51 protein-coding genes (1 of these 51 running past the window's edge) are annotated in these 57,671 nt (G+C 42.5%); 26 read left to right on the forward strand and 25 right to left on the reverse strand.

Features of this window, described 5'->3' with window-relative positions; all coding sequences use genetic code 11:
* Positions 1-153 precede the first annotated feature (153 nt).
* On the reverse strand, positions 154-720 hold the full coding sequence (locus tag ACTQ9S_RS09920; protein ID WP_350657126.1) for a DNA glycosylase: 567 nt from the start codon (positions 718-720) through the stop codon (positions 154-156).
* 394 nt (positions 721-1,114) lie between these two features.
* On the opposite strand from ACTQ9S_RS09920, the gene upp reads away from it, so the two are divergent.
* Complete coding sequence (gene upp / locus ACTQ9S_RS09925) at positions 1,115-1,762, forward strand: uracil phosphoribosyltransferase (protein ID WP_068038182.1); 648 nt, start codon at positions 1,115-1,117, stop codon at positions 1,760-1,762.
* A gap of 126 nt (positions 1,763-1,888) precedes the next feature.
* Complete coding sequence (locus tag ACTQ9S_RS09930; RefSeq protein WP_068329599.1) at positions 1,889-2,641, forward strand: SDR family NAD(P)-dependent oxidoreductase; 753 nt, start codon at positions 1,889-1,891, stop codon at positions 2,639-2,641.
* 92 nt (positions 2,642-2,733) lie between these two features.
* Here ACTQ9S_RS09930 and ACTQ9S_RS09935 read toward each other — a convergent pair whose 3' ends face one another.
* Positions 2,734-3,414 carry a hypothetical protein gene (locus ACTQ9S_RS09935; protein WP_440454859.1) on the reverse strand — a complete coding sequence of 227 codons (681 nt, stop codon included), beginning with the start codon at positions 3,412-3,414 and terminating at the stop codon, positions 2,734-2,736.
* Between the two features lie 190 nt (positions 3,415-3,604).
* Here ACTQ9S_RS09935 and ACTQ9S_RS09940 point away from each other — a divergent pair, with 190 nt between their 5' ends.
* Together ACTQ9S_RS09940 and ACTQ9S_RS09945 are read left to right on the forward strand one after the other, a co-directional pair.
* Positions 3,605-4,561, forward strand: a complete 957-nt coding sequence (locus tag ACTQ9S_RS09940) for an alpha/beta fold hydrolase (protein ID WP_440454860.1) — start codon at positions 3,605-3,607, stop codon at positions 4,559-4,561.
* Positions 4,562-4,744: 183 nt separating this feature from the next.
* Positions 4,745-5,581 (forward strand): alpha/beta fold hydrolase, encoded by an 837-nt coding sequence (locus ACTQ9S_RS09945; protein WP_440454861.1) that lies wholly within the window; start codon positions 4,745-4,747, stop codon positions 5,579-5,581.
* A 95-nt stretch (positions 5,582-5,676) separates the two neighbouring features.
* On the opposite strand, the gene ACTQ9S_RS09950 is transcribed toward ACTQ9S_RS09945, so the two are convergent.
* Genes ACTQ9S_RS09950 through tyrS form a run of 3 tightly spaced genes read right to left on the reverse strand, consistent with a single transcriptional unit; the run spans position 5,677 to position 7,808 of the window.
* A complete protein-coding gene (locus ACTQ9S_RS09950; protein ID WP_440454862.1) occupies positions 5,677-5,928 on the reverse strand; it encodes a DUF1653 domain-containing protein in 252 nt (83 codons plus the stop codon).
* 29 nt (positions 5,929-5,957) lie between these two features.
* Positions 5,958-6,536, reverse strand: a complete 579-nt coding sequence (locus ACTQ9S_RS09955; protein ID WP_440454863.1) for a GNAT family N-acetyltransferase — start codon at positions 6,534-6,536, stop codon at positions 5,958-5,960.
* Between the two features lie 60 nt (positions 6,537-6,596).
* Positions 6,597-7,808: a tyrosine--tRNA ligase gene (tyrS, locus tag ACTQ9S_RS09960; protein WP_068038205.1), complete on the reverse strand. Its 1,212-nt coding sequence runs from the start codon at positions 7,806-7,808 to the stop codon at positions 6,597-6,599.
* 222 nt (positions 7,809-8,030) lie between these two features.
* Between tyrS and ACTQ9S_RS09965 the strand changes: the two genes are divergently transcribed.
* The 3 genes from ACTQ9S_RS09965 (at position 8,031) to ACTQ9S_RS09975 (ending at position 12,030) form a co-directional block, all read left to right on the forward strand.
* On the forward strand, positions 8,031-9,446 hold the full coding sequence (locus ACTQ9S_RS09965) for an anhydro-N-acetylmuramic acid kinase (protein ID WP_440454864.1): 1,416 nt from the start codon (positions 8,031-8,033) through the stop codon (positions 9,444-9,446).
* 241 nt (positions 9,447-9,687) lie between these two features.
* Positions 9,688-11,043 carry a beta-ketoacyl-ACP synthase II gene (gene fabF, locus ACTQ9S_RS09970; protein ID WP_082785727.1) on the forward strand — a complete coding sequence of 452 codons (1,356 nt, stop codon included), beginning with the start codon at positions 9,688-9,690 and terminating at the stop codon, positions 11,041-11,043.
* A gap of 165 nt (positions 11,044-11,208) precedes the next feature.
* Positions 11,209-12,030, forward strand: coding sequence for a hypothetical protein (locus ACTQ9S_RS09975; RefSeq protein ID WP_227514077.1), 822 nt, complete (start codon positions 11,209-11,211; stop codon positions 12,028-12,030).
* Positions 12,031-12,189: 159 nt separating this feature from the next.
* Here the strand turns inward: ACTQ9S_RS09975 and ACTQ9S_RS09980 are convergent, their stop codons facing one another.
* The 5 genes from ACTQ9S_RS09980 to ACTQ9S_RS10000 form a co-directional block, all read right to left on the reverse strand.
* Positions 12,190-14,007 carry an aminopeptidase P family protein gene (locus tag ACTQ9S_RS09980; protein WP_440454865.1) on the reverse strand — a complete coding sequence of 606 codons (1,818 nt, stop codon included), beginning with the start codon at positions 14,005-14,007 and terminating at the stop codon, positions 12,190-12,192.
* Between the two features lie 379 nt (positions 14,008-14,386).
* Entirely contained in the window at positions 14,387-15,949 is a 1,563-nt protein-coding gene (locus ACTQ9S_RS09985; RefSeq protein WP_440454866.1) for a peptide MFS transporter, read from the reverse strand.
* 262 nt (positions 15,950-16,211) lie between these two features.
* Positions 16,212-16,661: a hypothetical protein gene (locus ACTQ9S_RS09990; RefSeq protein WP_068038221.1), complete on the reverse strand. Its 450-nt coding sequence runs from the start codon at positions 16,659-16,661 to the stop codon at positions 16,212-16,214.
* A 135-nt stretch (positions 16,662-16,796) separates the two neighbouring features.
* Complete coding sequence (gene lnt / locus ACTQ9S_RS09995) at positions 16,797-18,371, reverse strand: apolipoprotein N-acyltransferase (protein ID WP_068038224.1); 1,575 nt, start codon at positions 18,369-18,371, stop codon at positions 16,797-16,799.
* A 318-nt stretch (positions 18,372-18,689) separates the two neighbouring features.
* Positions 18,690-19,589, reverse strand: coding sequence for a CBS domain-containing protein (locus tag ACTQ9S_RS10000; RefSeq protein ID WP_068038225.1), 900 nt, complete (start codon positions 19,587-19,589; stop codon positions 18,690-18,692).
* Positions 19,590-19,829: 240 nt separating this feature from the next.
* Between ACTQ9S_RS10000 and ACTQ9S_RS10005 the strand changes: the two genes are divergently transcribed.
* Positions 19,830-21,110 carry an Lnb N-terminal periplasmic domain-containing protein gene (locus tag ACTQ9S_RS10005; protein ID WP_440454867.1) on the forward strand — a complete coding sequence of 427 codons (1,281 nt, stop codon included), beginning with the start codon at positions 19,830-19,832 and terminating at the stop codon, positions 21,108-21,110.
* Positions 21,111-21,155: 45 nt separating this feature from the next.
* On the opposite strand, the gene ACTQ9S_RS10010 is transcribed toward ACTQ9S_RS10005, so the two are convergent.
* Positions 21,156-21,659 carry a YcgN family cysteine cluster protein gene (locus tag ACTQ9S_RS10010; protein ID WP_440454925.1) on the reverse strand — a complete coding sequence of 168 codons (504 nt, stop codon included), beginning with the start codon at positions 21,657-21,659 and terminating at the stop codon, positions 21,156-21,158.
* A 359-nt stretch (positions 21,660-22,018) separates the two neighbouring features.
* Between ACTQ9S_RS10010 and ACTQ9S_RS10015 the strand changes: the two genes are divergently transcribed.
* The 3 genes from ACTQ9S_RS10015 to mutY all read left to right on the forward strand — a co-directional run bounded on the left by ACTQ9S_RS10015 (position 22,019) and on the right by mutY (position 25,491).
* The gene (locus ACTQ9S_RS10015; protein ID WP_068038234.1) at positions 22,019-22,756 is read left to right on the forward strand and encodes a dienelactone hydrolase family protein; all 738 of its coding nucleotides are present in this window, start codon (positions 22,019-22,021) and stop codon (positions 22,754-22,756) included.
* 311 nt (positions 22,757-23,067) lie between these two features.
* Positions 23,068-24,021, forward strand: coding sequence for a ribosome biogenesis GTPase YlqF (ylqF, locus tag ACTQ9S_RS10020; RefSeq protein ID WP_440454868.1), 954 nt, complete (start codon positions 23,068-23,070; stop codon positions 24,019-24,021).
* 222 nt (positions 24,022-24,243) lie between these two features.
* A complete protein-coding gene (mutY, locus tag ACTQ9S_RS10025; protein ID WP_068038241.1) occupies positions 24,244-25,491 on the forward strand; it encodes an A/G-specific adenine glycosylase in 1,248 nt (415 codons plus the stop codon).
* Between the two features lie 30 nt (positions 25,492-25,521).
* Here mutY and ACTQ9S_RS10030 read toward each other — a convergent pair whose 3' ends face one another.
* Positions 25,522-26,424, reverse strand: a complete 903-nt coding sequence (locus ACTQ9S_RS10030; RefSeq protein WP_068038243.1) for an acyl-CoA thioesterase — start codon at positions 26,422-26,424, stop codon at positions 25,522-25,524.
* A 420-nt stretch (positions 26,425-26,844) separates the two neighbouring features.
* Complete coding sequence (gene rapA / locus ACTQ9S_RS10035; protein WP_440454869.1) at positions 26,845-29,736, reverse strand: RNA polymerase-associated protein RapA; 2,892 nt, start codon at positions 29,734-29,736, stop codon at positions 26,845-26,847.
* A gap of 556 nt (positions 29,737-30,292) precedes the next feature.
* Here rapA and ACTQ9S_RS10040 point away from each other — a divergent pair.
* A complete protein-coding gene (locus ACTQ9S_RS10040; RefSeq protein ID WP_440454870.1) occupies positions 30,293-31,234 on the forward strand; it encodes a D-2-hydroxyacid dehydrogenase in 942 nt (313 codons plus the stop codon).
* Between the two features lie 7 nt (positions 31,235-31,241).
* Here the strand turns inward: ACTQ9S_RS10040 and ACTQ9S_RS10045 are convergent, their stop codons facing one another.
* A complete protein-coding gene (locus ACTQ9S_RS10045) occupies positions 31,242-32,837 on the reverse strand; it encodes a flavin-containing monooxygenase (RefSeq protein ID WP_440454926.1) in 1,596 nt (531 codons plus the stop codon).
* Positions 32,838-33,028: 191 nt separating this feature from the next.
* Positions 33,029-33,742, reverse strand: coding sequence for an RluA family pseudouridine synthase (locus ACTQ9S_RS10050; protein WP_440454871.1), 714 nt, complete (start codon positions 33,740-33,742; stop codon positions 33,029-33,031).
* A 367-nt stretch (positions 33,743-34,109) separates the two neighbouring features.
* Between ACTQ9S_RS10050 and trxA the strand changes: the two genes are divergently transcribed.
* From trxA to ACTQ9S_RS10065, 3 genes are all read left to right on the forward strand, one after another.
* Positions 34,110-34,436, forward strand: coding sequence for a thioredoxin (gene trxA / locus ACTQ9S_RS10055; RefSeq protein WP_068038261.1), 327 nt, complete (start codon positions 34,110-34,112; stop codon positions 34,434-34,436).
* Between the two features lie 515 nt (positions 34,437-34,951).
* Entirely contained in the window at positions 34,952-36,220 is a 1,269-nt protein-coding gene (gene rho, locus ACTQ9S_RS10060) for a transcription termination factor Rho (RefSeq protein ID WP_068038263.1), read from the forward strand.
* A gap of 342 nt (positions 36,221-36,562) precedes the next feature.
* Positions 36,563-36,802, forward strand: coding sequence for a hypothetical protein (locus tag ACTQ9S_RS10065; RefSeq protein WP_068038266.1), 240 nt, complete (start codon positions 36,563-36,565; stop codon positions 36,800-36,802).
* Positions 36,803-36,937: 135 nt separating this feature from the next.
* On the opposite strand, the gene ypfJ is transcribed toward ACTQ9S_RS10065, so the two are convergent.
* Positions 36,938-37,825 carry a KPN_02809 family neutral zinc metallopeptidase gene (gene ypfJ, locus ACTQ9S_RS10070; RefSeq protein ID WP_068038269.1) on the reverse strand — a complete coding sequence of 296 codons (888 nt, stop codon included), beginning with the start codon at positions 37,823-37,825 and terminating at the stop codon, positions 36,938-36,940.
* 582 nt (positions 37,826-38,407) lie between these two features.
* Between ypfJ and ACTQ9S_RS10075 the strand changes: the two genes are divergently transcribed.
* Complete coding sequence (locus ACTQ9S_RS10075) at positions 38,408-38,767, forward strand: hypothetical protein (protein ID WP_068038272.1); 360 nt, start codon at positions 38,408-38,410, stop codon at positions 38,765-38,767.
* 226 nt (positions 38,768-38,993) lie between these two features.
* On the opposite strand, the gene ACTQ9S_RS10080 is transcribed toward ACTQ9S_RS10075, so the two are convergent.
* The 5 genes from ACTQ9S_RS10080 to rpmI form a co-directional block, all read right to left on the reverse strand.
* Positions 38,994-39,293, reverse strand: a complete 300-nt coding sequence (locus tag ACTQ9S_RS10080) for an integration host factor subunit alpha (RefSeq protein ID WP_068038276.1) — start codon at positions 39,291-39,293, stop codon at positions 38,994-38,996.
* A gap of 203 nt (positions 39,294-39,496) precedes the next feature.
* The gene (gene pheT / locus ACTQ9S_RS10085; protein ID WP_440454872.1) at positions 39,497-41,902 is read right to left on the reverse strand and encodes a phenylalanine--tRNA ligase subunit beta; all 2,406 of its coding nucleotides are present in this window, start codon (positions 41,900-41,902) and stop codon (positions 39,497-39,499) included.
* Between the two features lie 104 nt (positions 41,903-42,006).
* Positions 42,007-43,062: a phenylalanine--tRNA ligase subunit alpha gene (pheS, locus tag ACTQ9S_RS10090; protein WP_440454873.1), complete on the reverse strand. Its 1,056-nt coding sequence runs from the start codon at positions 43,060-43,062 to the stop codon at positions 42,007-42,009.
* Positions 43,063-43,416: 354 nt separating this feature from the next.
* Complete coding sequence (rplT, locus tag ACTQ9S_RS10095) at positions 43,417-43,773, reverse strand: 50S ribosomal protein L20 (protein ID WP_011281252.1); 357 nt, start codon at positions 43,771-43,773, stop codon at positions 43,417-43,419.
* Positions 43,774-43,893: 120 nt separating this feature from the next.
* Entirely contained in the window at positions 43,894-44,091 is a 198-nt protein-coding gene (rpmI, locus tag ACTQ9S_RS10100; RefSeq protein ID WP_011281253.1) for a 50S ribosomal protein L35, read from the reverse strand.
* A 428-nt stretch (positions 44,092-44,519) separates the two neighbouring features.
* On the opposite strand from rpmI, the gene ACTQ9S_RS10105 reads away from it, so the two are divergent.
* From ACTQ9S_RS10105 to ACTQ9S_RS10135, 7 genes are all read left to right on the forward strand, one after another.
* Entirely contained in the window at positions 44,520-44,957 is a 438-nt protein-coding gene (locus tag ACTQ9S_RS10105) for an acyl-CoA thioesterase (RefSeq protein WP_068039514.1), read from the forward strand.
* An 82-nt stretch (positions 44,958-45,039) separates the two neighbouring features.
* Positions 45,040-45,915 carry a bifunctional phosphoribosyl-AMP cyclohydrolase/phosphoribosyl-ATP diphosphatase HisIE gene (gene hisIE / locus ACTQ9S_RS10110; protein WP_440454874.1) on the forward strand — a complete coding sequence of 292 codons (876 nt, stop codon included), beginning with the start codon at positions 45,040-45,042 and terminating at the stop codon, positions 45,913-45,915.
* 171 nt (positions 45,916-46,086) lie between these two features.
* A complete protein-coding gene (gene tatA / locus ACTQ9S_RS10115) occupies positions 46,087-46,386 on the forward strand; it encodes a Sec-independent protein translocase subunit TatA (protein ID WP_068038291.1) in 300 nt (99 codons plus the stop codon).
* 70 nt (positions 46,387-46,456) lie between these two features.
* Positions 46,457-47,332 (forward strand): Sec-independent protein translocase protein TatB, encoded by an 876-nt coding sequence (gene tatB / locus ACTQ9S_RS10120; protein WP_440454875.1) that lies wholly within the window; start codon positions 46,457-46,459, stop codon positions 47,330-47,332.
* Entirely contained in the window at positions 47,329-48,189 is an 861-nt protein-coding gene (tatC, locus tag ACTQ9S_RS10125; RefSeq protein ID WP_068038295.1) for a twin-arginine translocase subunit TatC, read from the forward strand. Before tatB ends, tatC begins: the two co-directional genes overlap by 4 nt.
* Before the next feature lie 257 nt (positions 48,190-48,446).
* Positions 48,447-49,943: a UvrD-helicase domain-containing protein gene (locus tag ACTQ9S_RS10130; RefSeq protein WP_068038298.1), complete on the forward strand. Its 1,497-nt coding sequence runs from the start codon at positions 48,447-48,449 to the stop codon at positions 49,941-49,943.
* A 60-nt stretch (positions 49,944-50,003) separates the two neighbouring features.
* Positions 50,004-51,035 (forward strand): tRNA dihydrouridine synthase, encoded by a 1,032-nt coding sequence (locus tag ACTQ9S_RS10135; RefSeq protein ID WP_440454876.1) that lies wholly within the window; start codon positions 50,004-50,006, stop codon positions 51,033-51,035.
* An 83-nt stretch (positions 51,036-51,118) separates the two neighbouring features.
* On the opposite strand, the gene ACTQ9S_RS10140 is transcribed toward ACTQ9S_RS10135, so the two are convergent.
* Entirely contained in the window at positions 51,119-51,544 is a 426-nt protein-coding gene (locus ACTQ9S_RS10140; RefSeq protein ID WP_068038304.1) for an MAPEG family protein, read from the reverse strand.
* A gap of 14 nt (positions 51,545-51,558) precedes the next feature.
* On the reverse strand, positions 51,559-51,972 hold the full coding sequence (locus ACTQ9S_RS10145) for an OsmC family protein (RefSeq protein WP_068038307.1): 414 nt from the start codon (positions 51,970-51,972) through the stop codon (positions 51,559-51,561).
* Between the two features lie 433 nt (positions 51,973-52,405).
* Here ACTQ9S_RS10145 and ACTQ9S_RS10150 point away from each other — a divergent pair, with 433 nt between their 5' ends.
* Positions 52,406-52,927 carry an RNA pyrophosphohydrolase gene (locus tag ACTQ9S_RS10150; RefSeq protein WP_068038310.1) on the forward strand — a complete coding sequence of 174 codons (522 nt, stop codon included), beginning with the start codon at positions 52,406-52,408 and terminating at the stop codon, positions 52,925-52,927.
* A gap of 78 nt (positions 52,928-53,005) precedes the next feature.
* Here the strand turns inward: ACTQ9S_RS10150 and ACTQ9S_RS10155 are convergent, their stop codons facing one another.
* Together ACTQ9S_RS10155 and ACTQ9S_RS10160 are read right to left on the reverse strand one after the other, a co-directional pair.
* The gene (locus ACTQ9S_RS10155) at positions 53,006-53,827 is read right to left on the reverse strand and encodes an NRDE family protein (protein ID WP_068038314.1); all 822 of its coding nucleotides are present in this window, start codon (positions 53,825-53,827) and stop codon (positions 53,006-53,008) included.
* Between the two features lie 81 nt (positions 53,828-53,908).
* Complete coding sequence (locus ACTQ9S_RS10160; protein WP_440454877.1) at positions 53,909-55,567, reverse strand: DUF4139 domain-containing protein; 1,659 nt, start codon at positions 55,565-55,567, stop codon at positions 53,909-53,911.
* Between the two features lie 327 nt (positions 55,568-55,894).
* Here ACTQ9S_RS10160 and lgt point away from each other — a divergent pair, with 327 nt between their 5' ends.
* Positions 55,895-56,779 carry a prolipoprotein diacylglyceryl transferase gene (gene lgt / locus ACTQ9S_RS10165; RefSeq protein WP_440454878.1) on the forward strand — a complete coding sequence of 295 codons (885 nt, stop codon included), beginning with the start codon at positions 55,895-55,897 and terminating at the stop codon, positions 56,777-56,779.
* Positions 56,780-56,853: 74 nt separating this feature from the next.
* On the forward strand, positions 56,854-57,671 hold the 5' portion of the coding sequence (locus ACTQ9S_RS10170) for a thymidylate synthase (RefSeq protein WP_440454879.1). Its footprint extends 70 nt past the window's final position; the window shows 818 of its 888 coding nt (coding positions 1-818); the start codon lies at positions 56,854-56,856; its stop codon lies off the right edge, out of view.

Here is a 57,671-nt window from a genome sequence, read left to right on the forward strand (position 1 = left end):
CTGGTATTTTAGAGATTATCTAGCCTTATTATTAATACTACTTGTTTATCAGTCAGTTAGCGTCAAAAATAGTTTTACCTTTATCATAACTGGCCTTTGTTTCTTAAAATCGCTCACTTCTTCTATATAAAAGCCTTCTATATATGACACTTTTTATAGCTTGCCAATCTTTTTAAAAAATTCTTTATAGGCAGCGACTTTTTTATCTAACGCTAAAGGATAGGCGCGCGAAGTTGAAGGCAACCTATATAAGGTAAGACTATTAATATCAGTTTTTTTATTATGGTCGTTTTGCCATTGGTAAGGATAATCCATACTTTGATTGGTCTTAGGATACTTCGACTTGGCAGGTGGCTTAGCTAATAAGTTAAGTAATACCTCTGTTGCCTTGCCTCCTGTCGTAAATAAGGTCTGCACCTTTGGTACTTGTAGCAAGATATTGTCTAAATCAACAGGCGTTACAACGGTTAAGTTTTTATCCGAGGCATTGCCCGTTTCACGAATAGCTTGTTTTACTGTCGGACAAGAAGCGATACCGCGCTCGAACATAAAGTCGCGAATACGCTCAGGATCAAAGCGTTTTTCATCGCCGACTCTAAAATAATTGGCGTCATCAAAAAACACGCGCCCGTAAATACGCCACATATCATTATAAAAGTTAGGATAATGAAAACTCATCGCCCATTTGTCTGCTGTCGGTGGAAAAGTTCCCATCATCATCACCGTGGCATTGGGTGGTAAAACAGGACCAAACGGATGGGTTTCTATTTTTGCTGCTGGTATCTCTAGCGTTACTGAGCTAGGAGCTGCTTCATTCTGGGTGCTTGATAGTTGTTTGGTCATAATATTCTTCATCAGAAAAGCGGTTTTTTTGGTATCATAGCAGGTCTAAACACTGCTTCACTTGTTATGGCGCTATGATAGTCAAATGTGGTCGACTTAAATAAAACTAATCTCGTTGTAAATGCATTTGGCCCACTTTATTATTAGAGTATTAAGCTTACTATTTATGGGCTAAATATAGGGTTAATGTGCAGTAAGTGTTTGTATCTTTTATACTAATAGCAATCGCAGTTACTGCGCAAGCATCAGACCAAAAACCAAGAGAATACTTATGAGCGACTTAAAAATTACTGTAATTGAGCATCCGTTAGTCCGTCATAAACTCAGCCTCATGCGCGAAAAAGACTGTAGTACTTATAAGTTCCGTACGCTAACTAAAGAACTTGCACGTTTGATGGCTTATGAGGCAAGCCGCGATTTTGAAATTGAAACGTTCCCGATGGAAGGCTGGTGTGGTGAGATCACTGGTGAGCAAATTATCGGTAAGACGGCAACGATTGTACCTATTCTACGTGCTGGTATTGGCATGTTGGACGGGGTGCTCGATTTGATTCCTACTGCAAAAATCTCTGTCGTGGGTTTGCAGCGCGACGAAGAGACCTTGCAACCAGTACCATTTTTTGAAAAATTCGTCAGCCACATGGACAAACGTCCTGCCCTTATCATTGATCCAATGTTAGCAACGGGTGGTTCGATGGTAGCAACTATTGAGATGCTAAAGAAAAATGGCTGTACCAATATTAAAGCCTTAGTGTTAGTTGCTGCACCTGAGGGCGTACGTTTGGTGAATGAAGCGCATCCTGACGTGACCATTTATACCGCCGCACTAGACAGTCATTTAGATGAGCACGGTTACATCATTCCAGGTCTTGGCGATGCAGGTGATAAAATCTTTGGTAAGCAATTATCAAATAGGTAACTATCGATTGAACCGCAGTTAAGATAGCAACTATTAAGCCAAGACAGTTGGGCTAACAACATAAGCCAAAACAAATACTCGTCATAAAAATTATGCCACAAGCACACAGCATCAAAAGGATATGAAATGAATGTATTGATTACAGGAGCAAGCGCTGGTTTCGGTAAAGCACTGGCTGAACGTTTGGTTGCCAAAGGTCACCGTGTGATTGGCTGTGCCAGACGTATCGATAAACTTAATGCTTTGGCAGAAACTTTGGGCGATTTATTCTTACCCGTAGTGATGGACGTCAGTGATACTGCCTCTATTCCGCAAATTATCGCCGATTTGCCAGATGGCTTTAGTCAAATCGATGTCTTGGTTAACAATGCTGGGCTAGCACTGGGTACAGAGCCTGCCCAAAATGCCAGCCTTGATGACTGGATGCGTATGACAGATACCAATATCAAAGGTCTGATGGCGCTGACTCATGCCGTCTTGCCAGCGATGGTCGCTCGCGATAGTGGTTATATCATTAATGTTGGCTCGATTGCAGGCAGCTGGCCTTACTTTGGCGGTAACGTTTATGGTGCTACCAAAGCTTTTGTAAAACAATTTAGTTTAAATCTACGAGCTGATTTACTAGGTACGCAAGTGCGAGTGACCAATCTTGAACCGGGTAATGTCGCTGGAACTGAGTTTTCAAATGTCCGCTATCATGGTGATGAAGATAAAGCAGCTAAGGTTTATGATGGCTTTAAAACCATGACTGGAGAAGATATTGGTGATATTTTACTTTGGCTCATAGAATCTCCTGCTCATATTAACGTTAACCGTTTAGAAGTTATGCCAGTCGCGCAAACCTATAATGGATTAACGATTGCTAAGCAAGATAGCTAAAAATTGAATCAGAAAGCCAGCCTATAATTTTTTGCAAACTCAAACTATCGACGTTTAAAGTATCAATGTTTAGATTGTCGACGTTTAAAATATCAACGCAATTCATAATAACGAAGCAATACGGCGGTGTCATTTGGCATCGCCGTATTAGTCAGCGTTTCATTCCTTAAAACCTCCTCATTTACTAGACGTAAATCATGAAACTCTAAAACTAACACTTCATTACGGGTGCGTTCGCTGGTGCGCTTATTATGGCGTATTGGAAATCCAACGACTTGCTTGCCAACGACTTTTATCTGATTCACAATCAAAGTTTGACTGTTTTCTCGTCCTGACTTTAGCGCATCCTGCTTAATTTTTTGAGCCCCTAAGACCGCAGTAGCAGGATTGACGGTGCTGGTAAATAATTTATCGAAGCGTGCGCTCTTGGGTATATTTCCAGCGACAAATAATACTTGCCCCAATGGTAGGTATTGAGCGTGGCGCATTAGCTCGGCACGAAACAGCGCTGGCATATCCATATTAAAATTGTCTTCAGTTTGGCTATAGAAAGCTGCAAAACTACGCTGGATATAACGTCCGAATACGGAAGCATTAATCCAATCTTGATAAGTATCGTTTGCTAATAATTGCTTGGTAAAGTCTTTTGGGTCTAAAACAAGGCCACCTGTTAGTAGCGCCATTAACAAGCTATGCGGATCGGCAAAAGTCTGCTTCTCCCATATTTGCGGATAAAGGCTATTATCCAGTCCTGATAATGTCGCTCTATTCATAAACCAACATTCCCTTTTTATTATTAAGCCATCACTTTGACGACTCTTCACCAATAAACATTTTTTATGCTATGGTCAGCCTGACTGTTTTTACTATAACAGCCTATTATCAATAATATAAAGACGTTTTGTGCTAAGCGTTTTGACACTAGAGTATTTTGATAAAGCTAAAATGAGATGACGCCCTTTCATGATAAAAAATCTGCTCACACTGCCGATGCAATACCAATTACAGACTATGAACGTCACTACTGCTAACAATATAACGCTCCCAGTCTCAGTCATCGGTAAAGGCAAACCTGTGCTCATGCTACATGCTTACGGCATGGATGCGCGTGAGTTTTTACCGTTTATCTTACCGCTCGCGGGCGAATATCAGTTCTATTTACCGCACTTTAGAGGTTTTGGAGAAGCGAAATCTATCAATTTGACGCAATTTGATTTTGTGCGCCAATATGCTGACGATATTAACGCAGTGATTGAGCAAGTTTGTCATGAGCTAAGCATAGAGTCTCTACCTGTTGCCGCTATTTCAATGGGCGCACAAGTGATGTGGGCATATTTTGAATGTTTTGGTATATCGCGGGTAAGTCACTATTTAAATATCGACCAAAGCCCTGCTATCCATAATCAGTCTGATTGGCAAGGTGGATTGTTCGGAGAGAGACAGCAAGAGGTGTTTGATATTTTTCATAACGTGGTCGATATGACGCTACCCTATGCCAAGATTGATAGCTTCACGCATCTGCCATTTGCTATCAAACGCCGAGTCACTGATGTCGAACGGCTATTCTCTTTACTATCAGTAAATCGCTCGCGCTCAAAAGCCATCGTACAATTCTTGACTCATCAAAATGATCATAAGCTGGTGTTTTATAACCACAGTACATGGCAACACAAGATGCGCTGCTTGCAAGCTTACTTAGAGCTGCCTTACGATTTTCGGGCAGTCATAGAAAAAGTCACCATTCCAGTAGTGAACTTAATCGGTGGTCGCTCTAGATTATATAATCCCGAATGGCAGCAGAAAGTCACCCATATGCTACCTAACGCTATTGAAGTTGTTTTACCGAAGGCGGGTCACGCGGTACCAATGGACGAGCCAATTGGCTTTTACAAAATTTTGAAAGGCTTTTTGGAAGATTAGATGCATCATTACGCTGTCACATAAAAACTCTATAATCAACACTATAACTTTACAACATGTCATAGTAATTGCTCCGATCTACTTTTATACTAAAAAACTGACGTTTGCCTTCATTAACCAAAAACCAAATCAAAAAGGTGCGTCATTATAAAAACTTTATAATAATATCAAAAGGATCTGAGCATGCCATATGTGAAAGTTGCAACTCAAAACGAGCAACCTGTCGAACTATATTACGAAATCCAAGGTACTGGCAAACCTGTCGTGTTGATTCATGGTTGGCCATTAAGCGGACGGGCGTGGGAGTCACAACTCCCTGCACTGGTTGAGGCGGGTTATCAAGTGATTACGTATGACAGACGTGGTTTTGGGAAATCCTCTCAGCCATGGAACGGGTATGATTACGATACTTTGGCACAAGATTTAAAAGCCTTGATGGATGAGCTAGATTTAACAGATGCTATTATCGTCGGCTTCTCTATGGGCGGCGGCGAAGTGGCGCGTTATCTTGGGAAATATGGTTCAGAGCGTGTCAGTAAAGCGGTACTAGCCTCTGCTGTGCCACCCTATTTATTTAAAGCTGATGACAACTCTGATGGTGGCTTAGAAGAGCAAGATATTCAGGAGTTTTTAGATGGTGTCAGCGGTGACCGTATTGCCTTCTTAAATGACTTTACTAAGAACTTTTTTACTCCAAAAGACGGCAAATTATTAGTTAGTAAACCATTACGTTTATATAACCGTGACATTGCTGCATTTGCCTCTGCCAAAGCTAGCTACGATTGTGTCAAAGCTTTTAGCTATACCGATTTCCGTGATGATTTAAAAGCATTTGACGTACCAACTTTGATCATTCATGGCGATGCAGATCAAATCGTACCGTTTGAAGTAAGTGGTCAGCGTTCTCACGATATGATTGCAAATAGTCAACTTCATATCGTTGAAGGTGGTCCGCACGGTATCAATGTGACTCATGCAAAAGAGTTTAATGAAGCTTTGATTGCCTTTTTAGACAGCTAAATAACTTTGTATATATGAACAAGAAAGCGACCTTAAATGGTCGCTTTCTTGTTTGGTTAATTAAATATAAGAATAGTTTAGAAGAAAGTTTAGAACTAATCAGCTAAAGTTTTAATCAACTCAAAGCGCGGTATTTCTTTACCATCTATCAAAACCGTTTCAACAAACATCGCTAACGGTCGCACCCAAACACCATATTCGCCATACAGACAGCGATAAACGACTAACGCTTCTTCCGTTTCAGAATGCTGCGCGGTATGCAACACTTGGTATAGACTGCCTTTATAATGGCGGTAAATGCCTTGGGGAATAGTGTGAGAAATATTATTTTGGTTTTTTGGCGACATAAGATTCTTATTTAGATTGATTACAAGTTTTAGTAGTTTTCATTAAGCTTTTTCGTCAATTCAGCTTTTACTTGTGGCCACTCAGAATTTACCAAACTATACATCGCTGTATCAGAGATAACGCCGTCACGGCAGACTCTATTGCCTCGAATGACCCCATCTTTTTTGGCGCCTAAGCGTTCAATCGCTTCTTGTGAGCGGCGATTGCCAATATCCGCGCGCCAGCCTACAGTTTGATATTCTAAGGTTTCAAATATATAGGTGAGCAGCATGAGCTTACAAGTCGTATTGACATGCGTGCGCCAATACGATTGAGCATACCAGGTATAGCCAATCTCTAAGCGTTTTGTAAAGGGCAAAATATCATGGAAGCTCGTTGAGCCAATCGCTTTACCGGTTGACTCATCGATGACGACAAAAGCTTTTCTATCGGGCATTGATTCTGCAGTATTGATGTAGTCGATGACTTTATCTGGCTCTGGTACAGAAGTCTCGTTTATTTTCCACAGCTCACCATCTTGGCAAGCTTCGGCTAAGTCATTTGCATAACTTAATGTCAATGGCTTAAGGGTGATTCCATTATTTGATAATGTAGGAAGGTCTAGCATATATTTCTCCTCAAGCCATAATGAACTTATAAACTCTCTTTACCTAACTTGCCATCTTGATTAACCCACCGTCACTTTTGCATAAGCCTTTTTGCCTGCTTGGATAACTGCTGTCTGTCCTGAGGTTAAGCTAAAACTTGCGTCGACCACTTCACCATCAACTTTTACTGCGCCCCGTTTTACCATATCTTTGGCTGCTGAGTTGTTTTTGGCAAGTTCAGCTTGGTTCAGAATTTGGGTAATAAATAGTGCGTCTTGACCTTCTAAATCTAGCATTATCTCTGGTAAATCCACTGGTAATTCGCCATCAGCTAGTACGTTACCTGCAGATTTATGCGCATTGGCAGCAGCGTCCGCATCATGAAAACGCTCAATCAATTCTTCGGCTAAAATACGTTTGATTTCTTGTGGATTGCGACCGTTTTCCATCTCTGCCATCAAGCTGTCGACTTCTTCCATCGGCTTAAAGCTTAAAAATTCAAAGTAGCGACGAATCAAGGTATCTGGCATGGATAGGAGTTTTTGGTACATCGTGCCCGGTGCATCATAGATGCCGACATAGTTGTTCAGTGACTTAGACATTTTATTGACGCCGTCTAAGCCTTCTAAGATTGGCACCGTAATACAAACTTGCGGCTCCTGACCGTAACGACCTTGCAAAGTGCGTCCCATTAGGATGTTAAAGGTTTGGTCAGTACCGCCAAGCTCGACATCGGCTTTTAGCGCGATAGAGTCATAACCTTGAACTAATGGGTAGAGAAACTCATGGATAGCAATTGGCGTTTGCGCCGCATAGCGTTTAGAGAAGTCATCACGCTCAAGCATACGCGAGACAGTCAACTGGCTAGAAAGCTGAATCATATCGCCCGCTGACATATCTTTGAACCATTCAGAGTTAAAGACGATGCGGGTTTTTTCTTTATCCAAAATCTTAAATACTTGCTCAGCATAAGTTTGCGCATTGATTTGGATTTGCTCGTCGGTCAATGGTGGACGCGTAGAATTTTTACCAGAGGGATCGCCAATCTTGGCGGTATAATCACCAATTAAAAAATAGATCTCATGACCCAAATCTTGAAAGTGCTTAAGCTTATTAATCAGTACCGTATGACCTAAATGCAAATCAGGCGCGGTGGGATCAAAGCCTGCCTTGATACGCAGCGGACGGTTTAGTTTTAACTTAGCGACTAAATCTTCTTGCGATAGAATTTCTTGCGTACCGCGCTGAATAAGAGCAAGTTGTTCTTCTAAAGTGTATGAATGGTCTGTCATGATGATCTCTTTATTGTCTTTATTAAAAGGGTAAAGCGTTTGGGCTATTTATACCAAACCCAAAAATACGATTAGCGGCGTCAAACTCGTTTAGTCTGCTAAATGTAGTACTTGCACTCATTTATCGCTACTCTGATTTTTGGGAATGTTATTAAAGTCTCGTAGCCATCAAAAGATGTTAGAATTTGAGAGATATACTAGCGTTTTTTAAGGAAAATTGCCATGACCAACCCCGCATCGATTGCTGATACTCATGATACTCATGATACTACTTATTCGAATATGAATTTTGATAATGGTGAAGACAATACTTTAGACAACGGTTTAGAAAATAGCTCAGATAATATTGATAACTTGAATTATGCCACATTGACTGATGCGCTGGAGCAAACAGTGTTTGAAAGTTTCGATGATGGTTTATACATCGGTATGATGTCAGGTACTAGCTTAGATGGTATGGACGCTGTTCTTTGTCAATTTAATGACAATGTTAATAGTGATGATCTTAATAATGATGACGACACGCCGCAACCCATGCGTTTATTGGCGACTTGTAGCCAAAACTTTCCACCACGTCTCCGTGAAGTGTTATTGGCCTTATGTCAGCCTAATGGTGTTCAAGAATTAACGCCGACAGATGATGAACCAAATAGCGAATTAGACTGGTTCGGTTGGGCAAGCAAAGAGTACGGTGAGTTTGCAAGCGACGTGGTTAATACCTTATTGCAGCAGTCAAATACAGATAGTGAATCCGTACTAGCGATTGGCTGTCATGGTCAAACCGTACGCCATCGCCCGCAAATGGGCTTTACGTTGCAATTAGTCGATGCCAATATCATCGCTGAGCGTACTGGCATTAGCGTCGTGAGTGATTTTCGTCGCCGTGATATGGCGGTCGGTGGTCAAGGTGCGCCTTTGGTCCCTGCTTTTCATCAAGCATTATTTGCCACGCCTGACTGTACCCGAATTTTATTAAACTTGGGTGGTATTGCTAATATCACCGTCTTGCCAGCGCTTACTAGTGACCCTTCAAACAATCAACAAGCAGATAGCGTTGTTGGTTATGACACGGGCCCTGCTAACTTATTATTAGATGCGTGGACGGCATTGCATACCGATAATGATTATGATGCTGGCGGTGCATGGGCACAATCTGGACAAGTCGTTGAGCCGCTACTTAATCAGCTGATAGAGCATCCATTTTTTGCACGGTCTTACCCTAAGAGTACAGGTCGTGAAGATTTTAACTTAGCTTGGTTACAGGACGAACTACAAAAATTCGATCAGGCTTCTGCCCATATTCGTTATTCATCCGCTGATGTACAAGCAACCTTGACCGAGCTGACGGCCATTAGTGCTAGTGCGCAAATCAATATGTTTATACAAGCTCATGAAAGCAGTTCGGTTTATGTTTGTGGTGGCGGTGCGCTTAATGATTATTTGATGACACGCTTGCAAGCACATCTCCCCCATTGCACAGTAGAGACTACTGCAAGCCTAGGACTTAACCCCGCTTGGGTAGAGGCGGTTGCTTTTTCTTGGTTGGCAAGGCAGACACTCATAGGTGAAACAGGTAACTTGCCAGCCGTTACTGGCGCAAGTAAAGGCGTGGTGTTGGGACAGGTGTGTTTTGCTTAAACATTAAGATTATTATTGAATTTATATGGTATTTAAGCGTGCAATCAATAGCAATATAGTGGCATATTACTCTAGCGTCACTATTCTATGAACTATTAAGTTTACAGACGTGCACTTATGTGCTTTATAATGGCTGTCAAAATAGTAAGATAACGCTATAAATAATATAGAACTATTCCTCAATAGCCATACAATATAAGCAAGTCCATCCCTTTAGGACCGCAAGTACAGGATATATCTCATGAGCCAAAATAGCAGTTCATCGACACCGCAACATACCAATACTGCACCAAAACTGCGTCATAAACCACCTCATTATGAGCGTTCTGATGAGATGCGTGTCGTCGTCACGGGTATGGGTGCCGTTACCCCGCTAGGAGTGGATATCGAAAGCACATGGAAACGACTGCTCAACGGCGAAAGCGGCATTACCTCAATCTCACATTTCGATGCGACTGACTATCGCGCCCAAATCGCAGGCGTGATTAAAGACTTCGACACTAAGCAATATATGAGCCCCAAAGACGCACGCCGCTATGATGCATTTATGCACTATGGTGTAGCTGCTACTGCAATGGCACTTAAAGATGCAGGCTTCATTGAAGCAATCAGCGCAGAGGACACTCCGGTACAGAATGTCGACCAAGAGCGCTTCGGTGTCATCTTAGGATCAGGCATTGGTGGTATTCAAACTATTGAAGATAGCTGCGCCATGCTAAATGCAAGAGGTGCTAAAAAAGTATCACCATTTGTCGTTCCAGGCTCTATTGCCAATATGGCAGCTGGCCTAGTAGCTATCAAACACAAACTTAAAGGTCCCAATCTTGCGACTGCAACGGCATGTACTACAGGTACGCATGCTATCGGTTTGGCTGCACGCCTAATCGCTTATGGTGATGCTGATGTCATGATTGCAGGTGGTAGCGAGAGAGGCTCGAGCCCATTAGGTATGGCAGGCTTCGCGGCTATGCATGCGCTCTCTACCCGCAATGATGAGCCGACCAAAGCATCACGTCCATTCGATAAAGATCGTGATGGTTTTGTGATGGGTGACGGCGCAGGCGTATTGGTACTGGAAAGCCTTGCTCACGCCAAGGCACGCGGTGCAACCATACTAGCTGAAGTTGTCGGCTTTGGTATGAGTGACGATGCCAGCCATATCACGGCGCCACCTGAAGATGGTAATGGTGCTGCACGCGCTATGCAAAGTGCCCTTAATGACGCAGGTATTGATCCATCACGCGTTGGCTATGTCAACGCCCATGGTACTAGTACGCCTGCTGGAGATGTCGCTGAATCCATCGCGATTGAGACCGTATTTGCTTCAGTCAAAGACAGCATCTTGGTTAGCTCAACCAAATCTATGACTGGGCACTTATTAGGCGCAGCTGGTGGTGTGGAAGCTATCTTTACGATACTTGCTTTGCAGAATCAGCACGTACCGCCGACGATTAATCTAGACAATGTCGAGGACAACTGCAATTTAGACTATGTGGCCAATAAATCACGTAAAGTTGAAAATCTTGATTACGCTGTATCTAATAGCTTTGGTTTTGGCGGCACCAATGGTTCATTGATTTTTGCACGTTGGTCATAGTTATCATAGTTATTGAGCCTAAGTTGAATCATAATTAAGCTATAAAAGTGAATAATGCTATCAATGTAACGTTGGTAGCAGATTTGCTACGTTTGTCCCCTTGCAGCCCCTTATCATAGTTGCGTATGATAAGGGGTAATTTTTAGAAAATTTATGGAAGAGTCTATGTCAAGCTATTCGTTTTCGCATCAATTTTATCAGCGGTGGACCCGTGCGCCAGAGCAGATACGCGCTGCCATTGTCCAAGAATTAACGGATATTACTACTCTGCTGCAAACAGACACTCCTTTTGAAAGTTTTACCTTTAGTCTGCCTGATTTAGACGCGCACCTTGATGAGTTATATAGTGTGCATGAAGCAGAGCAAGCGGCTGCAAAAGAGCTTGCCGATAAGCAGGCGGAACAACGTGCCGCTGCTGAACAACAACGCTTAGCAGAAGAGAAAAAAGCCGCAGAAGAAAAAGCACGCGCTGCAGCAAAAGTTGAGCGTGAAGAAGCTAAGCGCCAAGAAGAAAAACTGCAGATAGAGCAAGCACAAAAACAACAAGCGCAAAAAGAAGAGCGTGCAGCACAATTAGAAGCGGACAAAAACAACAGTGTTAAAGTAGCGCAAGATACAAGTGCAGCAGCTAGTGCCAATAATAATCCTGACACCAGTACTGATATTAGGGTTACAGACAATGAGAAAGATAGCGCTGATGGTAGTGTAAATCCGAACCATCACACTGAACATACTATTGTGAAACCTAAAAAAGGCGCCGCAATTGATTTGTCATTTAAGGATCCAGAGTTAAGCGCTGCCCATGAGACCTTAATTCATGAGCTAGAGATGCACGTAGATGATTACCTCAGTGAGCAAATGATGCAAATGTCTGAGGACTTAAAATCATGGTTACGTGCCGAAGTTAGTCATCAACTAGCTGGCATTACAGAAAAAAACCAAGCTGTCGAAGATATTATTCAAAGAAACATCGCTAAGAAGAACTAGTCTTCGAGAGGGCTTAGCATTTATCGATTATTGCGTTTATTGCTGACGCTCTAAGTGTCTCAGCTAAAAATCTTAAATACAAAAAAGCCCCGTAAATTTTTACGGGGCTTTTTCTATTTTGGATTCATAGATTGGATTAATAGATACAAGCTTTTATTTTTAAATGGCTTGTGTACGCTCGGTCAACCATTCAAGTGCCGCACCATCAACGCGGTCTTTTAGCTCAGCATAGACTTGACTGTGATAGTCGTTTAGCCAATCAATCTCTACTTGATCTAACAATGAAGACTCAATCAAACGGGTATCAATTGGGCAGTAAGTGATGGTTTCAAAGTTTAAGAATTTACCAAACTCAGTCTCAGTCGGACTCGCCACTGGCATATTAACGACTAAGTTTTCAATACGAATACCCCACTTGCCTTCACGGTATAGACCTGGCTCATTACTAGAGATCATTCCCTCTTTCATGGCGCGCTCTTTTGGCGTACTGGCACTATAAGCAATAACTTGTGGGCCTTCATGCACGTTTAAGAAGTAACCAACACCATGGCCGGTCCCATGACCATAATCCATCTGTGCTTGCCATAATGGTGCACGGCAAATCGCATCGATTAGTGGCGAGGCTATACCATCAGGGAAGTTTGCACGCGCCAAAGCGATATGGGCTTTGAGCACCGTGGTAAAGTCACGTTTGTGCTCGCTGCTTACTTTTCCAATACCGACCACGCGAGTAATATCAGTGGTGCCGTTCTGATACTGAGCGCCTGAGTCAATCAGCAATAATCCACCTTCGCCTTCATTCACATCAAGGTAGCTAAACTTTTCTGGTGTCGCACGGTAATGGGGCAACGCACCATTTTCATTAAATCCTGCAATGGTTGGAAAGCTTGGCGATACATAATGTGGCTGCTGACTACGTACCTCAATCAGCATACTATCAACGTCCAGCTCACTTAAGCGCTCACCGTCTGCTAAGCGCTTCTCAAATGTGGCAAAGAATTCACTTAATGCGGCTCCATCTTGACGCATGGCTTCACGTACGTGATCGATATCTGAGTCAGATTTAACAGATTTTAGCAAAGTGCTCGGTGCCATTTGCTCGATAAAGCCTACATCATCCGCCATCTTCGATAGCGTACCCACTGCGACTTTACTTGGATCTAACAATAGCAAGTCATCTGGCGTCAGCGCACTCAACGCGTCTTGTACCGCTTCATAATTAGCAAGCGTGATACCGCTATCTTTTAGGGCTTTTTCAATATCGCTACTGACTTTATTATTATCAACAAACAATGTCGCTTTGTCTGCACTAATCAGCATATGCGCTAAAAACACAGGATTATAATCGACGTCAGCGCCGCGTAAGTTGGTCAACCATGCAATGTCATCTAAGCTAGAAAGCAGGTGATACGTTGCGCTTGCATCGCCCATACCGGCACGCACGGCAGCAAGTTTTGAGGTAGCAGACTGGGCGAGAAACTGCTCATCGTGAGCATATAACTCTGCTGATGGTAGCGCCGGACGATCGCTCCATATGTCTGTCAATACATCACGCTCAGTGATTAAAGTAATGTCGTTGGCATCAAAAGCGTCTAGTAACTTATCTTGCTCAGCGATAGATAGCACATTACCATCGACTGCTACGCTATCACCTTCTTGCAAGTGCTCGGCGAGCCAATCGATATGATTTGGCTGGCCTGGAGCAAGCTTCTCTAAGCTGATACCTGTGCCTTCTAGCTGATCAGCTGCGTGCACCCAATAGCGACTGTCAGTCCACATGCCGGCAAAATCAGCCGTAACAACGAGCGTACCTACTGAGCCGGTAAACCCTGACAACCATAAACGTGATTGCCAATATTCTGGCAAATACTCAGATAAATGCGGATCAGCAGATGGCACAATAATCGCGGTAAGGTCTTGGGCAGCTAAGCTTTTACGTAAGCTATCGATACGATCATGAATGGTTTGTTTATTCATTAAATGCTTCCTTATTGATTTTGGAGAAGTTTTATCGTGAGGCGGCTATGATTAGTCGTCTTATTCGAGCGGGTAAAGTTGCTTTAAAGTTTAATTAAATAATCAGTATTTGAATCAGCCACATTCAATATGTTTGAGAATTAAAATGTTGTAAAAAGTCAGATACCAAATATGTGAGGCCAACTATTATTTCAGCAGAATAGTATTAAAGCAGAACATCATTAGATGTTTGGGCAGAAAGTAGGCTTTCAATAGCCTGAGGCAAATATCTCACCAAGTGAAACAATAAAACGTGCTACCAGTAATGGTAACACGTCTCATCATCTGTCATTGACTTGTGCGGTACACTTGCTCAACGACTTATTAAAAACCCTATTAATTAGCTGACTTTATCGGCACGCTCACTTTTTTGTAGCATGTTATTAATAGGCTTCGCTAATACTAATAATAAGGCAGCAGTAACAACCAATAAAATTGTCATCGTCGTAAACAGATCTGGTAAGCCTTCAATCTTATCAGCTGAAACGTTGCCGCCGAAAAATGCGGCAACCAAATTACCCATGGCTAAAGAAGCAAAGAAAAGTCCCATCATCTGACCTTGCATGCCTTTTGGTGCAAGCTTAGTCATTGAAGACAGACCTACAGGACTAAGTGCCAGTTCGCCAAGCGTTAGTAACAGCAAACTACCTACCAACCATAAAGGTGATGCTAACCCACTATCATTAGTCAAAATACTCTTAGAGGCCACAATCATTAAGCCAAAACCTGCAGCAGCAAGTAACATACCGAGAGCAAATTTAACCATACTACTAGGCTCAACGCCTCTATTGCCAAGCTTAACCCATATAATGCTGACAATTGGCGCTAACAGAAGAATAAATAAAGGGTTGAGCGATTGAAACCAAATACTTGGTATCTCAAAACCTAAAACATTAAGATCGGTATAGCGATCAGCAAACAAGTTAAAAGACGTCGGCTGCTGCTCAAAGCTTGACCAAAACAGCGTCGAGCCAATAATTAAAATAAAACAAATTAACAGACGCAGCTTATCAGTTTTATCAAGCCTAGGTGAAATGAACATAACAACAAAGTATAAAATGACCACAGCTGCGATGATATAGGTCATATACTCAGCCACCATTTGCGGCTGAAACGGCATGATACCTGTAGAGACCAAAATGACGATTGCAGCCAGTAAGGCCAAGAATCCTACAACCCAGCGACCAACGTTTTTATGGCGATCATTGGCATGTTCCCACTCAGCCGTGATACCTTTTGCTCGCGCATAGCGTGTTAAAGTCTTTTGGGCAGAAAAACGGTATATGAGCAATGATACTAGCATGCCCAGACCACCGACACCGAAACCAACATGCCACATGCCTTTTTCTTTGAACACCCCAACGATAAGCGCGGCTAATAATGCACCAATATTGATACCCATATAGAATAAAGTAAAGCCGCTATCACGGCGTACATCACCTTTAGAATACAACGCACCGACCATTACTGAAATACATGTTTTGAATAAGCCTGAGCCCAAAACAATACACATTAGACCGACGAAAAATAATGTCATACCAAACATAGCGGAAAGCGCAATACACAAGTGACCAAGGGCAATAATAATACTACCCCACCACAGGGCACGCTCTTGACCCAGCCAATTATCAGCTAGCCAGCCGCCTGGCACTGCTGCCAAGTATAACGAGCCAGCAAAAATGCCGTAGATAGCAGAAGCGGTTACCTCATCAAAGCCAAAACCACCGCTGCCTACCGTTGCCACCATAAAAAGTACTAATAGCGGGCGAATACTATAATAAGAGAACCGTTCCCACATTTCAGTAAAGAACAATGGACGTAATGGCTGAGGGTGTCCCATAAATCCATTATCTAGTGCTTCTAGCTCAGCGGTATTAACCTCTGATTGTGTCTCCGTTCTCATAAGTCTATTCCTTTAACACACTACGATAGAGATGACCAAGCCCTTCATTATTGAGACGGACGGTCGTAAATGCGCGTTATTGTTTCATTAGATTATCAGTATGTAAAGGGAAAGATTGTTTACTATTTGAACAAATGCCTACGAAAACTTGACAAAAAAAAGCACCAACCTATTAAAAATAATAGGTCGGTGCTTTTATACAAGCTTGATAATTAGAAGCTAATCGTGTTGCTTATACATACTATTAAGTAATGATATTCGCTTACTGTGCAGCTGCGGTGTCGTCAGCAGTACCAGCATCTAAATCACCATCAGCCTGTTCTGCAGTTAAATCAGTACCTTCAACGGCAGCTTGGCTGACTGTACCTGAAGCAGTCGCAGTACCAGCTTCAGCGCTAACTACCGCGCCACTTGTATCTTCTGCAGGTGTTACTGTTGCATCAGCAGGCGTTTCAGTTGCTGTTGCAGCATCTGCTGAAGCAGCTGTCTCTGTCTCTGCGGTGTCAGCTGTTTCTGTATCTTCAGCGGCAATAGCTTCTGCTTCATCAGCCGCTGCCGAAGCCTCAGTAGTTTCAGCCGTGATGTGCTCTCCTGCTGGACGCAAGAATGCTGAAATACCAATAAGTAAGACAATACCTAAAAACAAGGCAATGCCACCTAGAGCATACATAAACTCTTTTTTTGGATTGTTGTTGACGATATCTTCTGACATACCTTATCCACCTTGCACAAAATATTTAAAATTTTAGCCTATTATATCGCAATTTATACCAATGTGTTCAAACCCTTAACTATTTAAAGGAATTATTATTTAGTACATACCAATTAAGCTGTGATAATGACGCTCCTATTTACCAAGCTGAGCGCGAGTGGTTGAGCGCTTACCTAGATAGCTCAATAGTAATAACAGTGCCATGATAAACAAAATAGGGTAATTACCAAGACTCATAAACGGAGTGTTACCAACCCGTGCCTGAATATCACCGCGTAATACTGTGCGCTCAAACTGCGGCGCCCGCTCGACAATACGGCCTTTATGATCAATGATAGCGGTAACGCCAGTGTTAGTTGCGCGCATAAACCAGCGACCATTCTCAAGCGCGCGCATCTGTACCATTTGCAGATGTTGCAGTGGGCCTGCTGAAGTACCAAACCAAGCATCGTTTGAGATAGTTAATAAAAAGTCAGTACCGATTGCATTTTTACGAGTGGTATCAGGGTAAGCAACTTCATAACAAACTGCCGCGCCTAAATTATGCCCACGCACACGTAACGGTGATTGCTGATCACTACCGCGACTATAGCTCATGATATCTTGACTGCCAGCTAGATTGGGCAAGATATCTAGCAAGCCTTCAAAGGGAATATACTCACCAAACGGCACTAGACGCTGTTTTTTATACAAGCCTTCTGCCTCAGCACCCAAGGCAATAACACTATTATAGAATGGTGGATACTTATCGGTACTGGCATCAAATGCTGCTTCATCTTTATAAGGAATACCGGTCACCCATGTGGTATCAGTAGCATTAGCCATTTTTACCATTTCACTGATAAAGCCAACTGCCTCTGTCTGGAACATAGGGATTGAAGATTCAGGCCAGAGCACGATATCGCGCCCCCACTCAGTGCTGGTTAAGGTTGCATAAATCTTGAGAGTTTCCACCTGATACTCGGTCAACCATTTGAGATCTTGTGGAATATTACCTTGGATTAATGATACGGATAAATCAGGCGTGCCTTTAGGTTTCGTCCATTGCGGATTGATTAGCCATAGTGCAGTGCTGATGACCAACAGTGCTACAGAAGCAATGGCATAACCTGCACGGCGACGCAAAAGCTCCACTATACTGGCGGCTAATAATACTGCGACGAAAGAGACGGCAAATACACCAGCGACGGGCGCAAGTGAAGACAACCAATACTGCTCAGTAAAAGCGTAGCCAACGAACAACCACGGAAAACCCGTGAACAGCCACGTTTTCATCCACTCTTGTAGTATCCAAAGAGCTGCAAAGGATAATGGCTGCTTGCCAACCACCCGATTAAATATCAAGGCTAAAAAGCCATGAAATAACCCCATCCCTAGGCCCATCAGCGCAATCATAATTAACGCAAGCCATACAGGCGTCGCACCATAAACGTGAATAGAGGTATATAGCCAAAACGCACCAACACACCACAGCCCCGTACCATATGCTTGACCGATAATAAATGCGCGCTTGCCAGTCATATCCGGCAATAATAGTGCATACAAAATAGCAGGTGAAACCAGTGCTAGTGGCCAGATACCATAAGGCGCGAGTGCAAATATAAATATCGCACCTGCAAGCCAAGCAATCAAAATAGTTAACCCTAGCGATAGGCGTTTAGGCTTAGTAGGATTCAAACGCTTTTGTAAATCAACAGTAGACAGGCGCATAGCAATTATCCAGAATCTTATTATTCAAAACATTAAGTTTGAGGCTTCTTTTTTAACAGTAACCTTTTTTTGACAGATACTGTCTGACGGCCACTGGCAGTGCTGAAAATTAAATCCGCCCATGATACCAGCCTATACTAATTAATGGGTAAATTTGCGTAGCAAAAATAGTAAATGCCAAAAAGCAAAAAACACGACCGTAGTCGTGTTCTTACCATAAAAGCTTAAACCTAATATATATGCGTACCTTACATACTTTAGATACTAAATCGGTAAATTAATAGTTGGCAGCCGAGTTCTGGACTGATAGCTGAAAAACTAGTGGCTACCTATTAACAGTCGCTGATCGGCAGTGATTTTGGTCAGCTCTAAATTTTGAATAAAGCGTCCTTCTGCGTCAATGACTTTAATTTCCCAATCATCTATCTGTACGCTCTCACCCTCTAAATCACCCACGTAGCCAAGCGTCTGCATTACAAGGCCACCCATGGTATCGACATCGGTATCATCAAAGTGACTACCTAACTCGTCATTACAGTCCTCAATCACTGTAGAGGCTTGCACGCGCCAAGTATTAGGCTTTTCTGGATGCACAACGATATTATTGATATCACTATCTTCATCAAAGTCATCATGCTCATCGACGATATCACCGACGATTTCTTCTAACAAATCTTCCATCGTGACCACCCCGCCGAAGTTACCAAACTCATCGACTACAATCGCCATGTGTACTTGGGTGCGCTGCAATGAGCGTAACAAGGTATCAGAACGCGCATTTTCATTAATATATAGCGGCTGACGTACCAAGTCTTTTAGACGTTTGCTGTCAATCTTGTCTTCTTGATCGCGCACCATATGCACTAAAATAGGAATCAAGTCTTTTGCGAGTAAGATACCAATAACCGCATCATCGTCTTGACTGTCAAATACAGGATAGCGTGAATGCGTGGTTTCAAGGATGATATCCATCACTTCAGCAAGGCTAGTACTTTCATGTAGACCTATCACCTGCGGGCGCGGCGTCATGATTTCACGTACTTGCGTGGCTGGCAAATCCAGTACACCTTCGAGCATGTCGACTGTATCTGGCTCTAAGAACTGGCGTGAATCTTGTACCAGACGAATCAATTCATCACGGGTTTCGGGGGCGGTCGATAGCCAGCGTTTTAAGCCGCGCATCGACCAACTACTCGGGCTTGGAACGTCGTCAGACATGGCGATGTGATTTAACCTCTTTAGTTAATGATAATTAATATGATAATAAAACGAGTAATGGAGATTAAAGTAATAAATAAAGCTGGCTAACTTATCATTAGAGATAGATAGACCAGTCTAAATTAGCTTCACTTTATCGCAAGCCCACCAGACATTCAACGACAAATTTATCCAAATTGTATTGTCAGTGTGTTATAAACTTTGCTATCGTCAACAACTTCACTTATTTAGCTTACACTTATGTCGCTTCGTTCTGTTATTTCTCAGATTTTATCATCTCGTAAAGCTAACCCTAGCTTGTCGAACAATACGAGCGACAACGCACGCCAACCAAAAAATTGGCGGCATTATGTTGTACATTTTTTGATTGCACTGACGCTTATATTATCAGCACTCTGGCTATTAATGTTGCTTGGCTATCAGCTCGGTGCATACAGTCCGGTAACTTGGATAGCGACCATAGTGATTGTCGGTTTGCTAGCATCGGTATTGTCCGTAAAATATCGGCCAAAGCTAGCCAATAGGATTATAAATAAAACAACTAACAAAACCATTAATCAAAAAACAACCAGTAAATGGCTAACTGGAATATATATGGCGGTTTGGGTAGTCGGCCTTGGTTGGTTTTTCTCTATTGAACCCAAACAAAACCGTGACTGGATGCCCGAAGTCAGTCAAAGAGTCTCTTATGAGCGCGATGCCACCAACCCCGATTTGATTACGTTTACCAATGTGCGTAACTTTGATTGGCATACTGATGAGGATGCGACTGAGCACTGGGAGACGCGCACGATTGATATGTCTAAATTGTCCGGCATCGATGTGAGTAACTCTTACTGGATGGGACCGCTGATTGCGCATACTCTAGTAAGCTTTCGCTTCGAAGATGAGAGACCGCTTGCCTTCTCTTTTGAGATTCGTAAAGAAAACGGCGAGTCGTTTTCGGCACTGGCAGGCTTTTTTAGACGTTATGAGCTCAGCCTCATTGCCGCTGAAGAGCGCGATATCATTTATACTCGCAGTAATGCGCGCGGTGAGCAAGTTTATTTGTTGCCTGTTAGCCATTTACAGCAGTCAGAAGTCAAGTCACTATTTGAGTCGTATTTAACCGCTGCCGATGAGCTTAATGCAAAGCCTGCTTGGTATAACACCTTAACTAGCAACTGTACCAATATTATCTTTTATATGGCACGAATTGTCAGTGGTGAACGTCTGCCATGGGATTATCGGATTTGGGTATCTGGCTGGCTACCAAATTATCTTTACGACGTCGGAATGCTAGATGCTAATCCCGAGAATGGTGGTCAGCCATGGTCAATGGATATGTGGTATGAGCGCGCTCATATCAATCCAAAGGTAAGAGGTTTTGATAATCAGGCCAATCTAGATCTAGACGCTAGCGCTAATAGCAATGAGTTTTCAGCCCAAATTCGCCAAGGCATTCCTATCCCACCGCTAGCTGATTCGCAGACAGAGGCTGACGCAGAAGCGAAATCTGCTGCCCAAGCTTCTAGTGATTGAGGTTTTTAGTAACTAAGACTTCCGATAAATAAGCCTTCAAGCTAACTAAGGCTTCACCCAGTTAACGACTCGCGTCTCCATCTCTTCATCAGACATTCCACTCTCGGAGACGCAGCGCCCTGCCACCCCTATGTTAGCAGCGCGCATTTGCTGCTGCGTTACTACCGCATCTTGAGTTAATAGCAGATGCCAATCCGGTAATGCCTGACCTTTATATAAACGCTTATATGCACAATGGGCTGGCAGCCACATCATGTTCGGCAAATTCTCAATCGTTAATTGAATACAGTCTGGCACGTACTCTTGGCGTGTATCATAATGCTTGCAATAGCCCGTCGCACAGTCCATTAGCTGGCAAGTCACATCCGTATACTCGACCAGTTCTTCGTCGTCATCATTGTCAATGTACTTAATTAAGCAGCAACTGCCGCAGCCATCACACAAGGCTTCCCACTCACTATGGTTTAATTCAGACAGCTTAAACTGGGTCCAAAACTGTGGACGTAGCGCCGCATCATTTGCCTCACCTGATTGTGTATCAGATGTTATATCAGATGCTTTCTCTGAAAATGAACTTGATTGATGTAACAAATTTAGCCTCATAGAATTACAGTAGCATTTTATAGAGTCGCAGTATCATTTTGATAAACAGCGTTACAGTATTATAGCTGTTTTTGTTGGTCGCGGGCGTTAAGGTAGAACGAGTCAGACAATTGAAAACGTACAAATATAGTCGATCTACTAAAAAATACAGTGCTACTGGGTTAAATTTTGCGCAGCCTCTGTCTGTGTAGGCACAGCAAGCAAGGAAAAATTATCCGTGTAGCACACTATAATAATTGTACTTTTTTTATCTAAGATTAACTATACAACTAAATAAAACTCACAATATAAAAAAGGACAATAATATGTCAATTAAGACCTTTGAATTGATAAGTACCACTGAAAATGGCATTGAACTAATTAGCTATGTTGCGCTGCCAGAAGACGCCTCAGATGAAAATCCTGTCGCTGGCATTCTAGTCGCACCTGAATGGTGGGGCGTGGTCGATCATCCTAAAACAATCACTGAAAATCTGGCTAAAGCAGGTTATGCTGCCGTGGCAATGGATGTCTACGGCGAAGGTAAACTGACCTCTGATGCAGCTCAGGCTAATATGTGGATGGAGCAAGTGCTCGAAGATCAAGACATGCTGATGGCGCGTTGCCGCTTGATTCTTAACGACTTTAGCGACCAAATGGCAGTCAATGGCGATAATCTAGGCGCGATTGGCTATTGCTTCGGTGGTAAAGTTGTCCTCGATATGGCACGCGAAGGCATGCCATTAAAAGCAGTTGCAACCTTCCATGGCAACCCATCAGCAAAACAGCCAGCGGACGACAAATTCAAGGCTAAAGTATTGGTCGCCCACGGTCGCGATGATTCAATGGTATCAATGGACGCTATCGAAGGTCTGAAATCTGAGCTAGATGCTGCTGATGTTGATTATACTGTTGATGTATACGATAACGCCAAACATGGCTTTACCAACCCACATGCAGATGAGCGCGCAGCCAAAAATGATGTAGATCTTGGCTACAATGAAGCCGCTGCCAAGCAAAGCTGGGAAAATATGCTAGAGTTTATGAAAGCTAATTTAGGTTAATGTTTTAACAGTTTAAATTAACAAAGCCTTCTAGCTTAACAAGAACTTGAGTAAAAATTTAGCAGAGTATGCCAGTCATACTCTGCTTTTTTGTGCGAAAAATTATTATCGATAGTATAAAACTATATCTGACTTCGGCTTTTTTCAATTCAAAATTCCTATAGTAAGACGCTTGAACAAATTAAAATAAAACGAGCAATCTACTTTAGGTGCATTCAACTTCTCATTGTGTAGTAAACTTAACCTCATCACAAAAGTAGAAATCTATCGTCTTACTTTTGGCACTCCATTTAAAGAAGGTTGTTATATCAATGAGTAACGCTAGTATCCAGTGGTTCCCTGGACATATGAATAAAGCCCGTAACGAGATTAAAGAAATTATGCCAGAGATGGATGTGGTCATCGAAGTCATTGATGCTCGCATTCCATACAGTAGTGAAAACCCTATGGTAGCAGCGCTACGTGGACAAAAACCTGTCATCAAAATTCTAAATAAAGCAGACCTTGCCGACTCCAATCAAACGCAAGCGTGGATTGAGTATTTAGAAAGTCAGGATCAAGTAAAAGCCATAGCCTGTGACGATAACAAGTCCAGCGAAGTGAAACGCATCGTACAGATATGTAAGCAGTTAATGCCTAACAAAGTAGGCACTGGTAGGCAAATTAAGGTGCTTATCATGGGCATACCAAACGTTGGTAAATCGACTTTGATTAACAGTCTAGCTGGACGTAGTATTGCCAAAACTGGCGATGAACCTGCCGTTACTAAGTCACAGCAGCTGATCAAAATCGATGATGACATCATGCTCTATGATACGCCTGGCATGCTATGGCCAAAAATTGAAAACCCAAATTCAGGCTATCGCTTGGCTGCCACGGGTGGCATTAAAGACACAGCTTTTGATTTTGCTGATGTGGCTGGTTACACTGCTGAATATTTAATTGGGGCATATCCTGAGCTGCTTAAAGAACGTTATAAAATTGAAGATTTACCACAGACTGATTGGGAGTTTTTCGAAGTTGCTGGACGTAACCGAGGATTGCTAAAAAGAGGCGGCATCGTTGATACCTACCGTATGTCTGAGATTTTAGTTAATGAGCTTCGCAGTGGCATACTTGGTCGCATTACTTTAGAGACGCCAAAAATGCGTGAAGCAGAGCTACTATTGGTAGATGAGATACGCGCACAAGCTGAAGTAAAAAAAGAAGCTAAACTAGAAGAAAAGCGTTTACGTAAAAAACGTGCGCGGAAGAATCGGAAGTAGAGCTGGTGTTCACTTAGAACTCATCAGTATTTTATAAAGAAATGAGCCAAACTTGGCTCATTTTAAAGTAATACTTACTTTTTATTATTGGAAATATTTCTTAAATGATATTTTCGAGCTATTTTTATCATAACCTATTCTCTTGCATCAACCCTTACCACACCCCATAAATCACCTTAATCATAAATTCTATATTCATTTTTTGATTTACAAGGAATACTCTTGCCTACTCATTTTTCTCAGTCATCTAATTCTCTCGACTCCTTCGCCCCACGCCTACTTGACTGGTTCGAAACGAACGGTCGCCACGATTTACCTTGGCAGCAGCACCAAACTGATACTCCCAATCCTTATGTCGTTTGGTTATCGGAAGTCATGCTACAACAGACGCAAGTAACGACTGTACTGCCCTACTTCGCGCGTTTTATGGACACCTTTCCGACAGTGCAAGATTTAGCGGAAGCAGAGTGGGATACAGTGGCGGAGCATTGGGCGGGTTTAGGCTATTATGCTCGCGCACGGAATTTGCATAAAGGCGCAAAGCAGTTGGTCGAGATAATTGATGAGACGGGCGACTTTCCGCAAACCTTAGCAGGTTGGGAAGCGATATCTGGTGTTGGGCCTTCTACCGCTGGCGCGATTATGGCGATGGGACTGCATCGTTATGGCGTCATCTGTGATGGTAACGTTAAACGAGTGCTGACGCGCTGGGCGGCGATTGACGGTGACATTACTAAGTCTGCCACCACTAAAGAGCTATGGGCATTGGCAGAGCGTTTAACCCCTAGAGAGAGTTCAGGGCTATTTGCGCAAGCCATGATGGATATGGGCGCAACCTTATGTACGCGTAGCAAGCCTGCTTGCCTATTGTGTCCACTACAGGATGATTGCTTGGCACATGCGCAAGGTCGCGAAACCGATTATCCAGTCAAAGCAAAAAAACAACCCAAACCAAGCAAGTTTAGCAATGCCCTACTTATTCAAAGTGTAGACGGTGACATACTGTGGTTACAGCGCCCTGATAACGGCATTTGGGGTGGATTATGGAGTTTGCCGCTACAATTTGTAGAGAAAGTTGATGGCAAAGCTAGTGGCAAAATGACTGATAAAAAACAAGTTGCGAACGACGATAAGCTATTGGCTGTGCCAAGTGACGTACGTAGCAATGAGAAAATATATGAAGCGGAATTTACTACCGCTGAGCAAATTATCCATGAATGGCTAGCAAAGAACGAATTAGTAACAAAATCAATCAGTAACTCTTTATTGGATGACGCACCGATTAAGCATTCACTGACTCACTTTCATTGGTATTTGACACCGCGTCAGCTAGCAATCGATGCTACAAAAATAGTCGAGTTAAATGGCAAACTAAGCGCTGCAGAAATAGAATTTAAATGGCTAACTGCGCAGCAAGCTGAGGACAGCTTAGGTTTACCGCGCGCAATGGGAAAAATTATAGAAGGTTAGAATTTAGAGTAGAGCTAAGTTTAAGACTTTTTAAGACTTAGGCACTCGCAAGCGCATGAGCCCTTCTTGCTGTACGGTGGCGACCAGCTTGCCATCTTGCCAAAACTGACCATGATTGAGCCCCATAGCATTGGATGTCGTATCACTCCACATGTCATATAACAGCCAATCATTTATATCAAAACTGCGGTGGAAGTGCATTGAATGATCAATGCTAGCCGCTTGTAGACCGCTAGTCATAAAGCTGACGCCATGAGACATGAGCCCTGTTCCCACCAAATAAAAATCAGAGGAAAACGCCAAGAGCGCTTGCTGTATAGCAACTGGCTGCGTGCCCAATTCACGAATACGTAACCAGTTGGCTTGCTTAGGTTTCGTTGGCTCTGGATGTATAGGATCGCGTGGCTTGACAGGCTTAATCTCCACATGACGACGACGCATAAAACGAGCTTTAAGCGCATCTGGCACTTTGCCAACATAGCCTTCTTTTAAATCTTGCTCAGTTTGTAGATCTTCAGGTGGTGGATAAACCGGCATATTTTCTTGATACTCCAAACCGTCTTCCATCGGTGCAAATGAAGCAATCATCGAAAATATTACTTGTTCAACAGGTGGCTTACCACGTGCTTGCTTATATTGAATCGCTGTTACTTCACGTGCTGACAAGCTACGACCATCACGCAAACGTCTTACTTTGTAAATCACTGGCTGATTGATATCACCGCCACGCAAAAAATACCCATGTAACGAATGGCAAGGCTTATCCGTATCAAGTGTTTGGGCAGCAGCCATTATGGCTTGAGCCAGTACTTGCCCGCCAAATATACGTGCACCAACGTAATCATGGCTTTTGCCTTCAAATACATCAGGACTGACCTCGATAAGCGCTACCGTAGCGAGCAACTCATCAATCAATTGTGAATAATCAGACATGGCAGTAAGTTTCCTTATTTTTCAGCGACATTCATCGGCAAGCGAAGTTACTACGATACGGCTTAAAATAGCCTAAAACAGTACTTAGAAATGACATTTGTCATTAAATTTTGATACGTAATAATAGTATGAGTAATAATGGTAAATAATAGAGCTTGCAGTAAATTACTATTTAATAATGCATTGGTCTTGCCATAATGAGCAATAATGTAACAGAGGAAACATCTTAACCAATATTGCAAGCTTTGACCAGTTGCTAAAAGCTAGCTACCTAGCATTAGCCTGACTGCCTAGGTTAGACTTTTATTACGCAAGTGTATCGAATTACCAGACATTATTCTAAATATAAATGATTAAATAAATGATTATGCAAAAAAGAGGCGCTATTGAGCACCTCTTTTCTTATGCCATTCGTAGTAATTACGGCTTTACAGCAACTAATACACGGATAGAATCTGGTACCAACGATAAGTTCGCTAGCGCTTGTTCGCCTTGTGCTTGCAACTGCTCTAGGCGCTCAATTTCTTCGGGGCGCACATTAGGATTGATGGTTTGCAAATGCTTAAGGCGTTTAATCTCACGTGACCACTGCTGGCTAAAGCGTGCACTTGCTTGCTCTCCGATATCGGCTAGCTGCGCGCGTGCAATCTCTTCAGCCTCATAATAACGGCTCTCAATCACATCGCCACGCACCTTAACTACTTGACGCGCACGGGTTTTATCCAAGCGGTCGATATGCGGCATGATCATCTCGCTACTAATACGCTCGGATAAATCACTACCTTGCTCACTGATAAAGACGCGAATGTTCTGAGTCGGTAAGGTCGCTGGCAGGTTTAGCAGTTTTGGCGCAATCGCTTCAACTCTAAAATGCACCTCAAGCATAATCATACCTTGAGGAATAGCATTGCTCTTAAGCATTGCCACCGTCGTATTACCAAAGGTACTCGTACTAGCAAGCTCGTAAATCGCGCGCATCAGTGGATGCTCATGAGAAATAAACTCGATATCTTCACGTTGGAGCGCTAGTTCACGCTCGAAGGTCAACGTCATACCTTCTTCTTCATCACCCAACGGCAAGCCTTCAATATACTCGCTAATCTCAGTACTATCGAGCGGTGCAAGTACCCAAGAACCATCACGCTGGATGCTGTAATCAACATTGGCTGATGCCAGAAAGCGCTCAATAAATTGCGGCAATACATTATGACCATCAAAGTCACGCATCGCATCAGCGATACGTCCCGCCACGCGTGGACGGCATGAGTTGTATTCGAGCAAACGATCACGCCCTGCTTGCAGCTGTGCTTCTAGAGCCAAACGCATTTGTAGCGCTTCTGCGATGAGAGCTTTTAAGGTATCGCGATTCTCAGCAGTATCTGCGCCTTCGAGCAACGGTTTAAGCGTTTGAATATATTGCTCTTGCACGCTTTGAGCGGTCGGAGATATCTGATTGAACATATTTAGCGCGCTGTTATACCAATGATATAGACGCTCTTGAGCCGTCCCTTTTACATAAGGCACGTGTAAAGTGATTTGCTGCGTTTGCCCGATGCGATCTAGGCGACCGATACGCTGCTCTAACGTATCTGGATTGGCAGGTAAATCCCATAGTATGAGCTGACTTGCAAACTGGAAGTTGCGTCCTTCAGAGCCAATTTCTGAACATAATAGTATCTGTGCGCCTTCACTATCAGCAAAGAATGCTGCTGCTTGGTCACGCTCAAGCAACGTCATCTGCTCAGTAAAGATAGCCGTCTTAATGCCAGCATGCAGACGTAGTACCGCCTCCAAGCTCTCAACTGTCGCGCCACTACGAGCAATCAACAATACTTTTTGGTGTTTCAACTCACCTTTTAAGATATCAATCAACCACGGTACACGTGGGTCATCTTCTAGCCAGCTGCCATCAGGTTGATTTTCTTCACCCCATAGCTGCTCACGTAGCTTACCTGTCGTCTGGTAGCTATCTTGCCATGCCTCAGGTAGCGGTAATGGATACGGCTGACTGCTACGACCATAAAACCCTTTGACACTCTCACGAGTATTACGGAATAACACACGCCCTGTACCATGACGATCTAACAGCTCATTCAGTGCATAAGTACGTAACTTTTCATCTTCATTAATCGTTGCGAGTTCATCTGCGCTTAAATCCAACAGACTTGTCAAGGCAGCGATTTGTCCATCATTTAACGGCTTATCTTCTATCAATACACCAGCCACAGCGGCAGTTTCCGCAAAGGCTTCTTGACCTGCAATGAATTCATCCAAATCATCAAAGCGATCAGAGTCAAGCAAACGCAAACGCGCAAAGTGACTTTGGACGCCCAGTTGTTCAGGAGTAGCCGTTAGCAACATGACACCAGGGGTTTCCTCAGCGAAATCCGCGATTAAGTCGTATTTTTCATTACCGCCTGCCGCTTCATCCCAATGTAGATGATGCGCTTCATCGACTACTAGCAAATCAAAACCTGCTTCCATCGCTTGGTCATACAAGTCAGGATGGTCAAGTAATAGATCCATACCAGCGATAATACATTGCTCAGTGGCAAATACATTTTGCTCAGGATCATGTTCTTTAATGGCAGCGGTACGGACCAAATCAAACAGCGCAAAGTTAAGGTTAAAGCGTCGACGTAACTCAATCATCCATTGATACTGCAAACTATCAGGGACTAATATAAGAACGCGCTCAGCCTTACCAGTTAAAAGCTGCTGATGAATAATCAAACCTGCTTCGATGGTCTTACCAAGACCGACTTCATCGGCAAGCAATACACGCGGCGCGATACGTTTGCCAACTTCATGCGCAATATAAAGCTGATGCTCGATAATATCGACACGTGCACCCATCAAACCTTTAAGTGGATGACCCGCTAGTGCTGATTGCATACGTAGGATATCTTGGCGCAAATCGTACCAATCACCGCGTTCAATACGGCCCGCCAATAGACGCTCAAGTGGTTTTGCCAACGTGATATTTGCGGCAAGGCGGGTTTCCATAATGCCTTTGGCATGTTCATCGACACCGTATTTCAGGACACCCATTACCTCGTCAACAGCAGTCACGACATAGTTACGACCTTCTTGATCGCAAATATTATCACCGACTTTGAATACAACACGTGATAATGGCGCCGAGCTTTTTGCATAGACGCGGGTCTCTTCGCTTTGCGGAAATAAAATATGTACACAGCGGTCATCGACATCGATAACCACGCCCAAGCCAAGCTCGGACTCAGTATCAGATAAATGGCGTTGACCAACGGCGAATTCGGTACTGTGCAATGAAGCGGCAGAGATAGTCATAAGGCGATGTCTTTTGTACTCAGATGATAAGAAAATGGGCAGTAACAGCGACTACGCTAAACGTGAAGAAACACATTAGCATAGTAAAGTTGTCACTATATTAAGCAGGCATCATAGTTTAGAAGATGCATATGTATATTATCTGGTTAAGCTTTTATCTGGCCAAACCAGTAAGGCGCACCATTATATAACGTTACCGGCTAGATGCGTGCAATAAGTTGCTTTTTCAAGAGCATATTGATGAGGAATATAGATAATAGAGTGGTTCGCGTTTTATGAAACTTATAGTAATGACAATAGTGAGATACAGATAGCTATAAATACGTCTAAAAATTATCAAAGCTAATATATTTAAGGCTATTATTTTACTTCCTATCGTATTTTTAATTTTTGCGCAAAGCATGCTACATTGAGCAGGTACTATCCTAAGTAGCAAATATTCTGCTAGACAGCAGAAGTTAATTATACTCTCTCACTAGAAAAATTATAACCGACTACCCCACTCCACACATTTTAATAAAAACAAGATAAGAAATCTTATAAATAAGGAACAATTATGCGAGCAGTTTTTTTAGATAAAGGAACATTTTCCGATGGCGTAAACTTGCCAGCACCAGCAGGCGTCACTGACTATTTTACTTACGATGATACACCTGAAGATTCCGACCTCATTATTGAGCGCTGCCAAGATGCTGAGATTATCTTCACCAATAAAGTTCAGATTACTGCTGAAGTGATTGCCAAGTTACCTAAACTTAAGCTCATTCAGCTGACTGCCACCGGTATGAACAACGTCGATCAAGAGGCTTGTAAAGAGCACAATGTTACTTTATATAATGTCGCAGGTTACGCGGTCAAGAGCGTTCCTGAACATACCTTTATGCTGATGCTCAATGCGATGCGTGCTGGCATTCATTATCATCAAAAAGTAGCAGATGGTACGTGGCGAGACAATGGTAATTTTTGTCTGCTTGATGTCCCGCTCGTCGATTTAGAAGATAAGACACTAGGTATCATTGGTGTAGGTACTATCGGTAAACGGGTAACCGAAATAGCGCGCGCTTTTGGCATGACCGTATTGTGGGCAGAACATCAAGGACGTACACCGCGCAATGATGACTATACGGCATTCGATGAGGTACTCGCTAATGCTGATGTCATTAGTCTACATTGCCCATTGAACGAGCATACCCAGCATTTAATCAACAAAGATACCTTGGCAAAAATGACCAAGCAGCCGCTACTCGTTAACGTCGCGCGCGGCGGTATCGTCGACAGTCAAGCACTCGCTGACGCTATACATAATGAACAAATCCTTGGCTATGGCAGTGATGTCTTTGAGCAAGAACCTATCACCACAGATGACCCGTTATTAAGTATTAGCGACCATCCGCGCGTTATATTTAGCCCGCATAACGCATGGGGTAGCAAAAGCGCGCAAGAGACTCTATGGCAAATGCTAAGCGAACAAGTCGCAGACTTTATCACTAATAATTAATAGAGTTTTAGCGTGTAAAACGTAGCCAATCATCTTCAACTTTACGATATTTGAGCATAATGCGGTCACTCAAATAGTTGTTCGTCACTTGCCATGGATAACGATCGCCTTGCTTGGGTAGCTCATCTTGTGCGCGGTGCACGTACCCTGCTGATAGCGCACCAAGTACCGTATCTGGTTGTATCTGTACCTGCTCTTGCTCCGTTATAGCCTGCGGAAAAACTACGCTATAACGGTGCTTTTTCATGTGCTTGAGCATCCTAACCACATACTGACAAGCCAGATCAATCTTTAATGTCCACGAAGCATTAGTATAACCAAACATTATCGCCATATTAGGGACACCCTCAAGCATCACCGCTTTATAAGTCATGCGCGCACCTACATCAATGGGCTGTCCATCGACATATAACGCTGCCCCGCCAAGCATCTGGAGTTTAAGCCCCGTTGCCGTCACGATCATATCTGCTTCTATATGATGGCCTGATTTTAGTGCAATCCCTGTCTTTGTAAAATGACTAATCTGATCGGTAACGACCGTTGCCCGCGTGCTATGCAATGCGGTAAATAAATCGCTATCGGGTACCGCACAAAGGCGCTCATCCCACGGATTATAAGTAGGCATAAAGTGGGCGACATCGACACCACTGCCTTTAAGCTCTTTTTTGACGCCATGTTTTAATACTGCTTTCAGGACTTTAGGTGCATGGGTAGCAAATTGATATAGGCCTTGTTGCATCAGAACGTTACGCGTACGCAGTAAGGTATAAGCCTGAGGCTTTGATAAGGGTGAAAACTTACCCGATAGCCAATCAAGAGCGTAATCATCACCAGGCACACTTGCTACATACGTTGGCGAGCGCTGCAACATGGTTACATGGCGAGCGCACTGTTGACCATCAGGATCGACTAGTGCTGGCACTAAAGTCATCGCCGTCGCACCACTACCAATCACCACGATATTTTTATCGTTATAGTCCACATCATGCCAGTGCTGTGGATGCACGATATCACCTTGGAATTGCTCCTCACCTTCGAAATGCGGTCTATATCCTGCATCATAATCATAATAGCCAGTCGCACCGATGATAAAGTTTGCTGTGATCGTATACACCTCGCCACTGGCATTATTTTTGACCATCACTGTCCATTGCTTGGCGACACTTGACCAAGATATCTGCTGCACATCATGCTGATAACGAATCTGTTCTTCAACCCCAAACTCACGCGCCGTATCTGCTATATAGCTTTTGATATCGTCGCCCTTAGCTAGCATTTTGTGATCTAACCAAGGTCGAAAACTATAGCCAAAGGTCAAGGCATCAGAGTCTGAACGGATGCCAGGATAAGTAAACAAATCCCATGTACCACCTAAGTCTGCGCGCTTTTCCAGTATGATAAACGGCTCAGTAACTTTATTTTGGTTTTTGCGACGTTTACTCATTTTTTTGACTGTGGACTTACGATTAAATAGCTTGTGATGACTTTGCTGCAAACGACACGCCATACCAATCCCAGATATCCCCGCACCAATTATTAACACCTCATAATCTGCTGGTGTGTTCGATTGAGGTTTTGAGCGTGCTAGGCGACCTTTTGTCATATTTTTTATAGAATTAATACTGACCATAATCTTGTCCTACTCCAATATCTTCTTACCATCGACTCGCATCACTACAAACACTTAAGCCGTTTTAGCCATCTAGTTAGCGTTCTTACTTCGCTTGATTAAAACCTTAAATGTTCCACTGAGACCTTCAACTTAGCTTTTTATTTTCCGAGAGTGCTGCAAATTTAAAACGGTACTGAACTTTCCCAGTCCATCCAAGCACCAAGCACAGGATGTTTTAGGCGTAACTGCTGAGCATGTAAGTTCAAACGCGGCGCTATTTCTAACGCTAGGCCTTCTGCATAAATAGAATCACCGATAATGACATGGCCAGCATGTACCATATGGACGCGCAGTTGATGACTACGCCCTGTCACCGGTTTTAGCGCTACACGTGTTACCGCTTGACCGTTGCATTGTTCATGAGCGAGCACCTCGTATAGAGTCAAGGCGTTTTTGCTCCAGTCACGATCAACGATATGACGCGGTTTAGTGGTAGGCTCATAACGCACTGGCACCGATATTCTGCCAGTTGCACCAACGTCTTCCCATATGCCAAAAACGCGGGCTTGGTAGGTTTTTTGTGGCAATCTATCAATGAACTGCTTACTGATATTGGTTTGGGCAGCCGCATTTTTTGCGAATATAAGCAGCCCTGAGGTATCCATATCCAATCGATGAATAAGCTTCACATTGGGGTTAGCATGCTCAAGTCGAGCCAGCATACTTACCTTTAACGTTTTACCGTCGACACTTAATAGCCCTGCAGGTTTATCTACTACCCAAATGTCATTATCTTCATAAACAGTAACTTGTTGCGCAAATGTTTGAAAAAACTCTAGCGGATACTGAGATTCTTGTAGATTCAGAGTGTTTATGGCGTCATCAGTAAAAGGCATAAAAAATGGCTACTTATATAAATTGGTTTAAATGTGTTAAAGAAGCGTAATAAAATTGTGACATATGTTTTTATGAAGATAAAATAGTATAAGTAATCTGCTACAGATAATGTAGCATCTGTTAATTTGTGTTTCGATTTATTGTACTAATACTAGTTGTTAAGCATTTTAACTGCCCTCTATCTGTTAAGACTTGGCAAACATGCTAATATAATGGCACATTTTCACCTCCACTCAACCATTCTTAAATCATTAGTAGATGAGTAATCGGATAAACTTAGGTAATAAATAAGTACTTAAGCTTAATCTATCAAATTACTTTCATCTGCTATTGGTAAAAAAGATGATACAACAAGAGAGAATAATTATGTCAGACCTTATTGTTAACACTACCGATGCAAATTTTGATCAAGACGTATTGCAATCCGATGTGCCTGTGCTAGTAGACTTTTGGGCAACATGGTGCGGTCCTTGTAAGTCAATTGCCCCTATCCTAGAAGACTTGGCTAACGACTATCAAGGTAAAGTAAAAATTGTCAAAGTCGATGTCGATAATAACCCACAAGCAGCAAGTCGCTTTGGTATCCGCAATATCCCAACTTTATTTGTCTTTAAAGACGGTGAAAAAGTGGATTCAGTAATGGGTCTACAGCCAAAATCTGAGCTAGCTAAAGTACTTGATAAGCACTTATAAGTTGCCAATTGCTGATAGGCATCATGTAAATAAATAACCAAAACTGGCCATTATCTGTACAAGATGATGGCTTTTTTGTGTCTTTATCAGCAAAAAAGCGAATAATGCAAATTTTTTAACAAAAATAATTGACAAGTCTAACTTTAAAACCGTATAGTCTGCTGACAAGAGAAACATAATATTTTTCCTAAGCGTCTTGTCGCTATTCTCCTCGTGTTTATCAACACAAAACACAGTTGTATTACTGAACAAAATTAACAAACATAATTATTGATATTGAGCTCTCATTGCAGGCTTCTATATCCTAGACTCTTATATAGCCCTCTTTGTATTCACATTTGTCATCCTGACACAATTTTGCGCAGCTGATGATAATCTGACACATAAAAATCAATGCTATATAAATCTCAACTCTGTGCACACATCCTATCGCTACACTATCGTTGTTTTAATCAATGTCGTGGGTTGTGCTGCTAATGGCAGTTCTCACCCGATAAATCGTTAATGACCTATCTATGAATTTAACTGAATTAAAGAAAAAATCAATCACTGAGCTTTTGGCTATCGCTAAAGAAATGGGTCTTGATAATATGGCACGTAGCCGTAAACAAGACATTATTTTTGCCATCCTAAAAACTCATGCTCGTAATGGTGAAGCTATTTATGGTGATGGTGTACTTGAAGTCCTACCGGATGGTTTTGGCTTTTTGCGCTCATCTGAAGGCTCTTATTTAGCAGGCCCTGATGATATTTATGTCAGCCCAAGCCAAATAAGACGTTTTAGCCTAAAGACAGGCGATAGTATCGCTGGCACCATTCGTCCACCGAAAGACTCTGAGCGTTATTTTGCGCTATTGAAAGTTGGCGAGATCAACTTTGATACCCCAGATCGTTCGCGCCATAAACTCATCTTTGAAAACTTGACTCCGCTATTTCCAACTGAGCAACTTAAGCTTGAGCTGGGTAACGGTACTACCGAGGACTTAACCGGACGTATCATCGATCTGATTGCTCCTATTGGTAAAGGTCAGCGTTCTATCATTGTTGCACCGCCAAAAGCTGGTAAGACGATGCTGCTACAGACCATCGCGCAATCGATTACCCGCAATAATCCAGAATGCTACCTAATCGTTCTACTTATTGATGAGCGTCCAGAAGAAGTGACGGAGATGGTGCGTACCGTACGCGGTGAAGTAGTCGCCTCGACATTCGATGAGCCGCCTCAGCGTCATGTACAAGTCGCTGAAATGGTTATCGAAAAAGCCAAGCGTCTAGTCGAGCATAAGCAAGACGTTGTTATCCTACTGGATTCTATCACTCGTCTCGCTCGCGCTTATAACACGGTTATCCCTTCATCAGGTAAAGTATTGACTGGTGGTCTTGATGCCAACGCCCTTGAGCGTCCGAAACGCTTCTTTGGTGCTGCACGTAACGTTGAGGAAGGTGGCAGCCTAACTATTATTGCCAGTGCCCTTATTGATACTGGTAGTAAAATGGATAGTGTTATCTTTGAAGAATTTAAAGGTACTGGTAACCAAGAGATTACTCTGGAACGTGATTTAGCCGAAAAACGTGTCTTCCCAGCGATTAATATCAAAAAATCTGGCACACGCCGTGAAGAACGTCTGCTTGATGAAGATAAGCTGCGTAAAGTTTGGATATTACGTAAGCTATTACAACCGATGGATGGCGTTCAAGCGACCGAGTTTTTATTAGATCGTTTAAAAGAAGCTAAAACCAATGATGAGTTTTTTGAACAAATGAAACGTAAATCTCAAAACTAAATTCAGCTGAATATACTAATAGAATATCTGTTATTTGAATATTTTTGAGGATCATCGTTATTGTTAATTTTAATAAAAGAGACTGCGGATAAGCAGTCTCTTTTAGTTTCTTTAGAGCAAAACCAAAACCAGTTAGCTTATTAATTATATAAATACAAGAATACTAAGTGAAAGCACTACCAATGACACAGTGAGGCAACATAAATTACATGGTACTTGCAAAGTTTAGCGTTTCTACTACGACCGTCTAACGTTTAACAGTATAGTATTGACCGTAGTATAAATATGCTTTATAAAACATATTGTATTTATTTTAATTTTGATTATTTAACAGGTGATAATATGAAATTTGCTAAAACTATTGCAATGACAGCCCTTACTAGCTCTGCTCTTATTATGGGTGGCTGTGCAACTAATGGATATAATAGTGGTTTGAGTAACACAGCTAAAGGTGCTGCTGCTGGCGCTGCTGCTGGTGCTCTTATCAGAAGCGGTGGCGATAGCAAAGATATCGCTCGTGGTGCAATCGGCGGTGCGGCAGTTGGTGGCGCTGGTGCATACATTCTTAACAATAGTAGATAATAACTAAATAATTATCTGACATTACTTAGATAGTTTTTAGGTACGTTAAAAATTCAAAAAGCCTGCAATATTAATTGCAGGCTTTTTATTTGATTGTCTTTATCTATGACAATCAGATTGTTCTAGCAATGCTGATTATAGTGCCCCACTGAATGTATCACATGATTGTACGTTGCCACTTTCTAATCCACGTGTAAACCATTGTACGCGCTGTTGACTGGTGCCATGGGTAAAACTATCTGGCGTTACAGCACGGCCGCTTGCTTGAGCAAGACGATCATCACCGATCTGGCTTGCAGCATTAATCGCTTCGTCTATATCACCTGGCTCTAAGAACTGCACTCGTTGTTGGTTGCGCTGTGCCCATACACCTGCAAAACAATCAGCTTGTAGCTCTTGTAGCACAGATAACTTATTAGCCTGTGCACGAGTCACCTGACGGCTCGCTTCATTGACCTGCTGGGTGATACCTAACAATGTCTGTACGTGATGGCCAACTTCATGAGAAATGACATAGGCTTGAGCAAAGTCGCCAGCTCTGCCTTTATTTTCGATATCACCTGAACCCTGCTGATCACCAGAAATGCCAAGATTTTGACGCATTTCTGCAAAAAATGACGTGTCTAAATAGACGGTCTGGTCACCTGGGCAATAAAAAGGCCCTGTCGCAGCAGTAGCACTACCGCAGGCCGAACTAACTTGTCCATTAAATAAGATTAATGACGGCTCCTGATAAGTTTGTCCACCTTCATTAAACACTTGATGCCACACTGCCTCAGTATCGGCTAACACTACTTTAACAAACTGAGTATCACGGTCGTCACCTGTAGCTGGCTCAGTGGAGCTGTTATTTCCGCCACCTGCTACTACCTGACCAGTCTGCAATGCTGTCATTGGGTTTACCCCAAATACTAACCATAAAATACCAGCGATGATAATACCCCCGATACCACCACCAATCATTTTCCCACCGCCGCTACTCGTGCGTACGTTAGAACTGCCTCGTCTACCTTGCCATTTCATAATATATCCCCCTAAATTGATAGTATGTATTTTTCAATCTCAATTATTAAACTTAGTAAGTTGAAGCAATACATTGATAGCAAACTTAATTTTTTTAATAACCAATATAGTTATGATTCTTATTAATGATTTAAATTCTAATTGAAAACGTTTCTCGTTATTGATAACTAGCCGTTGTATTCTTTTAATATTTGTCTATATGTTAGGTGAATCTTTTATCAACTTATAGATATATATCGTGCTAACTATTTATATTTTACTTTATCATTGTAGTCTTTTACGGTTCTCAAACCTTAGTTACAAAAGCCGTCTATTACTTATCTGTCACTCTATGTTCCAATTGATTATACGGAAAACATCTCCGTAAGTTGTATTAAAACTTATATCAAAACGATATCAACAAAGCCTATTCACTATTTTATTGTTACTTAATTGTACAAGCTCTTCTCATTTGAAAAGAAAACATATAGAATGCGTGAAAGCTGAGTAGCTGTAACTAGGATTAGTTGACTTTCGAAATAATTCGGATGCTCAACCCTTTGCCGTGGCTACTGCTCATTTCATTTTTCCGGAGAATACACTATGAATCTTAAATTACTTGCACTTGCTGGTATCATGACTGCTTCTATGGGCTTAACTGCTTGTGACAGCAATACAGAAAACGCTGCTGAAGATTTATCTGACGCACAAGAAGAAGTACAAGACGCTTCTGAAGAGCTAAACGAAGCTGCTGCTGAAGGCGAAGCTGTTCCTGCTGATGCTGAAGCTGCTGTTGCCGATGCTGAAGCTGACATTGCTGATGCACAAGTTGCAACTGCTACTGACGAAATGGACGCTGAAGTTCCTGTAGACGGTACTACTACTAGCGTAGACGTAGCTAGCGATACTGAAGCAGCTAATGCAGCTGACGAAGTTGTAGTTGTTGAAGAACCAGCTCAGTAATTTTCTTTGCTTATGCAATAGAAATATACTGTAGTTCAAAAAAAAGAGAGCCTATGCTCTCTTTTTTTATGCGTATTATTTATAAGTTTTAACAGTGGCTTGCTAGATTTAATAGTCATTATTCAATCTAGCAAGGCACCAATCTTTCATTTTAAATTTATAAAAAATATTGGAACATCAAATCTAATGAATATTAGGATTTGTCTTATAAATAAAAAAGTAAGCATTACTGATCAAATAGACGTTCATCAACCTTCTGACGGAATTTTTGCCCAGTTTTAAACGTGACTACACGGCGCGCTGAAACAGCAACAGGCTCTCCTGTCTTAGGGTTACGACCTGGACGGCTATTTTTATCTTTAAGCTCGAAGTTGCCAAAGCCTGAAAGCTTGACCTCTTTGCCATCAATCAAACTCTCTGACAGTTCATCAAAAAAATTCTCGACCAAGCAACGACCCTCTTGCCTTGTTAGGTTAAGATGACTCATCAAATGCTCAATCATGTCAGATTTGGTTAGGGTGCTCACAGTACGACTCCTATGCTATGTCGAGATATCGGGTATCATGGTTTAGCGGTATGACTGCTATATAAGAATAAGCGATTTATTGATTACGGCCATTAAATGACCGTACTTTTGAATCAAGTTTAGGCATTATAAAGTATTTTTACTCAATTTTTAACAAATCTTGAAATAAAACTCTTTATTAATAACCACTTAGCTAAATATAGTTAGCTATCGCGTAGCTGGGCGCCATATTGGGCAATCAATATCTGAATCACTTTGTCAGTTGCAGTTTTTATCACTTCGTCAGATAAGGTTTGCGTGTTGTCCTGCCATATTAGCGCAAAAGCTAGCGAACGTTGACCAGTCGGTACATTATCGCCTTGATAGACATCAAACAACCATAAGTCAGTCAGTAGAGCACCTGCTGTATTGCGTATCGTTGACTCTAATGTCTGTAAGCTGATATCACTATCCACCAAGATTGCAATATCGCGGCGTACTTGTGGGAACTTACTTGGAGTGGTAATTGCGTTCTGTTCGCGAGCAAGCGTCAGCAACGGTGCCAGTGATAATTGAGCGACCCAAGTAGCAGGTAGATCTAATTGCTTAGCCGTATTAGGATGCAATTGTCCCAGCCAGCCGACATACTGATCATCGATATATAATTTCGCGCTTTGTCCAGGATGCAAAAAGCTCAAACTACTACGCTCATAGCGGATACGCGCACTATCAATCTGCGCAGGTATTAATTGCTCAATATCATACTTAAGATCATAAAAATCTAGCGCACGATTCTGATAAGCTTGCTCATTCAAAATATTGCCGACTGCTACCAAAGCAATACTTGGTGTCTGTACCAAATCACTAATACTGTGACCAACAAAGCTAAGGCCAGTCTCAAAGAAACGTACGCGTGGCTGCTGACGATTTAAGTTATATTGCACACAAGGCAATAAGCTTGATAGCAAAGTACGGCGCATCACCGCCAAGTCACTAGAGATAGGATTGGCCAGTGCCAACACTTCTCCTAGCGCTTCATCATCGAACAAAGCTTCTATTTTTGCATCACTAAAGCTAAAGCTAATCGCTTCCATATAGCCGTTATCGACCAATGCCAGCTTCATCTCGTGAGTCAAGTCCGCCGTATCATCATAATCCATGCTGACTTGCAAGTGTGGCAAGACGCTTGGAATATTGTCATAGCCGTAAATACGCGCAATTTCTTCAATTAAGTCTTCTTTAATACTCATATCAAAGCGATAAGATGGCGGCGTACAAATAAGGCTATCCACTTGCTGCGCTACTTCGAACCCTAGCTGGGTCAAAATACGCACCATTACCGCTGGCTCAATCTCAATACCGATGACATCACGGACTTTAGCAATTGGCAAGGTGATTGGCGCACGCGATGGTAGATGATCGCTACTTTCCGCTTTTACTATTTGCCCAGCTTGACTACCAGTAATACTAGTCACTAAATCACAAGCACGTGCCAAAGCTAGCTCTGGTAACTCAAAGTCTACCCCGCGCTCAAAACGTTGTGAGGCATCAGTATGCAAGCCAAAACGGCGTGCGCGCGCAGCAATCGCCAATGGGCTAAAGAAGGCACTTTCTAAAACAATGTTAGTTGTACTATCGGTGACACTGCTACGCTGACCGCCCATAATACCGGCAAGTGCAAGTGCACCTTCATCATCAGCAATGACCAATTCATCACCCGTTAAGGTAAAGGTTTGCTCACTCAGTAGGGTAATCGTCTCGGCAGGCTGTGCCAAACGTACAACAATATCCCCAACAATGGTATCGGCATCAAAAGCATGTAGCGGTTGACCTAATTCCATCAATACGTAATTGGTTACGTCAACCAAAAAGTTGTGTGAACGTAGTCCTGACTGGACTAGCGCATCTTGCATCCATTTTGGAGTGTTGATGCTACGATCAATATTACTGATTGACTGCAGTAAATAGCGTGGGCAAGCCTCAACTGCGCTCACTGTTACCGCAGGAGTTGCACCGTTCTCAGTAACTGCTACGTTGTTAGTAATCTCTAGCTGCTGCATCGGCAAATCGTTAATGACCGATATCTCGCGCGCAATACCACGTACACTAAAGCAATCACCACGGTTTGGGGTGATTGAGATATCTAGTATCTGGTTATCTAAGCCTAAGTATTCGCGGATATCTGTGCCAATTGGCGCATCAGCTGGCAGCTCAAGCAGACCATCAATACTATCGGTTAAATCAATTTCAGACGCACCGCAAAGCATACCGTTAGAGTCGACACCACGTAGGTTGCCATTTTTTATTTTAAAACCTTTTGCATCATCGCTTGGCAACACTGCACCAACGGTAGCAACTGGCGCTTTCATACCGACAGTCACATTGGGTGCACCGCAAACGATTTGAAGCGGTTCAGCTGCACCAATATTCACCTGCGTGACACGTAATTTATCAGCATCTGGATGCTGCTCAACGCTTATTACTTCACCGATCACCACACCACTAAAGGCACGAGCAACTGCAAAGCGATCGTCAATCTCTAGCCCCGCCATGGTTAATTGTTCGGCCAATTGCTCACTGGTATTGTTGGGGTTTACCCATTGACGTAGCCACTGTTCGCTAATTTTCATAAATATCTCGGATCAGAATTTTATAATAAAGATTTTGAATTAAAGGTTGGACTATTAACCTGTCATATTAACAAGGAGCACTTTTTATATAAACAGAGAGCACTCTAGCCAAACTGTTTTAAGAAGCGTACGTCATTTTGGAAAAATAAACGCAAGTCATCAATACCGTAATACAGCATCGCAAAGCGCTCAATACCCATCCCAAAAGCAAAGCCAGTGTATTTTTCGGCATCAATACCGCAGTTGGTCAGCACTTGTGGATGTACCATACCGCAGCCCATAACCTCAAGCCATTTGCCATTATCATCTAAGATATCTACTTCAGCAGAAGGCTCGGTGAATGGGAAAAATGAGGGGCGGAAACGGACGGTCAGCTCTTTGGCAAAGAACGCTTCTAAGAACTCACTAATTAAGCCTTTTAACTCTGCGAAGGTACTCGACTCAGTAACCATAAGCCCTTCTAACTGATGGAACATCGGAGAATGGGTTTGATCCGAGTCATTGCGATACACCCGACCTGGGCAAATAATACGAATCGGTGGTTCATTCTTTTCCATCGTGCGAATTTGCACTGGACTAGTATGTGTACGCAATAAATAATGTGCGTCAAAATAGAATGTATCGTGCATCGCACGAGCAGGATGATGCGACGGAATATTTAGTGCTTCAAAGTTATAGTAATCGCTCTCAACTTCAGGACCAGTGGCGACATTAAAACCTGCTTGCACAAAATATTGCTGCATACGCTGGGTAATCATCGTTACCGGATGCAAATGACCTTTCTGACCACCGCGCGCAGGCAAAGTAATATCAATATTTTCGGCTTCAAGCTTGGCATTTAATGCCGCCATTTCTAATTGTTGCTGCTGGTCAGTCAGTGCTTGCTGAATGCGACTACGTACTTGATGCAACCAGCCACCATACGTTTTTTTGTCATCGCTACTGAGCTTACCCATCTGCTTTGACCAGCCAGTTAAAGGGCTTTTTTTACCAGTCAGTTGTACACGTAAGTCTTGTAGCGCACGCGCATCGGTTACTTGCAAGATTAAAGCTTCAGCGGAACTGGCAAATTCATTTAGTTGAGATTCATTGAGCTCGTTGAGCTCCAAGGACAAAGTCGGTAGCGCCGACAAATCGGCAGTGGCAGCAGGGGTAGTCATAAGACGCATTATTCCTGATTTAAACGGACTATTAATTATAGTGATTGGTAATTGTAGGGGTTCGACCAAATATTGCAAACCATTTACCCAGTTGTTGTTATTTAAATACTTTCAAATAACAGAAAATAAAGGCTAGTTATATTAATGGCTTGAATATTTAGACGGTTAGAGATGCAGTTTTACAAAACAGATAGGTAGCTCAAACATTATTAAAATAAACCGTAAAATAATCTAATATAAAAAAAGCCACCGACTAGCGGTAGCTTTTATTAATATTGTACTATTAATCAATATTATTCCTATCCTTTTACATACTCACTTAAATAAGTTGAATACCTAAAGGACGGTCAATATTTAGGCCAATTCCGCTTTTGCTTTTTCGACCAATGCTGTGAAAGTCGCTGCATCATGCATAGCGATGTCAGCAAGTACACGACGATCGATTGCGATGTTAGCTTTTTTCATACCATTGATAAAGCGGCTATAGCTTAAGCCGTTTAAGCGTGCACCAGCATTGATACGTGCAATCCAAAGACGACGGAAAGTACGTTTTTTGTTGCGACGGTCACGATAAGCATATTGACCAGCTTTGGTCACTGCTTGTACCGCTACGCGGTAAACACGTGAACGGGCACCGTAGTAGCCTTTTGCGCGCTTTAAGATTTTTTTGTGACGGCGATTTGCCTGTACACCACGTTTTACACGGGCCATAAATTACTCCAAGATTTCTTTAATCACTGTTAAACGAATCACGATGTCATTGAATGATAGACATCGCTATCAGATTGCAACGTCAAATATTTTAAACAAAATATAGATGACAATAGGCTATTAGATGTATGGGCACATACGACGAACTGCTGCTTCGTCAGACTTGTCCACCATCTTAAGACCGCGCAACTGGCGAATACGCTTAGCTGATTTCTTGGTCAAAATATGGCTTTTGAATGCTTGCTTACGCTTAAAGCCATTCGCTGTTTTTTTGAAGCGTTTAGCTGCACCGCTTCTGGTTTTCATCTTAACTTTCATGATGATGTGCCTCTTTTTCTGTGTTAGAACCTGGTCGTCAAATAGTTAATACTGATTAGTAGCGTTAAAAACAACCACTAAACCTCTATCTGCCTCGAGGTGGGAGGCGCTATTTTAGCAGAAGCACGAGGATTTTGCCAAGTAAAGTTTTAGATGAGACTATTTAGGCTTTTATAAAAATATATCTTGGATAGATTGACTAGCCCCTACCATTACTCACTTTATATGACAGCTTACTTGTTATTTTTTTAAAAATCGCTATTAAAAGCTATGATATTGATAATAGTAGATACTTTATATAAAAATAAAAACAGTCAGTGAAGTAATACTACCGCTTATTCCTAAATTGATTGAATGTCAGACTAAGCTATGTTTTATTGATAACAATGGCGTCTGAGACGTTCTGATAATTCATATAGGAGATGACGTTGACAGACCAAGAGTTAGAATTCAATGATGATGTTTTTGTCTTTGAGACAGTTATGCGTGTACGCAATACAGAGATTGATGTCGGCCAGCATTTGACGTTAGAATCTCTTATTACACTATTGGCTGAAGCACGGGCGCGTTTTTTATACTCTAAAGGTATAAAAGAGATCAATTCAGATTATCAAGGATTGATTATTAGTGATTTACAACTGAAGGTTGTTAGTCGCGTTCGCGCTCGTGAAGAGCTATTATTTGAATTGGGCGTAGAGCAGATATCTGATAAGAGTGGCGATATGGCTATTAAAGTGACGCGTATGTATGATGGCTCACTAGTAGCAAAAGCGCGTAAACGCTTTATTCAATATGACTATCGATCGAATAAAGCTATATCGTTTCATAATGATATCAAAGAGGCCTTGGAGCAGAAGCCATTTTAGCCATTATTGATCAATAGTGTTAGCTTCTTAGGCCTCATCTCTGCTACTTCTCTGCAACCTAACCTTTATAAGAAGACAGATTATGACCATACCTGCTTGGCTGACTACTGTAAGCTTTAACACCGATGGACTCATCCCTGCGATTGCACAAGATCATGAGACAGGACGCATTTTAATGATGGCATGGATGAATGCTGAGTCTCTACAAATAACCGCACAAACGCAAACAGCGGTCTATTTTTCACGCTCACGCAATCAGCTCTGGCATAAAGGCGAGACCTCAGGTCATACTCAACAGGTGCACGATATTCATCTAGACTGTGATGCAGATGTGATCGTGCTAAGTGTTACTCAGGTTGGCGGTATAGCCTGTCATACAGGGCGCGAATCTTGTTTCTATCAACGTTTAGATGTGTCGGGTTCAGAGCCAGTCTGGCAAACAGTCGATGCAATACTAAAAGATCCGGCTGACATTTATAAATCCGATAACAGAGATTTAGATTCTAGTTTACATAACAGTACGGACGAAAATAATGTAAATAGTTCTATTCGTCAAAAAGATCTTATTAACAGCAATAATCAAGCAAACAAAGATGTTAATACGACTATATTGCCACAGCTTGACCGTGTGTTGGCTGAGCGTAAACAGGCAGCAGCAGACAGCTCTTATGTGGCCAGTTTATATGCTCATGGTCTTAATAAAATTTTAGAAAAAGTAGGTGAAGAAGCTACCGAAAGTATCATTGCCGCCAAAGACTTTGCTAGCTGTAATGAGCTTACAGACAAGGCGCAGTACGATGCTGCACGTCATGAATTAATTTATGAGGTAGCGGATGTCTGGTTTCATACTTTAGTAGGATTAGCGTGGTTCGATATAGAGTCCGATGCGGTACTAAATGAGCTAGGACGACGTTTCGGGCTATCAGGTATTGATGAGAAAGCCGCAAGACAGCCGTAGATGAAATAAGCTTGTGTAATTATTGTTGTTTTCAACTTTTTGTCATCTGTGCGCGTTATAATGTAGCCTTAATGACTTAAATCTTACGTGTCCGAAACATTTTATCGTTCGGCTAGTAAGTTTCAAGTGATACCATATATATTGGTTTTATCAAGACATAAGGATACCGTTATGGGCAGTTTTTCCATTACCCATTGGCTGATTTTACTGGTTGTGGTGGTTGTCGTATTTGGCACCTCCAAACTCAGAAACGCTGGCAAAGATTTGGGCGGCGCAGTAAAAGGTTTTAAAGAAGCCGTTAAAGATGAAGAGACGGAACATGCGCGTAAGCGTCGCGTTCTTGATCATGATGCTAGTGTGTCTAAATCAGATACCGAATTGAATAATACTTCGGCAAATTCGCAGACCGGTACTAAGGTTGATGATATAGAAATCAGTCCTACTACCTCTAATGATAAGCATAAGGTATGATACGCGTCGTCTATAAATTACTTATAAACAGCGTCGTTGAATAGAATGTTGACGAATATATTTGACAGTTATGTTTGATATCGGATTTTCTGAATTACTCTTGTTTGGCGTCATTGCCTTAATTGTATTAGGTCCAGAAAAGCTGCCTCAGGCTGCACGGACTGCTGGGCAATGGTATGCCAAATTGCGTCGTACAGTCTCAACGCTGCAATCTGAAATAGAGGCTGAGCTTGACTTGGCTGAAACTCGCAAACAGATGCAAGACGAGCTTGCTAAAATCCGCCAAACTGAAGCCGATATGAAGCGCGAAATGGCAGAATTGCGCGGTAGTATGCAAGAGTTTGAATATTCGCAACATCAAAGTATGGATGCTATCAACAAGCCAAAGAACTCTAATTCAGATCATTATCAGAGCCAAGACGCTCAGAAACAAGACACGATTGATGAGTTGGAGGCAGAAACTTCTGTAGCATCAAGTATGCCAACAGAATTTGCTTATGATTATGAGCAGGATGAAGAATTAAGAGACTTATCTAATATTTATGACGATGAAAATTTTGATGATCCAAATTTTGATGATCCCAAAAAATACGCCTCAGACCCTTTAGCTACTTCTAACAATATTCCGCATCGTTTTATCACTAGACCATGGGAAAATATGTGGTTCCGTCTTAGTGCTTATGATAAAGCGCGCCGCCTACCTGCACCTCCATATCTGCCTAATTATAAAGCAGACACTCTATTGAATGATGGTTTTTCACATTCTAACTTTTCGCATCATGGCTTAGATGAAAAGATGGAGCCTATCGACGAAGAGCTGGAATCTATCCAAGCTGAACTCGAGCTATCAGAAAGCTATTCATCGGATAATACCTCTGATGATGATGTAGACCAAAATAAATTGACTATGCCCTCCTCGTTAATCAAACAGGAGACGCCTAAATGAGCTTATTTAAACGGCAAAAAAGTCGGCAAGAAAAAATAGCGGAGACTGAAGATAGCGCGCAGGAGCAAGCAGATGTCGCACCTGATAGCAGTTCTGATGACATGTTAAGTAAGCTAATCGATATGCCCATTACTGAGCACTTGATAGAGCTGCGTACCCATTTAATCAAAATCTGCGTAGCAATATTAATAATATTTTTAGCATTGGTAGGGTTCTCACGCGAGCTATATAACTTTTTATCAGATCCATTGGTCGCGCAACTACCCGCTAATTCGACCATGATTGCGACAGATATTACCTCTAACTTTATGGCCCCGATACGTCTGACTGTATTTGTGGCCGCATTCGTAGCCATGCCCTATATTCTTTATCAAATTTGGTCATTTGTAGCGCCAGGTTTATATAAGAAAGAGAAAAAAATTGCCATACCTGTCCTGTCATCCTCTATCTTTTTATTCTATACCGGCGTAGCTTTTTCTTACTTTATCGTGCTCAAAGGGGTTTTGAAGTTCTTTATTATGTTCGCCCCGCAAAACGTACTGCCGATGACTGATATCGACAGTTATTTGAGTTTCGCTTTAAAGCTGTTCATGGTATTTGGATTGACGTTTGAGATTCCTGTTGTCACCTTACTATTGATATTGGTTGGCATCGTCTCCATTCAGGGTTTAGAAGATAAGCGACGCTATATTATCGTTGGCTGTTTTGCAGTTGCAGCGGTAGTAACACCACCTGATGGTGTGTCCATGCTGATGCTGGCGATTCCTATGTGGTTATTGTTCGAGTTGGGTTTATTATTAGCAAAAATATTAATTAAAGAAGATAAAAATGCAGCTTTATCATCTGACGATGACTAGTTTGTTGGTATTACTTTAACTATATCTATTGTAAATAACATGAAAATAATAAAAGATTATAAGTAGCAAGCTGCACAAATCTGATATTGTATTTAAGTCAGAATGAACTGACGATACATCAATTATCTACCCGCCTCTCATACATATCTCCATTCATTTGTTATCATAATTGAATTGCCAGCCAGCCATTGTTGATCCAGTGGCTTTTTTTACCCCAGTTGTTTTTAATCACTTTTTGTACTTTAGGTAGCTTTTTTATGTCCGCATCTATGCCAGCTTATATGAGCGATCCCACTGATGAACAGCTGAGCGCGCTTAATATGGCGATGGATCACAAGTCATTTAAAGTAGTCGCCTATGCAGGTGCCGGTAAAACAACGACGCTAAAACTTATTGGTGAGCGTCTGCGTGGACGTGGCTTGTATTTAGCATTCAATAAAACCATTGCCAACGATGCGCGGCAAAAGTTCCCACCGCATGTAGAGTGTCGTACCTTTCATTCGCTCGCTTATCGGCACGTTGCTCGTGATATTACGGCTAAGTTATCGTTACCACGCTTTTCACCTAAGCGCCTTGGTGATGATCTAGGCTTGCAACCCGTACAAGTGCGCAGGCAAATGGATGGGATTAATAAATACATTACCCTCACGCCTGCCAGATTGGCGCGATTCGTTAGTGACGCAGTTAGCAATTTCTGTAGTACTCATGCCAGCTACCCTGCACCAAGACATATTTTGTTTCCAAGCTGGCTCGATGAATCCGACGCAGAGCAGCTGCGCGAAATGCTCTACCCTGCCGTTGAACAGCGCTGGTTGCAGTCTATTGATGCACGCCATCCGGCAGGTATCGGTCATGATATTTATCTAAAGTTATGGGCATTGTCTAAACCTAGCATTCCTGCGGACTTTATTCTATTTGATGAAGCGCAAGATGCCGACCCCTTAATGATGGGAATCTTGACTCAGCAGCCAAGGCAGGTCATCTATGTGGGTGATGCTCATCAGCAAATTTATGAGTGGCGCGGCGCCGTCAATGCGATGAAAAAGCTACCGTTGCCGCAAACTTTATTGACCCAATCCTTTCGCTTTGGTGAACCGATTGCAGAAGTTGCTAATACCCTGCTAAAAGCATTGCAAGAAGACGTCCCGCTTAAAGGAAATCCTCACAAGCAGTCCTCTACTGAAAAGGGTATGGTGCACAGTAAGAAAGACGCTATCCTTTGCCGCACCAATGCTGCTGCTATGGCGCAGCTACTAACTGGGCTTAAACTCGGTCACCGCGTGGCGCTACAAGCTGATACTGATCGCATGCTCAAGTTCTGCCAAGCAGCCGAAAACTTAAAAAATGGTAAATCGGCGTATGGCGTACCCGAACTGGCATACTTCTATAACTGGAGTGATGTGCAAGAGTATTCTGAAACCAATGAAGGTAGTGATCTAAAAACGCTGGTTAAACTGGTCGATGACCATGGGACCAATGTACTCAGCCAAGCGGTGAATAGCCTGACCAGTATCGAAAATGCCGATTACGTCATCTCAACCGCTCACAAAGCGAAAGGGCTTGAATGGTCGCGCGTCCAGCTCGATGATGACTTTTATTATGATGTCACCACTAATGGCATAAAAATTAATCCTGAAGAATTGCGCTTATTGTATGTCGCTTGTACACGTGCTCAGGCCAATTTGGATATTCACAACATTCAAGACTTAATATCAGGATTACAAACGGGTAAAAAAGTGATTTATGGGACTTAATTGGCCTTACTAGATTTTAATATTTTTGCTCGACTTACTTCTAATAATGATTAATTGCCAATGAATAATGATAATAAACACAACCATATGCAGCAACTGTTTGAACATCCGGTGCGCCTTCTGGCTCCAATGGAAGGCTTGAGCGATCCGCTAATGCGCCAAATTTTGACCCAAATTGCAGCAGACTTAGGCCGTCCTTATGATTGGTCAGTCAGCGAGTTTATTCGTGTTACCCAGCATGTCTTGCCAGCTCATGTGTTTTATAAATATGTGCCAGAACTTCATCATGATGCCAAGACCGAATCTGGCACACCTATTCACGTCCAGCTACTGGGTAGTGAAGCGCAGTTGATGGCCGAATGCGCAGCTTTTGCCTGTGAGCTTGGTGCGCCTGCTATCGATATCAATTTTGGTTGCCCTGCGAAGACTGTTAATAATCATCGAGGCGGCTCTGTGCTGTTGGATGAGCCAGAAGTCATGTATGAGATTATCAGTGCTGTGCGCAAAGCCGTGCCGGCTCATATTCCAGTATCTGCTAAAATTCGTTTGGGTTATACCGACACCAGTAAGATGGATGATATTAGGGGTGCTATCGCTGACAGCGGTGCAGATTGGTTAACTATTCATGCCCGTACCAAGACTCAAGGCTATAAGCCGCCTGCCTATTGGGATAAAATCGAAGCATTTAACAAACTCAAGATTCCAGTGATTGCCAACGGTGAAATATGGACCGCTGAGCAAGCACAGTCTTGTATGCAGCAAGCGGGCACTTCACATCTCATGTTAGGGCGCGGCGCAGTCACACGTCCAGATTTGATTGCGCGTGTAGACGGATCTAAGAGTATCAATGATTTGGTAGACAGCTCTATGACAGATACTAAGACTTTGACTTGGCAGGCATTGATACCCCATCAAATTAAATTTTTAGAAGGGCAAGCCAAAAATGACATCGTATTAGTCGGTCGTTATAAGCAATGGCTTGGCATGCTCACTAAAGGCTACAGCGAAGCGCAAGTATTATGGGAAAGCATTAAAAGAGAAAAAAATAAAGCGACTATTATTACTGCCCTACAGACTAGTGCACAGCCATAAATAGCCACTTTTACTTTAAATAATTTAAAAGTCCTCAGAACTGTAAAGTTGCTTAGATAGCTGCAAAACTAACAGCTACAAAACTAAGCACTAATCCGAATCGCCAAATAAAACAGCATCAAACAGCACACAATTGATAATACCCAAAGCACTGAACGAAACATCGATAAGTTGACAATGTAGGCCAACCCATAGCCAATACGAATCAGCACGTATAACCATGCCAGTGTATTGATAATCGATTGTGGGACAAAGAACAACATCGCAACTAATACCGCTGCCAAAAATACTGGCAAGGTTTCATAGCTATTTTGCTGGGCTGCATTAGCGCGTGCTGCTGCCCCTGTCGTACGTTGTAAAAAATCACGCGGATGTGCATTGTCAGCCAATCTAAAACCACCAATGGCTTTTGCTGTTAACGCCATGGCTAACGGTAGCAAACTTGCAACCACCATCGCCCAAATTGCGGCTGCAACGGTATCAGGAATTAATCCAAATAGTGCACTCATAATTATCTCTACCTTTACCCTGCAATGACTTCAAAATCATGAGTAACATTTACCCCGCCTTGTACCAACATGCGACTGGCTGAGCAGTATTTTTCTGCTGATAAATGAATAGCCTTTTCAACTTGTTTATCTTTGATGTCTTGCCCTGTCACTATGAAGTGCATATGAATATCAGTATATACGGCTGGTACAGTCTCGGCGCGTTGTGCTGTCAACTCACAGCGCACGTCCGTCACTTCCTGACGCGACTTTTGCAAAATTGCTACAACGTCATAACTGGCACAACCACCAAGCCCCAACAATATCAACTCCATCGGGCTGGCACCTTTTTCTTTATCGGCATCAATCTGTACGTTATGCCCTGATGGTGACACGCCCATAAAGGCTTTGTTTTCTTGCCACGTAACGCTCGCTTTTGACTCTGACATTGTTCATTGTCCTTTTATAAGTTTTGATTGAATCAATTAACTATTTTTATAGTGAGTAATATTAACAATACTTGGTTAGTGTAGCATAGGCCAAAACAAGGTTTTATAGACTATCTGTCACTCACATCAAACGCTTATAGATAATAACTGATATGACAAAATAGCTAGGCTTTAGTGCTTCCCACTTTATCATTTTGATCTTTTCAGTTTGCCTCCAAAATAGCCTTTCTAAGTCGCTGATTTTAAACATCTAAATTCGTGAAACATTTTATAGCAAAATACTGTTACACATTTAGGCTGTTTCTTGGTTTAATGATGGTAATGAAGCTTATTTTATTAGTGTGAATATACCATTCACCCAATAATAACTATGATTGCTGTAATTTCATGCTATTTAGATAAGCTATTTTTAAATAATTTTAAGGATTTGTTCATGATAGATGCAGACGGCTTTCGCGCCAATGTCGGCATCATCTTGGCAAATACACAGGGGCAAGTTCTGTGGGCGAAACGTATTGGTCACAACGCTTGGCAGTTCCCGCAAGGCGGTATCGACCGCGGGGAGACGCCGATGGATGCAATGTATCGGGAGCTCTGGGAAGAGGTCGGATTATATCCTCGTCACGTAGATTTATTGGCAGTTACGCAAGATTGGTTGCGTTACCGTTTGCCAAAACGCTACGTGCGCCATGGACAATATCCACTGTGTATTGGGCAAAAACAAAAATGGTTTTTGCTGCGCTTAGATGAGCCGAACGCGCAACATATTCGCTTTGATGCGGGTAAACCTGAATTTGATCACTGGCAATGGGTAAGCTATTGGTATCCACTTGGGCAGGTGATTCACTTTAAACGCGGGGTATATCGTCGTGCTTTGCAAGAGTTAGCACGCGAATTACCCCTCAGACAAGAGCTAATTATTCCTGAACAAGATAACCATTTGTTGATGGAATAAATAAACAGCTTAATGCAAAACGCATTACGGATGCTTATATTAATATCTAGAAAATTTAGATACTAATATAAGCATTTTTTATTGCGTATTTGAATGATCATTAAATTCACAACTTATAATCTCAGCAGTAACTTTTGCATCTTTGATATCATTACGTAGCGTTAAAATACTTTGGGTGCGAGTGCCATAATTTGGTATTACTCCATCCTCAGGCCCTGTCAGATCTACAGGCTCAATATAGACAGATGATAGTCTTTGTTCAATCTCAACAGCAATACCAGTATCGGGTAGTTTGTCCGCTGGCGCTGGAATGTTGTCTGACAACACAGTGAAGGCAGCGTCTCGCCAGTACTCAAGCGAGTTATTTTCTGCAATTAGCGGCAGTACTTCTTGACGTAGCCGACCACGCAAACGGTCAGTCTTAAACCAGCTGTCTTCTGGCTGACCGTTAGAGAGGACATGCAATCCTGCATACAATGGGGTTGGTGCATGACCGCGATTATTGACAATGACAGCCTGCGTGGCATCACCAATAATAAGGTTAAAGCCCGCGTAGTCTTGCAAGCTGATTTGCCGTGCAAAATCCATTGGACTTATATTACTGGTCAAAAAATCAGTGACGAGTGCGCCACGTGAGCGTTCATCCAAACTCGCCTGCACACCATCGCGAAAGTTCAGTACGGCGGCCCAGCGTCCGTTTTGCTCATAAAAATCGGTATGCTGCTCTTGATGAATACCCAACCAAGTGCCACCACTTTGGCTATCGCGTCCAGCATAGATAGGTTTATCAGACCACTGATGCAGCTCTTCGGTTGGACGCTGCAAAAACTCATCGCGATTAGACAATAGTACTAGTGGCAATTCATCAAATAGCTGCCAAGCAATGGCGACGATGCACATAGAATTCCTTTATGTTTTAAGGTTTACAGTTGTCACGCGACTGTCATTTAGCGCGATTGTTATTTTACATTTTTTTGATAACTAATTGGTGTTTAGCTTCTTATCGGCAGGGTAGCTAATTTGATAAGTAGACTGTACCACTTGTGATTGCTTACTCGGCAAATCAAACTCCCAAGCGACTATGCCTTTACTGTCATTCCAATCCTGCTTAGTAACAGGTGGAGTATGGGTTGCTATAACTTTAATACTGTCATCACGGCTGACAGGCTGAGCGCTTAAAACTTGCAAGCGCATGCCACGGTTGTGCTGATTGGTAAACTGATAAGCTTGTTTGGTCGTCAAAGTTTGCAAACGATTAAATACTCCTTTATCACCTTGTTTGTCTTCATCGGTCAACTGCTTCACTAGCATATTAGGATCAACCCCAAAACCAATGCCCTGCTCTTTTAGCGATTGATAGCTATAACGCGACTGTCCAACATAGTTATCATCGCGATATAACTGTAATGAACCATCAACCCAAGCTGGGGTCAAAAACGGCGCTGATGCATACCAATAAGCCGTTAGCTCGACGCTTGGTGTACTGCGTAGCCAAAGCTTACTATCACCAGATTGCTCATCAATCACCGTCCGTACCCGTCTACCGTCACTTGGAATGCTGATGCGCTGCGGCAAACGATATTCGGTAATGCCGTTTTTATTTTGGCTATTAACAGTAAAGCTCGGCAGCGGTGCCGTATTTGTGGCAGACTCGCCGCCACCATAGCTATCTCTTGCAGAGACTACCACTGGAGTAGCCTCCATAGCAGCTGGCGTATATCTAACCAATTCATTTTGACGCTCTTCATATAAAGATAAGAGCGGTACTCTTGGCAGCTGACTAGTGGTGTTTTGATTGGGATTAATGGTACTCAAAGTAACAGGTACGTTGGTCCAATTCTCTCCCGTTTGTTGGGCGATGACGGCGGAGGCCGTGATACTAAGCTGCTTACTCTCAGTATTTAAGCGTGCTTGATAAGTTGGCTCCCAACCTGCGCCGCGTACTTGGTAATGCAACTTTACTGAGCTTGGCATGCGGCTGGCGGTACGCACACTTACTTGCGTCACACTATTACTTGTTGAGGTTAAGCTACCTGCCATCAGCTGATTAAGTATATCTTGCGCGCGAGCTTGGCGCTGCTGAATATCCAAAATTCTTTTATTAATGCTTGCCGCTTGCGTTTCTAAATCACGCGCATTGTTCGCCAATGTACCATCCGTACTTATTTGCGTGACTTTGGTCAGATTTTGCAAGTACGCTTTGGCTAAGCGTGCCGCTTCTAACTCAGCGTTGATATCGGCTAAGGTAGCCTGTTGCGCCTGCACTTTTGCATCACCTTGGTACTGACATTGTGCTGCTTGCTCACCGCTTAAAGCTTCAATACTGACTTCACCGACATTTACATTGCCAAGTGCCTGCACGCTGACACTATCTTGATCAATAGACGGTGATAAACACGAAAATATCAGCGTCTGCTCACCCGTGCCACTGATTGGCAACGTACGAGTTACGCTTGCTAAACCTTGATAAATGGTAACTTGTTCAACACTACTCATGATAGCTTGAGCAGGAGAGACACTTAAAGCTACTAGGCTAACTAAACTTAGCGGTGTCATGAGCTGTTTTAATACCAACTTGCTCGGTTTTTTTGAATAATTTTGATCACTCGAAACTGGTGCTGTTAAAAAGTAAGCGCGCATAATAATTCCTTAAAAATAATATTAATCCATTAACATCGCTGGTTAGCGCAAGCTTACGTGATCTGACGCTATGTAAAAATGACTTATTAATCTACTTATTATTGTTCTTAAAAAGTGCTCTTGTTCGATTATTTTATGCAGTGTTTATTGTGAGCCTTATTCTAAACCCAGTTTTATATCTTAACGGTTTTCTGTCTTCCTTTCTAGATGTTACCAGCGGCAGATAAGTTGTTACGATGAAACTAGGATGACGGTAATTTGGTATGCCTAAGTAGCTATTTTTGCTATTATGACCCTCATTCTATTATCAATAATTATGATGCCCTTATGAAGATTCATCCTCAGTATGATCCCGTGGCGCTGTCCTTGGGTCCAGTAGAAGTGCACTGGTATGGCCTAATGTATTTATTAGCATTTGCCGCGGCTTATGGTCTAGCTTGGTATCGCAGTACCAAACGTGACACTTGGTCAACCGATATGGTTTCTGACTTGGTATTTTACGGCGCGCTTGGTGTCATCTTAGGTGGCCGTGTCGGTTATGTATTGTTCTATCAATTTGGCGAGCTGTTGCAAAACCCAGCGTATCTTCTCAAAGTTTGGGAAGGTGGTATGTCATTCCACGGCGGCTTCATTGGCGTAATGCTCGGCATGTGGTTCTTTGCACGCAAATATAAAAAGAGCGCTTTTGAAGTATTCGACTTCGTGGTCCCTTGTGTCCCAACTGGCTTACTGTTTGGTCGCATCGGTAACTACATCAATGGTGAGCTATGGGGACGTGTCTCTGACGGCGGTTATAACTGGTTGACTTATTTCCCGCAAGCTGCCGCCTTTGATATGCAGCAACTACAGGACAATCCACAGTTACAAGAGCTGATGACTGAAGTTAATGGGCAATACGTATTACCGCGTCATCCGTCGCAGTTATACGAAGCTTTTGCAGAAGGACTGTTATTGTTTATATTCTTATGGTGGTATTCATCGAAGCCACGTCCGCGTATGGCCGCAACCGCTGTATTCTTGTTAGGCTATGGTATCAGTCGCTTTATTATTGAGTTCTTCCGTCAACCAGATGCAGATCAAGGGTTTGTGTTGTTAGGTTGGATGACTAAAGGACAAATATTAAGCGCACCAATGATTATCCTTGGCTTTATCCTACTCATTTATGCTTACAAGCGTGGCATCTATGATTGGGGTAAGCAATCAGCTTATTAAGCACCATTTTGCATCAAGCACTATGTTAAGAGCTATATTAAAAATACGTTTTGACAGCGTAGAAGAGCAATTTTATGAGCACTAGCAACTCCATTAGTAACAACAAACAGAGTAAAAACGAGCAAGCCTACTTGGATTTGCTGCGTCAGGTTATCAGTGAAGGTACTGAGAAAGGCGATCGTACTGGTACGGGTACGCTAAGCCACTTTGGTGCGCAGCTGCGTTTTGACTTAGGGTCAGGATTTCCATTACTGACCACCAAAAAAGTGCATTTCAAATCTATCGTCTATGAGCTATTATGGTTTTTAAGCGGTAGTACCCACGTCGATTACTTGCAAGAGCACGGTGTGCGTATCTGGAATGAATGGGCAACGGCAGAGCAGACGGCGCGCTTCAATCGTCCTGCTGGAGATTTAGGGCCAGTTTATGGTCATCAGTGGCGTAACTATGGTGCTACTAAAAACGAAGATAGTCGCTATAATAACGACGGCTTCGATCAAATCACCCAAGTCGTTGAGCAAATAAAAACCAACCCCAATTCCAGACGCTTAATCGTCTCCGGTTGGAACCCAAGTGAAGCAGAGCAAGTCGCTTTGCCACCTTGCCACACGCTGTTCCAGTTCTTTGTCGCGGACAATAAGCTGTCATGCCAGCTCTATCAACGCTCAGCAGATCTATTCCTAGGTGTGCCGTTTAATATCGCTAGCTATGCGCTGTTAACCCATATGGTCGCGCAAGTTTGCGGACTAGAAGTTGGTGAGTTTATCTGGACGGGTGGCGATTGTCATATTTATCAAAACCACCGTGAGCAAGTCGAGTTGCAGCTGACACGCGAGCTTTATACGCTGCCAACATTGACGCTTAATCCTGATGTCGATGATATTTTTGCTTT

This window comes from Psychrobacter sp. ASPA161_9 (genome assembly GCF_051970275.1).
In the GTDB taxonomy this organism is placed as follows: Bacteria; Pseudomonadota; Gammaproteobacteria; order Pseudomonadales; family Moraxellaceae; genus Psychrobacter.

Bases quoted from the DNA above. Each gene is read 5' to 3' on its own strand.
- ACTQ9S_RS09920 (WP_350657126.1), bottom strand. From the start codon at position 720: ATGATGATGGGAACTTTTCCACCGACAGCAGACAAATGGGCGATGAGT.
- upp (WP_068038182.1), top strand. From the start codon at position 1,115: ATGAGCGACTTAAAAATTACTGTAATTGAGCATCCGTTAGTCCGTCAT.
- ACTQ9S_RS09930 (WP_068329599.1), top strand. From the start codon at position 1,889: ATGAATGTATTGATTACAGGAGCAAGCGCTGGTTTCGGTAAAGCACTG.
- ACTQ9S_RS09935 (WP_440454859.1), bottom strand. From the start codon at position 3,414: ATGAATAGAGCGACATTATCAGGACTGGATAATAGCCTTTATCCGCAA.
- ACTQ9S_RS09940 (WP_440454860.1), top strand. From the start codon at position 3,605: ATGATAAAAAATCTGCTCACACTGCCGATGCAATACCAATTACAGACT.
- ACTQ9S_RS09945 (WP_440454861.1), top strand. From the start codon at position 4,745: ATGCCATATGTGAAAGTTGCAACTCAAAACGAGCAACCTGTCGAACTA.
- ACTQ9S_RS09950 (WP_440454862.1), bottom strand. From the start codon at position 5,928: ATGTCGCCAAAAAACCAAAATAATATTTCTCACACTATTCCCCAAGGC.
- ACTQ9S_RS09955 (WP_440454863.1), bottom strand. From the start codon at position 6,536: ATGCTAGACCTTCCTACATTATCAAATAATGGAATCACCCTTAAGCCA.
- tyrS (WP_068038205.1), bottom strand. From the start codon at position 7,808: ATGACAGACCATTCATACACTTTAGAAGAACAACTTGCTCTTATTCAG.
- ACTQ9S_RS09965 (WP_440454864.1), top strand. From the start codon at position 8,031: ATGACCAACCCCGCATCGATTGCTGATACTCATGATACTCATGATACT.
- fabF (WP_082785727.1), top strand. From the start codon at position 9,688: ATGAGCCAAAATAGCAGTTCATCGACACCGCAACATACCAATACTGCA.
- ACTQ9S_RS09975 (WP_227514077.1), top strand. From the start codon at position 11,209: ATGTCAAGCTATTCGTTTTCGCATCAATTTTATCAGCGGTGGACCCGT.
- ACTQ9S_RS09980 (WP_440454865.1), bottom strand. From the start codon at position 14,007: ATGAATAAACAAACCATTCATGATCGTATCGATAGCTTACGTAAAAGC.
- ACTQ9S_RS09985 (WP_440454866.1), bottom strand. From the start codon at position 15,949: ATGAGAACGGAGACACAATCAGAGGTTAATACCGCTGAGCTAGAAGCA.
- ACTQ9S_RS09990 (WP_068038221.1), bottom strand. From the start codon at position 16,661: ATGTCAGAAGATATCGTCAACAACAATCCAAAAAAAGAGTTTATGTAT.
- lnt (WP_068038224.1), bottom strand. From the start codon at position 18,371: ATGCGCCTGTCTACTGTTGATTTACAAAAGCGTTTGAATCCTACTAAG.
- ACTQ9S_RS10000 (WP_068038225.1), bottom strand. From the start codon at position 19,589: ATGTCTGACGACGTTCCAAGCCCGAGTAGTTGGTCGATGCGCGGCTTA.
- ACTQ9S_RS10005 (WP_440454867.1), top strand. From the start codon at position 19,830: ATGTCGCTTCGTTCTGTTATTTCTCAGATTTTATCATCTCGTAAAGCT.
- ACTQ9S_RS10015 (WP_068038234.1), top strand. From the start codon at position 22,019: ATGTCAATTAAGACCTTTGAATTGATAAGTACCACTGAAAATGGCATT.
- ylqF (WP_440454868.1), top strand. From the start codon at position 23,068: ATGAGTAACGCTAGTATCCAGTGGTTCCCTGGACATATGAATAAAGCC.
- ACTQ9S_RS10030 (WP_068038243.1), bottom strand. From the start codon at position 26,424: ATGTCTGATTATTCACAATTGATTGATGAGTTGCTCGCTACGGTAGCG.
- rapA (WP_440454869.1), bottom strand. From the start codon at position 29,736: ATGACTATCTCTGCCGCTTCATTGCACAGTACCGAATTCGCCGTTGGT.
- ACTQ9S_RS10040 (WP_440454870.1), top strand. From the start codon at position 30,293: ATGCGAGCAGTTTTTTTAGATAAAGGAACATTTTCCGATGGCGTAAAC.
- ACTQ9S_RS10045 (WP_440454926.1), bottom strand. From the start codon at position 32,837: ATGACAAAAGGTCGCCTAGCACGCTCAAAACCTCAATCGAACACACCA.
- ACTQ9S_RS10050 (WP_440454871.1), bottom strand. From the start codon at position 33,742: ATGCCTTTTACTGATGACGCCATAAACACTCTGAATCTACAAGAATCT.
- trxA (WP_068038261.1), top strand. From the start codon at position 34,110: ATGTCAGACCTTATTGTTAACACTACCGATGCAAATTTTGATCAAGAC.
- rho (WP_068038263.1), top strand. From the start codon at position 34,952: ATGAATTTAACTGAATTAAAGAAAAAATCAATCACTGAGCTTTTGGCT.
- ACTQ9S_RS10065 (WP_068038266.1), top strand. From the start codon at position 36,563: ATGAAATTTGCTAAAACTATTGCAATGACAGCCCTTACTAGCTCTGCT.
- ypfJ (WP_068038269.1), bottom strand. From the start codon at position 37,825: ATGAAATGGCAAGGTAGACGAGGCAGTTCTAACGTACGCACGAGTAGC.
- ACTQ9S_RS10075 (WP_068038272.1), top strand. From the start codon at position 38,408: ATGAATCTTAAATTACTTGCACTTGCTGGTATCATGACTGCTTCTATG.
- pheT (WP_440454872.1), bottom strand. From the start codon at position 41,902: ATGAAAATTAGCGAACAGTGGCTACGTCAATGGGTAAACCCCAACAAT.
- pheS (WP_440454873.1), bottom strand. From the start codon at position 43,062: ATGACTACCCCTGCTGCCACTGCCGATTTGTCGGCGCTACCGACTTTG.
- rplT (WP_011281252.1), bottom strand. From the start codon at position 43,773: ATGGCCCGTGTAAAACGTGGTGTACAGGCAAATCGCCGTCACAAAAAA.
- rpmI (WP_011281253.1), bottom strand. From the start codon at position 44,091: ATGAAAGTTAAGATGAAAACCAGAAGCGGTGCAGCTAAACGCTTCAAA.
- hisIE (WP_440454874.1), top strand. From the start codon at position 45,040: ATGACCATACCTGCTTGGCTGACTACTGTAAGCTTTAACACCGATGGA.
- tatA (WP_068038291.1), top strand. From the start codon at position 46,087: ATGGGCAGTTTTTCCATTACCCATTGGCTGATTTTACTGGTTGTGGTG.
- tatB (WP_440454875.1), top strand. From the start codon at position 46,457: ATGTTTGATATCGGATTTTCTGAATTACTCTTGTTTGGCGTCATTGCC.
- tatC (WP_068038295.1), top strand. From the start codon at position 47,329: ATGAGCTTATTTAAACGGCAAAAAAGTCGGCAAGAAAAAATAGCGGAG.
- ACTQ9S_RS10130 (WP_068038298.1), top strand. From the start codon at position 48,447: ATGTCCGCATCTATGCCAGCTTATATGAGCGATCCCACTGATGAACAG.
- ACTQ9S_RS10135 (WP_440454876.1), top strand. From the start codon at position 50,004: ATGAATAATGATAATAAACACAACCATATGCAGCAACTGTTTGAACAT.
- ACTQ9S_RS10140 (WP_068038304.1), bottom strand. From the start codon at position 51,544: ATGAGTGCACTATTTGGATTAATTCCTGATACCGTTGCAGCCGCAATT.
- ACTQ9S_RS10145 (WP_068038307.1), bottom strand. From the start codon at position 51,972: ATGTCAGAGTCAAAAGCGAGCGTTACGTGGCAAGAAAACAAAGCCTTT.
- ACTQ9S_RS10150 (WP_068038310.1), top strand. From the start codon at position 52,406: ATGATAGATGCAGACGGCTTTCGCGCCAATGTCGGCATCATCTTGGCA.
- ACTQ9S_RS10155 (WP_068038314.1), bottom strand. From the start codon at position 53,827: ATGTGCATCGTCGCCATTGCTTGGCAGCTATTTGATGAATTGCCACTA.
- ACTQ9S_RS10160 (WP_440454877.1), bottom strand. From the start codon at position 55,567: ATGCGCGCTTACTTTTTAACAGCACCAGTTTCGAGTGATCAAAATTAT.
- lgt (WP_440454878.1), top strand. From the start codon at position 55,895: ATGAAGATTCATCCTCAGTATGATCCCGTGGCGCTGTCCTTGGGTCCA.